Source organism: Micromonospora sp. ZG13 (assembly GCF_059359355.1).
Window position 1 is genome coordinate 1 of sequence record NZ_JCADBQ010000018.1, and the last position, 57671, is coordinate 57671.

General features: G+C 75.2%; 41 protein-coding genes (1 of these 41 running past the window's edge). 27 read left to right on the forward strand and 14 right to left on the reverse strand.

Annotation, left to right across the window (positions count from 1 at the left end):
- Positions 1-17: 17 nt before the first annotated feature.
- The 7 genes from AC5L34_RS25895 (at position 18) to AC5L34_RS25925 (ending at position 21234) form a co-directional block, all read left to right on the forward strand.
- Positions 18-14708, forward strand: coding sequence for an amino acid adenylation domain-containing protein (locus AC5L34_RS25895; RefSeq protein ID WP_494827420.1), 14691 nt, complete (start codon positions 18-20; stop codon positions 14706-14708).
- A complete protein-coding gene (locus tag AC5L34_RS25900) occupies positions 14708-15682 on the forward strand; it encodes an ornithine carbamoyltransferase (RefSeq protein ID WP_441177714.1) in 975 nt (324 codons plus the stop codon). The genes AC5L34_RS25895 and AC5L34_RS25900 overlap by 1 nt, the downstream gene beginning before the upstream one ends.
- Positions 15679-17163, forward strand: a complete 1485-nt coding sequence (locus AC5L34_RS25905; protein WP_441177715.1) for an MFS transporter — start codon at positions 15679-15681, stop codon at positions 17161-17163. The genes AC5L34_RS25900 and AC5L34_RS25905 overlap by 4 nt, the downstream gene beginning before the upstream one ends.
- A gap of 56 nt (positions 17164-17219) precedes the next feature.
- Entirely contained in the window at positions 17220-18155 is a 936-nt protein-coding gene (locus AC5L34_RS25910) for a TauD/TfdA family dioxygenase (protein WP_441177716.1), read from the forward strand.
- 27 nt (positions 18156-18182) lie between these two features.
- Positions 18183-18989 carry a thioesterase II family protein gene (locus AC5L34_RS25915; RefSeq protein WP_441177718.1) on the forward strand — a complete coding sequence of 269 codons (807 nt, stop codon included), beginning with the start codon at positions 18183-18185 and terminating at the stop codon, positions 18987-18989.
- A 34-nt stretch (positions 18990-19023) separates the two neighbouring features.
- Positions 19024-20202, forward strand: coding sequence for a class I SAM-dependent methyltransferase (locus AC5L34_RS25920; RefSeq protein WP_441177719.1), 1179 nt, complete (start codon positions 19024-19026; stop codon positions 20200-20202).
- 228 nt (positions 20203-20430) lie between these two features.
- Positions 20431-21234 carry an SGNH/GDSL hydrolase family protein gene (locus AC5L34_RS25925; protein WP_441177720.1) on the forward strand — a complete coding sequence of 268 codons (804 nt, stop codon included), beginning with the start codon at positions 20431-20433 and terminating at the stop codon, positions 21232-21234.
- 139 nt (positions 21235-21373) lie between these two features.
- Here AC5L34_RS25925 and AC5L34_RS25930 read toward each other — a convergent pair whose 3' ends face one another.
- Positions 21374-21514, reverse strand: coding sequence for a hypothetical protein (locus tag AC5L34_RS25930; protein ID WP_441177721.1), 141 nt, complete (start codon positions 21512-21514; stop codon positions 21374-21376).
- 212 nt (positions 21515-21726) lie between these two features.
- Between AC5L34_RS25930 and AC5L34_RS25935 the strand changes: the two genes are divergently transcribed.
- Positions 21727-22899 carry a trans-sulfuration enzyme family protein gene (locus AC5L34_RS25935; protein ID WP_494827365.1) on the forward strand — a complete coding sequence of 391 codons (1173 nt, stop codon included), beginning with the start codon at positions 21727-21729 and terminating at the stop codon, positions 22897-22899.
- A gap of 90 nt (positions 22900-22989) precedes the next feature.
- On the opposite strand, the gene AC5L34_RS25940 is transcribed toward AC5L34_RS25935, so the two are convergent.
- Positions 22990-23919: a diacylglycerol/lipid kinase family protein gene (locus tag AC5L34_RS25940; protein ID WP_441177723.1), complete on the reverse strand. Its 930-nt coding sequence runs from the start codon at positions 23917-23919 to the stop codon at positions 22990-22992.
- 212 nt (positions 23920-24131) lie between these two features.
- Between AC5L34_RS25940 and AC5L34_RS25945 the strand changes: the two genes are divergently transcribed.
- The 3 genes from AC5L34_RS25945 to AC5L34_RS25955 all read left to right on the forward strand — a co-directional run bounded on the left by AC5L34_RS25945 (position 24132) and on the right by AC5L34_RS25955 (position 27786).
- Positions 24132-25394 (forward strand): ROK family transcriptional regulator, encoded by a 1263-nt coding sequence (locus tag AC5L34_RS25945; protein ID WP_441177724.1) that lies wholly within the window; start codon positions 24132-24134, stop codon positions 25392-25394.
- Positions 25395-25503: 109 nt separating this feature from the next.
- Positions 25504-26124 carry an acyl-CoA-like ligand-binding transcription factor gene (locus AC5L34_RS25950; protein ID WP_441177725.1) on the forward strand — a complete coding sequence of 207 codons (621 nt, stop codon included), beginning with the start codon at positions 25504-25506 and terminating at the stop codon, positions 26122-26124.
- Between the two features lie 69 nt (positions 26125-26193).
- Positions 26194-27786, forward strand: coding sequence for an MDR family MFS transporter (locus AC5L34_RS25955; RefSeq protein WP_441177726.1), 1593 nt, complete (start codon positions 26194-26196; stop codon positions 27784-27786).
- Positions 27787-27873: 87 nt separating this feature from the next.
- Here AC5L34_RS25955 and AC5L34_RS25960 read toward each other — a convergent pair whose 3' ends face one another.
- From AC5L34_RS25960 to AC5L34_RS25995, 8 genes are all read right to left on the reverse strand, one after another.
- Entirely contained in the window at positions 27874-28800 is a 927-nt protein-coding gene (locus AC5L34_RS25960; protein ID WP_494827368.1) for an STM4011 family radical SAM protein, read from the reverse strand.
- A complete protein-coding gene (locus tag AC5L34_RS25965) occupies positions 28797-30119 on the reverse strand; it encodes an STM4012 family radical SAM protein (protein WP_494827370.1) in 1323 nt (440 codons plus the stop codon). The genes AC5L34_RS25960 and AC5L34_RS25965 overlap by 4 nt, the downstream gene beginning before the upstream one ends.
- Positions 30116-30919, reverse strand: a complete 804-nt coding sequence (locus AC5L34_RS25970) for an STM4013/SEN3800 family hydrolase (RefSeq protein ID WP_441177729.1) — start codon at positions 30917-30919, stop codon at positions 30116-30118. Before AC5L34_RS25970 ends, AC5L34_RS25965 begins: the two co-directional genes overlap by 4 nt.
- Positions 30907-32028: an STM4014 family protein gene (locus AC5L34_RS25975; RefSeq protein WP_441177730.1), complete on the reverse strand. Its 1122-nt coding sequence runs from the start codon at positions 32026-32028 to the stop codon at positions 30907-30909. Before AC5L34_RS25975 ends, AC5L34_RS25970 begins: the two co-directional genes overlap by 13 nt.
- Before the next feature lies 1 nt (position 32029).
- Positions 32030-32977: an STM4015 family protein gene (locus AC5L34_RS25980; protein WP_441177731.1), complete on the reverse strand. Its 948-nt coding sequence runs from the start codon at positions 32975-32977 to the stop codon at positions 32030-32032.
- Between the two features lie 6 nt (positions 32978-32983).
- Positions 32984-33856 (reverse strand): STM4015 family protein, encoded by an 873-nt coding sequence (locus AC5L34_RS25985; RefSeq protein ID WP_494827373.1) that lies wholly within the window; start codon positions 33854-33856, stop codon positions 32984-32986.
- Positions 33857-34075: 219 nt separating this feature from the next.
- Positions 34076-34867, reverse strand: a complete 792-nt coding sequence (locus AC5L34_RS25990) for a shikimate dehydrogenase family protein (protein WP_441177733.1) — start codon at positions 34865-34867, stop codon at positions 34076-34078.
- 147 nt (positions 34868-35014) lie between these two features.
- Positions 35015-35488 carry an aromatic ring-opening dioxygenase LigA gene (locus AC5L34_RS25995; protein WP_494827376.1) on the reverse strand — a complete coding sequence of 158 codons (474 nt, stop codon included), beginning with the start codon at positions 35486-35488 and terminating at the stop codon, positions 35015-35017.
- A 563-nt stretch (positions 35489-36051) separates the two neighbouring features.
- Here AC5L34_RS25995 and AC5L34_RS26000 point away from each other — a divergent pair.
- The 6 genes from AC5L34_RS26000 to AC5L34_RS26025 all read left to right on the forward strand — a co-directional run bounded on the left by AC5L34_RS26000 (position 36052) and on the right by AC5L34_RS26025 (position 42038).
- Positions 36052-36951 carry an alpha/beta hydrolase family protein gene (locus AC5L34_RS26000; protein ID WP_441177735.1) on the forward strand — a complete coding sequence of 300 codons (900 nt, stop codon included), beginning with the start codon at positions 36052-36054 and terminating at the stop codon, positions 36949-36951.
- 197 nt (positions 36952-37148) lie between these two features.
- Positions 37149-37934 carry an ABC transporter ATP-binding protein gene (locus AC5L34_RS26005; RefSeq protein WP_441177736.1) on the forward strand — a complete coding sequence of 262 codons (786 nt, stop codon included), beginning with the start codon at positions 37149-37151 and terminating at the stop codon, positions 37932-37934.
- On the forward strand, positions 37931-38653 hold the full coding sequence (locus AC5L34_RS26010) for an ABC transporter ATP-binding protein (protein WP_441177737.1): 723 nt from the start codon (positions 37931-37933) through the stop codon (positions 38651-38653). The genes AC5L34_RS26005 and AC5L34_RS26010 overlap by 4 nt, the downstream gene beginning before the upstream one ends.
- A gap of 27 nt (positions 38654-38680) precedes the next feature.
- A complete protein-coding gene (locus AC5L34_RS26015) occupies positions 38681-39559 on the forward strand; it encodes a branched-chain amino acid ABC transporter permease (RefSeq protein WP_494827379.1) in 879 nt (292 codons plus the stop codon).
- Positions 39556-40671, forward strand: a complete 1116-nt coding sequence (locus AC5L34_RS26020; protein ID WP_441177739.1) for a branched-chain amino acid ABC transporter permease — start codon at positions 39556-39558, stop codon at positions 40669-40671. Before AC5L34_RS26015 ends, AC5L34_RS26020 begins: the two co-directional genes overlap by 4 nt.
- A gap of 86 nt (positions 40672-40757) precedes the next feature.
- Positions 40758-42038 (forward strand): ABC transporter substrate-binding protein, encoded by a 1281-nt coding sequence (locus tag AC5L34_RS26025; RefSeq protein WP_441177740.1) that lies wholly within the window; start codon positions 40758-40760, stop codon positions 42036-42038.
- Between the two features lie 97 nt (positions 42039-42135).
- On the opposite strand, the gene AC5L34_RS26030 is transcribed toward AC5L34_RS26025, so the two are convergent.
- Positions 42136-43356 carry an acetyl-CoA C-acetyltransferase gene (locus AC5L34_RS26030; RefSeq protein WP_441177741.1) on the reverse strand — a complete coding sequence of 407 codons (1221 nt, stop codon included), beginning with the start codon at positions 43354-43356 and terminating at the stop codon, positions 42136-42138.
- Between the two features lie 133 nt (positions 43357-43489).
- Here AC5L34_RS26030 and AC5L34_RS26035 point away from each other — a divergent pair, with 133 nt between their 5' ends.
- From AC5L34_RS26035 to AC5L34_RS26045, 3 genes are all read left to right on the forward strand, one after another.
- Complete coding sequence (locus tag AC5L34_RS26035) at positions 43490-44257, forward strand: SDR family oxidoreductase (RefSeq protein ID WP_494827382.1); 768 nt, start codon at positions 43490-43492, stop codon at positions 44255-44257.
- 97 nt (positions 44258-44354) lie between these two features.
- Positions 44355-44966 (forward strand): TetR/AcrR family transcriptional regulator, encoded by a 612-nt coding sequence (locus tag AC5L34_RS26040; RefSeq protein ID WP_441177743.1) that lies wholly within the window; start codon positions 44355-44357, stop codon positions 44964-44966.
- An 87-nt stretch (positions 44967-45053) separates the two neighbouring features.
- A complete protein-coding gene (locus AC5L34_RS26045) occupies positions 45054-47840 on the forward strand; it encodes a helix-turn-helix transcriptional regulator (protein ID WP_494827384.1) in 2787 nt (928 codons plus the stop codon).
- Positions 47841-47931: 91 nt separating this feature from the next.
- Here AC5L34_RS26045 and AC5L34_RS26050 read toward each other — a convergent pair whose 3' ends face one another.
- Genes AC5L34_RS26050 through AC5L34_RS26060 form a run of 3 tightly spaced genes read right to left on the reverse strand, consistent with a single transcriptional unit; the run spans position 47932 to position 51140 of the window.
- On the reverse strand, positions 47932-49011 hold the full coding sequence (locus AC5L34_RS26050; RefSeq protein WP_494827385.1) for an alcohol dehydrogenase catalytic domain-containing protein: 1080 nt from the start codon (positions 49009-49011) through the stop codon (positions 47932-47934).
- Positions 49008-50426 carry an aldehyde dehydrogenase family protein gene (locus AC5L34_RS26055; RefSeq protein ID WP_494827386.1) on the reverse strand — a complete coding sequence of 473 codons (1419 nt, stop codon included), beginning with the start codon at positions 50424-50426 and terminating at the stop codon, positions 49008-49010. Before AC5L34_RS26055 ends, AC5L34_RS26050 begins: the two co-directional genes overlap by 4 nt.
- 48 nt (positions 50427-50474) lie before the next feature.
- Complete coding sequence (locus tag AC5L34_RS26060) at positions 50475-51140, reverse strand: TetR/AcrR family transcriptional regulator (protein ID WP_088999802.1); 666 nt, start codon at positions 51138-51140, stop codon at positions 50475-50477.
- A gap of 89 nt (positions 51141-51229) precedes the next feature.
- Between AC5L34_RS26060 and AC5L34_RS26065 the strand changes: the two genes are divergently transcribed.
- The 7 genes from AC5L34_RS26065 to AC5L34_RS26095 all read left to right on the forward strand — a co-directional run.
- A complete protein-coding gene (locus tag AC5L34_RS26065) occupies positions 51230-52378 on the forward strand; it encodes an acyl-CoA dehydrogenase family protein (protein WP_494827387.1) in 1149 nt (382 codons plus the stop codon).
- Between the two features lie 16 nt (positions 52379-52394).
- Complete coding sequence (gene fabG / locus AC5L34_RS26070) at positions 52395-53153, forward strand: 3-oxoacyl-ACP reductase FabG (RefSeq protein ID WP_363626479.1); 759 nt, start codon at positions 52395-52397, stop codon at positions 53151-53153.
- 34 nt (positions 53154-53187) lie between these two features.
- A complete protein-coding gene (locus AC5L34_RS26075; protein ID WP_101410776.1) occupies positions 53188-54360 on the forward strand; it encodes an acyl-CoA dehydrogenase family protein in 1173 nt (390 codons plus the stop codon).
- Positions 54357-54824 (forward strand): MaoC family dehydratase, encoded by a 468-nt coding sequence (locus AC5L34_RS26080; protein WP_441177749.1) that lies wholly within the window; start codon positions 54357-54359, stop codon positions 54822-54824. The genes AC5L34_RS26075 and AC5L34_RS26080 overlap by 4 nt, the downstream gene beginning before the upstream one ends.
- Positions 54825-55079: 255 nt before the next feature.
- Positions 55080-55892, forward strand: coding sequence for a SigB/SigF/SigG family RNA polymerase sigma factor (locus tag AC5L34_RS26085; RefSeq protein WP_088999807.1), 813 nt, complete (start codon positions 55080-55082; stop codon positions 55890-55892).
- A 223-nt stretch (positions 55893-56115) separates the two neighbouring features.
- Positions 56116-57345 (forward strand): M20/M25/M40 family metallo-hydrolase, encoded by a 1230-nt coding sequence (locus AC5L34_RS26090; protein WP_494827389.1) that lies wholly within the window; start codon positions 56116-56118, stop codon positions 57343-57345.
- Between the two features lie 155 nt (positions 57346-57500).
- A protein-coding gene (locus AC5L34_RS26095) for a nitroreductase family protein (protein WP_494827422.1) crosses the window boundary here: on the forward strand, positions 57501-57671 show its 5' portion. It continues 429 nt past the right edge of the window; only the first 171 of its 600 coding nucleotides appear in the window; the start codon lies at positions 57501-57503; the stop codon falls past the right edge of the window.

Sequence of the window (57671 nt, forward strand, 5' to 3'; positions counted from 1 at the left end):
ATGAGGCGTTGGCGTCGTTGGCGGCGGTGGTGGTGGTCGCTGGTGAGGCGTTGCCGGCGGCGTTGGCGAACCGGTGGCTGACGCTTCTGGGCCCGGGTGGTCTGGTGAACGAGTACGGGCCGACCGAGGCGAGTGTGGGTACCTGCGTCTTCCCGGTCGAGGGTGAGCAGGCGGGTCCGGTGGTGCCGATCGGTCGGGCGCTGCCGGGCATGACGATGTACGTGTTGAACCGGGATCTGCAGTTGTCCCCGGTGGGTGTGGTCGGCGAGTTGTACGTGGGCGGTGTGGGCGTGGCCCGTGGCTACGCGGGGCAGCCGGCACTGACCGCGGAGCGGTTCCTGCCCGACCCGTTCGCCGCGGCGGGATCGCGGATGTACCGCACCGGGGATCTGGTGCGGCGGCTGCCCGACGGGGCGGTGGAGTTCGTCGGGCGCGTCGACCACCAGGTGAAGATCCGCGGCTACCGCATCGAACTCGGCGAGATCGAGGCGGTCGTCGAGGGCACCGACGGGGTGGCCGACGCGGTCGCCCTGGTCTCCGGCTCGGCCGCCGAGGGCGACGCCCGGCTGGTGGCGTTCTACCGCCCGGCCGCGTCGGCGACGCCGGGCCTGCTGGACCGGGTCCGGCAGCGGTGCGCGGAGCACCTGCCGGAGTACATGATCCCGGCCGAGTTCGTGGCCGTGGAGGCGATCCCGCTCAACGCCAACGGCAAGGTCGACCGGGCCGCCCTCTGGGAGGCCGCCGTGCCGGTCGAACGCGCCCACGTCGCCCCCGCCACCGAGCTGGAGGCGCAGTTGGCCGGCATCTGGGGCCGGGTGCTCAACCTGGAGCAGGTCAGCACCCAGGACAGCTTCTTCGACCTCGGCGGCGACTCGCTGCGCGCGGTCGCCCTGGTCGGCGCGCTGCGGGCGGCCGGCTTCGGGGTGGCCGTCCGGGACGTCTTCGTGCACCGCACGGTCGCCGCCCTCGCCGGGCACCTCGGCGCCAAGGACGCCGCCCCGGCGGCGCCGGCCTTCCAGGCCGTCGCGCCCTTCGCCCTGCTGACCGACGCCGACCGGGCCGCCCTGCCCGCCGGCCTCGTGGACGCCTACCCGGCCGTGCAGGCGCAGGTCGGCATGGCCGTGGAGATCCAGAAGGACCCCGGCAAGTCGCTGTACCACATCGTCCGCTGCTTCCGGGTGCACAGTGGCCGGCCGTTCTCGGTCGACGCGCTGCGGGCCGCCGTACGGGACGTGGTCGGCCGCCACGAGACGCTGCGCACCTCGTTCGACCTCACCGGCTTCTCGGTGCCGATGCAGCTCGTGCACGCCGAGGCGCCCGTCGAGGTACGGGTGACGGAGCTGACCGGCGACGACGTCGAGGCGCGGCTGCGGGCGTACGTGGACGCGGAGCGGGCCCGGCCCTTCGAGCTGGACCAGCCGGCGCCGCTGCTGCGCGTCGCCGCGCACCGCACCGACGAGCGGGGCTGGTGGCTCACCGTCGCCGTCAGCCACCTCGTCACCGGCGGCTGGGACCTGAACACCCTCCTGGTCGAGCTGATCGGCTGCTACGAGCGGCGCAGCGCCGGCATGGTGCCCGAGTCGCCGGAGCCCACCGCCGTCCGCTACGCCGACTTCGTCGCCGCCGAACTGGCCGCGCTCAGGGGCGGCGAGGACGAGGCGTACTGGCGGGGCGTCGTCGACGCGTACGCCGGCTTCACCATGCCGGACGGCTGGGGCCGCACCGACGGGCCGCGGGAGAGCCTGCGCACCCGGGTCAGCTACCAGGACCTGGAGCCGAAGCTGCGCGCGCTCGCGTCGACCCTCGACGTGTCGCCCAAGTCGGTGCTGCACGCCGCGCACCTGAAGGTGATGAGCCAGCTCACCGACCAGGGGCGGTTCTACACCGGCCTGGTGTGCGACGCCCGCCCGGAGGTGCGGGGCGCGGAGCGGGTGCACGGGATGTACATCAACGTGCTGCCGTTCGCGTACGCCCGGGGCGCGGGCACGTGGCGGGAGCTGGTGCGGTCGGTCTTCGACCGCGAGGTGGAGCTGTGGCCGCACCGGCGCTACCCGCTGCCGGCGGTGCAGCGGATGGCCGGCGCCGGGTCCCGCCCGATCGACGTCGTCTTCGACTACACCGAGTTCCGCCGCGCCGGGGCGGTCGCCGACGAGTCCGTCGACTTCGAGGCCATCGCCGGGGAGGGCGGCACCGAGTTCGCCCTCCAGGTGACCGCCGCCGGCGGCTTCCTCGACCTGGTCGGCGACAGTCACGCCTTCGGCCCCGCCGCGCTGGCCCGGGTGGGGGCGATGTTCCGTGAGGTGCTGACGGCCATGGTGGCCGACCCCGACGGCGACGCGATCGCCGTCCGGCTGCCGACGACGGAGCGCGACGAGATCGAGCGCTGGTCGGCCGGCGACACCGCCGAGGTCGGCGGGTACGCCCCGGCGGCGTTCGAGGCGCAGGCGGCGCGGCGGCCGGACGCCGTGGCCCTCACCTGCGACGGCGCCCGCGTGAGCTACCGCGACCTGAACGGCCGGGCGAACCGGCTGGCGCACCACCTGCGCGAGCTGGGGGTGGGGCCGGAGGTGCTGGTCGGGGTGTGTGCGCACCGGTCGGTGGAGCAGGTCGTGGGGATGCTGGCGGTGCACAAGGCGGGTGGGGTGTACCTGCCGTTGGATCCGTCGTACCCGGCGGAGCGGTTGGCGTTCATGCTCACCGACGCGGCGGCCCCGGTGCTGCTCACCACCGCCGAGCTGCGTGGCCAGCTCCCGGCGGCCGAGGCGGTCACCGTGCTGCTGGACGGCCCGGACGCCTGGGCGGGCCAGCCGGCCACCGACCCCGGGCCGCTCACCCACGCCGACAGCGGCTGCTACGTCATCTACACCTCCGGCTCGACCGGCCAGCCCAAGGGCGTCCTCGTGCCGCACCGGGCCCTGGTCAACCGCTCGGCGCACGCCGGCCGGCGGATCAACCGCCTCGACGAGCGGGCGGTGCTGCTCCAGAAGACCGAGATCGGCTTCGACGTCTCCCCGGCCGAGGTCTACGCGGCACTGGCGGCGGGTGCCCGGATCGTGGTGGCCCGCCCCGGCGGGCACCGCGACCCCGCGTACCTGCGGGACCTCATCGTCCGCGAGGGGGTCACCGCCGTCGAACTGGTGCCGAGCATGCTGTCGGCGCTGCTCGCCGAGGGGATCGGCGGCTGCCGGTCGCTGCGGTCGGTGGCCGTCGGCGGCGAGGAGATCGCCGTCGACGTGGCGCGGGCGTTCCTGGCCGCGCTGCCCGGCTGCGAGCTATACAACACGTACGGGCCGGCCGAGACCACCGTCGACGTCACGAGCTGGCTCTGCACCACCGACGCCCTGCGCGGGCTGTCCCGGGTGCCGCTCGGCACCCCGTTCACCAACCTCACCGTCCGGGTGCTCGACGAGCACCTGCAACCCGTGCCGGTCGGGGTGCGCGGCGAGCTGTGCATCGGCGGACTCGGGCTGGCCCGGGGCTACCTCGGGGCGCCGGGCGCCACCGCGCAGCGCTTCGTGCCGGACCCGTACGGCCCGCCCGGGTCGCGGCTCTACCGCACCGGGGACGCGGCGGCGTGGCGGCCCGACGGCACCGTCGACTTCCTCGGCCGGCTCGACTCGCAGGTCAAGCTGCACGGCGTACGCATCGAACTGGGCGAGATCGAGACGGCTCTGCGGGCCTGCCCCGGGGTGACCGACGCGGTCGCCGCCGTCCGCGAGCAGGACGGTCGGCGCACCCTGGTCGGCTACCTCGTCACCGACGACGGCTCCGCGCCCACCCCCGGCGAGCTGCGGGAGCGGCTGCTCACCGAGCTGCCGGAGGCCATGGTCCCGGCCGCCTACGTCACCGTCGACGCCGTGCCCGTGGACCCGCACGGCAAGGTCGACCGGCGGCAACTGCCGGCGCCGGACGCGAAGTCCTACGCCCGGGGACGCTACGAGCGGCCCAACGGCCCGGTGGAGTCGGCGATGGCCGGTGTCTGGTCGTGGGTGCTCGACCTCGACCGGGTCAGCGTCACCGAGAGCTTCTTCGACCTGGGCGGCGACTCGATGACGGCCGTGACCCTGGTCGGGTCGCTGCGCGCCGCCGGCCACGACGTCACCGTGCGGGACATCTTCGCGCACCGCACGATCCGCCGCCTGGTCACCGCCCTCGCCGAGGCCGACACCGCCAAGGAGGGGGCCTTTCGCCCCGTCGAGCCGTACGCGCTGATCGACGTCGCCGACCGGGCCGCCCTGCCGGCCGGACTGGTCGACGCGTACCCGGCGACGCAGGCGCAGGTCGGCATGGCCGTGGAGATCCAGAAGGACCCGGAGAGGTCGCTGTACCACGTCGTGCAGTCGATCCGGGTCGACGACGGGCGCCCGTTCGACGCCGACGCGCTGCGGGCGACGGTCGACGCGCTGGTCGCCCAGCACGAGACGCTGCGCACCTCGGTCGACCTGACCGGCTACTCGGTGCCGATGCAGCTGGTGCGCGCGAGCGTCGCCGTGCCGGTCGCCGTGCACCCGGCCGCGGGTCACTCCGAGCACCTGGCCGCCGAGCGGCGTACCCCCTTCGACCTGGACTCGGACGCCCCGCTGCTGCGGGTCGCCGCGCACGCCGACGGCGCCGGGGCCTGGTGGCTGACCATCGCGGTGAGCCACCTGGTCACCGGCGGCTGGGACCTCAACGCCCTGCTCGCCGAGCTGCTCGGCGAGTACGCCCGGCGCAGCCACGGCGAGGCGCCGAAGCAGGACGAGCCGCCCGCCGTCCGGTACGCCGACCACGTCGCCGGCGAGCTGGCGGCGCTGCGCTCGCCGGAGACCGCCGCGCACTGGCGGGCGGTGGTGACCGGCCGGCCGAAGCTGACGCTGCCCGACTCCTTCGGCGACCGGTCCGGCGCGACGGTCTGCCGGTACACCGTGGACGTGCACGACCTGGACGCCGCCCTGCGCCGCCTCGCCAGCGACACCGGCACCTCGGTCAAGGCGGTGCTGCACGCCGCGCACCTGAAGGTGATGAGCCAGCTCACCACCGAGCCCGCGTTCTACACCGGCCTGGTGTGCGACGCGCGCCCCGAGGTGCGGGGCGCGGAGCGGGTGCACGGCATGTACATCAACGTGCTGCCGTTCCCGCACGCCCGGAGCGCGGGCACCTGGCGGGAGCTGGTGCGGTCGGTCTTCGACCGCGAGGTGGAGCTGTGGCCGCACCGGCGCTACCCGCTGCCGGCCGTGGCGCGGCTGGCCGACGCCGGGTCCCGCCCGATCGACGTCGTCTTCGGCTACGTGGAGACCCGGCACGACGGCGGCGGCACGGCCGGGACGCCCGACGGCGCCGCCACCGACCTCGTCGAGGTCGGTGGGCCCGGGGCCACCGAGTTCGGCCTGTCGGTCGGGGCGGGCGGCGGGACCATCCGCCTGGTCAGCGACAGCCGGAGCGCCGACCCGGCCGCCCTGGTGGGGATCGGGGCGATGTTCCGCGAGGTGCTGACGGCCATGGCGGCCGACCCGGACGGGGACGCGACGGCGCCCCGCCTGCCGGCGGGGGAGCGGGCGGAGCTCGCCCGGTTCACCCCGGGCCGCACGGTCGAGGTCGGCGGGTACGTGCCGGCGGCGTTCGAGGCGCAGGCCGCGCGGCGGCCGGACGCCGTGGCGATCACGGCCGAGGGCGTGTCGTTCTCGTACGGGCAGCTCAACGGCCGGGCGAACCGGTTGGCGCATCACCTGCGCGAGTTGGGGGTGGGGCCGGAGGTGCTGGTCGGGGTGTGTGCGCACCGGTCGGTGGAGCAGGTCGTGGGGATGCTGGCGGTGCACAAGGCGGGTGGGGTGTACCTGCCGTTGGATCCGTCGTACCCGGCGGAGCGGTTGGCGTTCATGCTCACCGACGCGGCGGCCCCGGTGCTGCTCACCACCGCCGAGCTGCGGGCGCAACTGCCGCCGGTCGACGCCACCGTGGTGCTGCTGGACGACCCGGACGCCTGGGCCGACCGGCCGCCGACCGACCCGGAGCCGCTCACCGACCCCGACAACGGCAGCGTCGTCATCTACACCTCCGGCTCCACCGGCCGGCCCAAGGGCTCCCTGCTGTCGCACCGGGCCCTGGTCAACCGCACCGACCACGTCGGCGCGCGGGTCTACCGGCTGGACGCCGACGCCGTCGTGCTCCAGAAGACCGAGATCGGCTTCGACGTCTCGCCGGCCGAGGTCTACGCGGCCCTGTCGGCGGGCGCCCGCATCGTGGTGGCCCGCCCCGGCGGGCACCGCGACCCCGCGTACCTGTGCGAGCTGATGACCCGCGAGGGCGTCAGCACCGTCCATTTCGTACCGTCGATGCTGCCGGCGCTGCTCGCCGAGGGGCTGGCCGGGTGCCGGTCGCTGCGCTCGGTGGCCGTCGGCGGTGAGGAGATCGCCGTCGACGTGGCGCGGGCGTTCCTGGCCGCGCTGCCCGGCTGCGAGCTGCACAACACGTACGGGCCCGCCGAGGCCACCGTCGACGTGAGCAGCTGGGCGTGCACCGTCGACGCCCTGGCCGGGCTGTCCCGGGTGCCGCTCGGCACGCCCCACCCCAACCTGCGGCTGTACGTCCTCGACCAGCGGCTGGACCTCGTGCCGCTGGGCGTGCCCGGCGAGCTGTGCGTCGGCGGGGCGGGGCTGGCCCGGGGCTACCTGGGTCGGCCGGGGCTGACCGCCGAGAGGTTCGTGCCGGACCCGTACGGCCCGCCCGGGTCGCGGCTCTACCGCACCGGGGACGCGGCGGCGTGGCGGCCCGACGGCACCGTCGACTTCCTCGGCCGGCTCGACTCGCAGGTCAAGCTGCACGGCGTACGCATCGAACTGGGCGAGATCGAGACGGCCCTGCGGGCCTGCCCCGGCGTGGCCGACGCGGTCGCCGCCGTCCGCGAGCACGACGGCCGGCGCACCCTCGTCGGGTACGTGCTGCCGACCCCCGGCGACGCACCTGAACCGGTCCGGCTGCGGGAGCGGCTGCTCGCCGCACTGCCCGAGGCGATGGTGCCGGCCGCGTACGTCACCCTCGACGCGATCCCGAAGGACCCGAACGGCAAGGTCGACCGGCGGCAGCTCCCCGCCCCCGACACCGGCGCGTACGCCACCGGGGCCTACCAGGCGCCGACCGGCGACGTGGAGGAGGAGATCGCCGGGATCTGGGCGCGGGTGCTCGGCGTCGCCCGCGTCGGCGTCACCGACAGCTTCTTCGACCTCGGCGGCGACTCGATGCTCGCGGTGACCCTGGTCGGCACGCTGCGCGCCGCCGGGCACCGCACCAGCGTGCGGGACGTCTTCGCGCACCGCACCGTCCGCCGGCTGGCCGCCGCGCTGGGCGACGCCGACACCGACGAGTTCCGCCCGGTCGCGCCGTACGCGCTGATCGGCGCCGCCGACCGGGCCCGGCTGCCCGGCGGGCTGGTCGACGCCTACCCGGCGTCGCGCACCCAGCTCGGCATGCTGGTGGAGTCGGCCGTCAGCGGCGACCGCGCGGTCTACCACAGCGTGCTGGCCCACCAGGTCCGCGACGGGCGGCCGTTCGACGCCGAGGCGCTACGCGGCGCGGTGCGGGCGGTGGTGGCCCGGCACGAGATCCTGCGTACGTCGTTCGATTTGGTCGGCTACTCGACGCCGATGCAGCTCGTGCACGCCCACGCCGAGCCCGACGTGCGCGTCGAGGACGGCCGGGGCGTGCCGGCGCAGCGGCACGCCGCGCTCTTCGCGGAGTTCATCGCCGCCGAGCGGGCCCGCCCGTTCGACGTCTCCACCGCGCCGCTGCTGCGCGTCACGGCGCACCTGGACAGCGACGAGAGCTGGTGGTTCACGTTCACCATCAGCCACGTCGTCACCGAGGGCTGGAGCAGCGCGCGACTGGTCGCCGAGGTGCTCGACGCGTACGCCGAGCTGGTCGACGGCCGCACCCCGCGCCCGGTGCCGTCGCCGGCGGTGCGCTACGCCGACTTCATCGCCGCCGAGCTCGCCGCGCTGGAGTCGAGCGCCCACCGGGAGCACTGGCGGTCGGTGTGGGACGGGCGCGCCCCGTTCACCCTGCCCGCCGGCTGGGGCGAGCCGGACGCGCCCGACGCCACGGTCGACGCCACGGTGGACTTCACCGACCTGGACGAGGCGCTGCGGGCCCTGGCCCGCGACACCGACGTGTCGGTGAAGGCGGTGCTGCACGCCGCGCACCTGAAGGTGCTCGCCCAGCTCACCGGCGAGCCGGGCTTCCACGCCGGCCTCGTCTGCGACGCCCGGCCCGAGGTGCTCGGCGCCGACGAGGTGCAGGGCATGTACCTCAACACGGTGCCGTTCGCGTACGACCGTTCCGCCCGCACCTGGCGGGACCTCGTCACCGCCGTGTTCGACACGGAGGTCGCGCTCTGGCCGCACCGGCGCTTCCCGCTGGCCGAGATGCAACGCGAGGCCGGCCACCGCCTGCTGCACGTCCTGTTCAACTACCAGGACTTCAGCCGCGCGACGCACGGCGGCGACGGGACCGGGCCGGTGGTCACCGGCAGCGCCGGCGAGGGCGCCACCGAGTTCGACCTGTCCTGCTTCGCGCAGCGGGGCCGCTACGCGCTCTCCGCCCGGGCTTGCCTGGTCAGCCAGGCCAACCTGGACCGGATCGCCGGCATGTACCGGGCGGTGCTGGAGGCGATGGTCGCCGACCCCGACGGCGACTGCCAGGCCGTCTGCGTGCCCGGGGGCGAGCGGGACCGCCTGCTCGGCGTCACCGAACCGGGCGCGGAGGAAGCGGTCACCGGCACCGTGGTCGAGCTGTTCCAGGCCCAGTTGGCCCGCGACCCGCAGGCCGTGGCGGTGGTGGCCGGCGCCGTCGAGCTGACGTACGCCCAGGTCGACGCCGCCGCGAACCGGCTGGCGCACCACCTGCGCGCGGCCGGGGCCGGCCGGGAGACCGTCGTCGGGGTCTGCCTCGACCGGGACGCCGACCTGGTGCCCGCGCTGCTCGGCGTGCTGAAGGCGGGGGCCGCGTACCTGCCGCTGGACCCCGCCCAGCCCGCCGAGCGGATCGGCCACATGCTGGCCGACGCCGGGGTGCGGACCGTGGTGACCACCTCCGCGCAGGCGGAGCTGCTCGCCGGCTTCGACGGGCGACGGGTGCTGCTGGACGCCGGCGACCTGGCCGGGCAGCCGGAGACCGATCCGGGCGTCGCCCGCGACCCGGACGACCTGCTCTACGTCATCTACACCTCCGGCTCCACCGGCCGACCCAAGGGCGTCTGCGTGAGCGACGCCAACGTGCTGCGCCTGCTCGACGCCGCGCAGGAGCACTACGCGGTGGACGAGACCGACGTGTGGGCGCTGTTCCACTCGTACGCCTTCGACGTCTCCGTCTGGGAGCTGTGGGGGGCGCTGCTGCACGGCAGCCGACTGGTGCTGGTGCCCCGCGAGGTGGCCCGGGTGCCGCAGGACCTGCTGGACCTGCTGGTGAGCCAGCGCGTCACCATGCTGGCGCAGACCCCGACGGCGCTGCGCGGGCTGGTCCGGCTGGCCGCCGAGGACGCCCCGGGGATCCGGGACCTGTCGCTGCGCGCGGTGGTCGTCGCGGGGGAGAAGCTCGACTTCGCCGACCTCGCGCCGTGGGCCGCCCGCCTCGGCCTGGCCCGCACCGCCCTGGTCAACATGTACGGGATCACCGAGACCACCGTCTACTCCACCTACCACCGGATCACCCGCGCCGATCTCGCGCCCGGGGTGGGCAGCCGGATCGGCCGGCCGCTGTCCGGCGTGCGGATGTACGTGCTCGACCAGTACGGCCACCCGGCTCCCATCGGGGTGCCCGGCGAGGTGTACCTGGCCGGGCACGGGGTGGCCCGCGGCTACCTCAACCAGCCCGAGCTGACCGCCCGGCGCTTCCTGCCCGACCCGTACGGCCCGCCCGGCAGCCGGATGTACCGCACCGGCGACCTGGCCACCCGGCTGCCCGACGGCAGCGTGGAGTTCCTCGGCCGCCTCGACGACCAGGTGAAGCTGCGGGGCTACCGGATCGAGCCGGGCGAGATCGAGGCGGCGCTGACCGCGCTGCCCGGCGTCGCGGAGGCGGTCGTCGTGCTCCGCGCCGACGATCCGGCCGACCCCCGGCTGACCGCGTACCTGGTGGCCGGCGACGGGCCCGCGCCGGAGGTCGCCTCGCTGCGTGCCGCGCTGGCGCGCGCCCTGCCGGAGTACATGGTCCCGTCGGCGTTCGTGCTGCTCGACCAGCTGCCGCGCAACAACAGCGGCAAGCTGGACCGGCGGGCGCTGCCCGCGCCCACCGGCGTGGCGCTGCCGGGCCGGGACTTCGTGGCCCCGGCGGGGCCGCTGGAGGAGCGGGTGGCCGCCGTCTGGGCCGAGGTGCTGGGCCTGCCGGCGGTCGGCGTCGCCGACGGCTTCTTCGACCTCGGCGGGCACTCCATCACGGCGCTGGTGCTGGCCGGCACGATGCGCGCCGCCGGGCTGGACGTGACGGTCGCGGACATCTTCCGGCACCCGACCGTACGGGCGCTCTGCGAGGTGCTGGCGAGCCGGGACGCGCCGGCGCCGACCGAACGCCCCGTCGAGCCCTTCGAGCTGGTCGCCCCCGCCGACCTGCCGCTGCTGCCGGCCGGGCTGGACGACGCGTACCCGCTGTCGCGGGTGCAGCTGGGGATGCTGCTGGAGATGCTGGCCGACAACGGCCAGAACCACTACCACAACGTCGCCTCGTTCCTCGTCCCCGACGACGAGCCGTTCGACCTGGCGACGCTGCGGGCCGCCGTCGACGAGGTGGTGGCCCGCCACGACGTGCTGCGTACCTCGGTGGACACGACCGGCTACTCGGTGCCCATGCAGCTCGTGCACCGCACGGTGGACGTCCCGATCGGCACGCGGGACCTGCGCGGGCTGGCCGAGGCGGACCGGGTGGCCCGGGTGCGCCGGCTCGTCGGCGAGGAGTACCAGGAGCTGTTCGACGTCGAGCGGGCGCCGCTGCTGCGGTTCACCGTGTGCCTGGAGACCGACCGGAGCTGGCGGCTGGTGCTCACCATCTGCCACGTGATCATCGAGGGCTGGAGCCTGCACGCCCTGGTGATGGAGATCCTGGACCGCTACCGCGCGCGGCGCGCGGGCGCCGGCCCCGACACCGACCACGCCCCGCCCGGGGTGCGGTTCGCCGACTTCGTCGCCGGCGAGCTGCGCGCCCTGGCCTCGGAGACCGACCGGCGGTACTGGCAGGACGTCATCGAGCGGCACCCGAGGTTCCGGCTCCCCGCCGCGTGGGCGCCGACCGCGCCGGCCGGGCGGGAGCCGTACACCGAGGTGGTGTCCTACGCGGACCTGGAGCCGCGGCTGCGGGCCCTGGCCTCGGCGGCCAGGGTGTCGCTCAAGGCGGTGCTGCACGCCGCGCACCTGAAGGTGCTCAGCCAGCTCACCGACGAGCCGACCTTCTACAGCGGACTGGTCTGCAACACCCGCCCCGACGTGGTGGGCAGCGAGCGGGTCTACGCCATGTCGCTGAACACCCTGCCGTTCCCGCACGACCGGCGGGCGGCGAGCTGGCGGGACCTCGTGCAGCGGGTGCACGCCCGCGAGGCCGACCTGTGGCCGCACCGGCGCTACCCGGCGCCGGCCATCCGTACCCCCGGCACCGGCGCGCGCCTCACCGACGTCTACTTCAGCTACCTCGACTTCACCGAGGTCGACGGCGGGCGCACCGCGCCCGTGGCGCGCATCGGCGCGAGCACCTCGGAGTTCGCGCTCGCCGTCGCGGCGGGCGCCGGCCGGATCGAGCTGAGCACCGACAGCCACGCCATGGGCCGGGCGGACGCGGCGCGGCTGGCCGGCATGTACCGGCTGGTGCTGGAGGCCATGGTGGCCGACCCCGACGGCGACCCCCGGCAGGCGTACCTGCCCGCCGGGGAACGGCACGACGTGCTGGTGGGCTGGAGCGCCTCGGCCGCCCCGGGCGGCACGGAGCTGGTGCCGCAGCGGGTGGCGGCGTGGGCCGCGGCGACGCCCGACGCGGCGGCCGTCGACGCCACGACGTACGCGGAGCTGGACGCGGCGGCCAACCGCATCGGCCACCACCTGCGGGGGACGGGGGTCGGCCCGGAGCGGGTCGTCGGGGTGCTGCTGGAGCGGGGGGTCGACCTCGTCGCCGCCCTGCTCGGGGTGTGGCGGGCCGGCGGCGCGTACCTGCCGATCGACCCGGCGCACCCGGCCGAGCGGGTCGCCGCGATGCTCGCCGACGCCGGGGCGACGGTGGTGGTGACCTCGACCGGGCACGCCGACCGGTTCACCGGCGTGGAGCTGGTGCTGCTCGACCGCGACGCCGAGCGGATCGCCGCGCTGCCCGCCGAGGCGCCGGCCGGCCCGCCCGACCCGGATCACCTCGCGTACGTCATCTTCACCTCCGGCTCCACCGGCCGGCCGAACGGGGTGCAGATCAGCCACCGCAGCCTCGCCAACTACCTCGGCTGGGTGGCGGGGGAGCTGGTCGCCGACCGCACCGGCGGCGCCGCGCTCTTCTCGTCGGTCGCGTACGACATGGTGGTGACCAGCATCTGGGCGCCGCTGGCCACCGGGCAGCGGCTGTGGCTGCTGCCGCCCGACGCCGGCCTCGACGAGCTGGGCCCGCGACTGGCCGAGGCCGGCCCGTTCAGCTTCGTCAAGCTGACCCCCGGCCATCTCGACCTGCTGACCCGCCAGCTCGACGCGGCGCAGGCGGCGGCCCTGACCCCGCTGCTGGTGCTGGGCGGCGAGGCGCTGACCCGGCAGGTCTGCGACCGCTGGCACGCCCTCGCGCCGGACACCGTGCTGCTCAACGAGTACGGGCCGACGGAGGCGACCGTGGCGGTCAGCCGGTACCCGGTCACCGGGCCGCTGGCGGGCGACGTGGCCCCGATCGGCCGGCCGCTGGGCGGGATGCGCACGTACGTCCTCGACGCCGACCTGCAACCGGTGCCGGTGGGCGTCATCGGCCACGTCCACCTCGGCGGCCCCGGTCTCGCCCGCGGCTACGCCGGCCGGCCGGAGCTGACCGCCGACCGGTTCGTGCCCGACCCGTTCGACGCGCACGGCGGGCGGCTGTACCGCACCGGCGACCTCGGCCGCTGGCTGCCCGACGGGCAGCTCGACCTGCTCGGCCGGGTCGACGACCAGGTCAAGATCCGCGGCCACCGCGTGGAGCCCGGCGAGGTCCAGGCGGTGCTGGCCGCGCATCCGGGCGTACGGGACGCGGTGGTGACCGTCGACCCGACGGGCGCCGGCGGGCCCCGGCTGGTGGCCTACCACGTCGGCGACGCGCCGGACCTGGCCGCGCACTGCGCCCGGTGGTTGCCCAGCCAGCTGGTCCCGAGCGTCTTCGTCCCGGTGCCGGCCATCCCGCTCAACGCCAACGGCAAGGTCGACCGCCGGGCGCTGCCCCCGGTGGGCCCGGCCTCGGCGGCCGGGCACACCCCGCCCCACCCTGGGCTGGAGGAGCTGATCGCCGACATCTGGGCCCGGGTCCTGGAGATCGACCGGGTGGGCCGGCACGACCGGTTCTTCGCCCTCGGCGGGCACTCGCTGCTGGTGGTGCCGGTGGTCACGGCGGCCCGGCAGGCGGGCGTCGCGCTGACGCTGCGGGCGGCGATGGCCGACCGGACCCTGGCCGAGCTGGCCGCCTCGCTCGCCCCGGGCGCGCCGGCGACGGCCGAGCCGACCTCACGCTCCGGCGCGGCGCGGGCCGCCGCGGCGCTGCCGCCCGTCGAGCCGCTGCTCGCCGCCCACCGGGTGCCCGGCGCGTCGCTGGCCCTGCTCGCCGACGGCGAACTGGTGGAGGTCCGCGCCCTCGGGCACCGCACGGCCGGCGGCGACGTTCCGGTGACCCCGGCGACCGTGTTCCAGGTCGGCTCGGTGAGCAAGCTCGTCACCGCGGTCGGCGCGCTGGTCCTGGTCGGGCGGGGACAGCTCCACCTCGACACCGACGTCAACGCCTACCTGAAGGGCTGGCAGCTGCCCGCCGACCGACCGGTGAGCCTGCGGCAGCTGCTCTGCCACGTCGCCGGGCTCACCCCGACGGGCAGCACCGGGCATCCGCGCGGCGGCCCCGTACCGACCCTGTCGGACGTGCTGCGCGGCCGGGGCGTGCCCACCGGCCCGGTCCGGGCGCTCGACGCGCCCGATGAGGTCGCGGTGGAACGCAACAGCCACTTCGTGGTGGTGCAGCAGCTCATGGAGGACGTCACCGCGACGCCCTTCGCCGACCTGATGGCCGAGCTGGTGTTCGGGCCGGCGGGGATGACCGGCAGCAGCTTCGACCAGAGCTTCCCCGAGACGTCGGGCCGGCCGGTGGCCGTGGGGCACGACGAGCGGGGCGAGCCGCTGCCGGGCGGCTGGCAGGTGCGTACGGACCTGGCGGCCGCCGGTCTGTGGAGCACCGCGACCGACCTGGCCCAGCTCGTACGCGAGATCCACGTCGCGTACCGGGGTGGCCCGGCCCTGCTGAGCCAGGAGCTGGCCGTGGCGCAGCTGACCGCCGGACCGGGCGGGATCTTCGGGCTCGGCTGCATGGTGGACCGCGTCGAGGGGCCCGCCGGAGCGCGGGTGGAGTTCACCCACCGGGGCCGCGTCGCCGGCTACCACGCGCTCACCGCCGGCCGGGTGCCCGACGGCTCCGGGCTGGTGCTGCTGACCAACGGCGACCAGGGGCACGAGGTCGTGTCGCTGCTGGCGTCCGACACCGCACTGACGGAGGAGATGTGATGACGACCGTGACGAGCGTCCCCGCGACGGTCACCGATGCGCCGGTGCGGCACCTGGTGTCGGTCCGCGACCTGACCGACGACGACCTCTACTCGATCGTCGCGCGGGGGGCGAGGTTCGCCGCCGGCGAGTCCGCCGACTCGCTGGCCGACCGGGTGGTCGGCACGTACTTCGTGAAGACGTCGACCCGGACGCGGACCGCGTTCACCGTCGCCGCGCTGCGGCTCGGGGCGAAGACCATCCAGTACGGGCCGGACGACCTCCAGGTCAACACGGGGGAGTCCAGCGCGGACACCGGGCGGGTGCTGTCGGGCATGCTCGACGTGCTGGTGGCGCGGACCGCCGCCGACCCGCAGGAGATGCGCGACTGGTCGCGGCAGCACCGGATGGCGGTGGTCAACGCGATGAGCGCCGAGGAGCACCCCACGCAGGCGCTGGCCGACCTGACCACCCTGCTGCGGCGCTTCGGCCGCATCGAGCACCTGCGGCTGCTCTACCTGGGCGAGGCGAACAACACCGCGACGGCCCTGGCCCTGGCGCTGACCCGCTTCCCCGGCGTCGAGCTGGAACTGCGCACCCCGGCGGGGTACGGGCTGCCGGCCCCGATCGCGGCGCTCGCCCGGGAGCAGGCGCAGCGGTGCGGCGCCCACCTCGTCGAACGGCACCACATGGACGACCTGCCGGGCGACCTGGACGCCATCTACACCACCCGCTGGCAGACCACCGGCACCAGCAAGCCCGACCCCGACTGGCGGACGCACTTCGCCCCGTTCCGGGTGGACCGGGAGCTGTGGCGGCGCAGCCCGCACGCGGTCTTCATGCACGACCTCCCGGCGCACCGGGGGGAGGAGGTGACCGCCGAGGTCCTCGACGGACCGGCCAGCATCGCCTTCCAGCAGGCGGAGAACAAGCTCTACAGCGCGATGGCCGTGCTCGACTGGTGTCGGGCCACCCCCGTCGGGCATCCGTCGTGAGCGCGGTCGGGCACCCGGCGGCCACGTCCCGGCAGCCGGGCCGCCTGACCGGCAACCGCGACTTCCTGCTGCTCTGGGTCGGCTCCGGGGTCTCGGCGCTGGGCTCCCGGGCCACGTCGATCAGCTACACCCTGCTGGTCTTCTGGTCCACCGGCTCGGCCACCGCCGCCAGCCTGGTCACCTTCGCCGCGCTGCTGCCCAACCTGGTCACCCAGCTGCCGGCCGGCGCGTTGGTCGACCGCTGGGACCGCCGCCGCACCATGGTGCTCTGCAACGCCGGGCGGATCGTCGCGATCGGCAGCGTCGCGGTCGCGGTCGCCCGCGACGCGGTGTGGCTGCCGCACCTGATGGCGGTCGCGTTCGTGGAGGCCAGCCTGGGCATCTGCTACGCCCTGGCCGAGCGCGCCGCGGTGTTCAACGTGGTCCCGGCCGAGCGCTACGGCGCCGCCACGGCGGCCAACGAGTCACGGGCCAACGCGGCCAGCATCCTCGGCCAGCCGGCCGGCACCCTGCTGTACGCGCTGACCCGCTGGGCGCCGTTCGGCTTCGCCGTGCTGATGCACCTGGTCTCCATGGTCACCCTGCTGTTCGTCCGGCGGGACCTCCAGGCGCCGAAGGCACGCGCGGAGGAGCCCGGCGGGCTGCTGGCCCGGATGCGCGAGGGCTTCGCCTTCGTCTGGGGTCAGCTCTACCTGCGCCGCGCCCTCGGCCTCTTCGCGGCCAGCAACATCCTGTTCCAGGTACTCGGGCTGGGGCTCGTGGTGATCGTCAAGGCCCGGGGCGGCTCGCCACCCACGGTCGGCATGCTGCTGGTGGTGAACAGCGTGCTCGGCATGGCCGGCGCGATGACCAGCAACTTCTACCTGAGCCGCTGGGGGATCCGGCGGATCATCATGGGGGTCAACATCGCCTGGGCGGTGCTGATGCCGCTCATCGGGCTGGCCCCGGACCTGGTCGTCCTCGGCGCGATCTTCGCGCTGATCCACTATGGCGCCGGGATCAGCAACGTGGCCGGGATGCTGTACGTCCTCCAGTCCGCGCCCGACCACCTGCGCGGGCGGGCCGGCTCGATCGTCATGCTGCTCAGCTCGGGGGCCAACTCCCTCGGGGCGCTGTTCGCGGGCTTCCTGCTCGACTCGACGGACATCACCACGGCCATGCTGATCGTGGGTGGGGCGATGGGGGTGATCGCGGTGCTCGCGGTGCTCGGCTTCGGCGGTCGGGCCCGGGCCGAGGCGGAACGGGCCGAGGCCGCCGAGCGGGAGCGCGCGGAGGCCGAGCGGGAGCGGGCCGAGGCTGCCGAGGGGGAGCGCTCGGAGGCCGCCGAGCGGGCCGGGTCGCAGCGGGTGGAGGTCGAGGCCGAGCGGGTCGGGCCGGAGCCGGCGGACGCCGGGTCACCCGGGTCGCGGCCGGTGGTGGGACGGGGCGCCGGTCGGGCGGGCCGCGCGGCCCGGGACGGTGGCGATATGGACGGAATATAGCGGAGCGGCAGAGCCTGGGAGGGATCGCACGGCTTGGGACGGTGAGGAGCCCCGGAATGAACGAGCACGCGAGCTGGAAACCGTTGGAGATCACCCCGGAGAGCGCCGGCTGCGCGCCGAGCGCCGAGGGCCTGGTCGACCACCTGCGCGAGCTGGACCTGGCGCAGGTGCTCACCGCGGAGAAGGCGCTCGTCTTCCGTGGCTTCGGGGTGCGGCCGGAGACCCTGGACCCGGTGATGGACCTGCTGCTGCCGAGGCGACTGGCGTACGTGCACGGCAACTCGCCGCGCACCAAGGTGGGCCGCAACGTCTACACGTCCACCGAGTACCCGGCCCGCTACACCATCTCGATGCACAACGAACTGTCGTACGCCGCCCGGTGGCCGGCCCGGCTGCTCTTCTTCTGCCAGATCGCGGCGGAGACCGGCGGCGCCACCCCGGTCGTCGACGCCGAGCTGTGGCTCGACTCGCTGGATGCGCAGCTGCGTGCGGACTTCGCCGGCGGCCTGCGCTACCAGCAGAACCTGCACGACGGGATGGGGCTGGGCAAGAGCTGGCGGGAGACGTTCGAGACCGACAGCCGCGACGAGGTCGAGGAGTTCCTCGCCGGCGCCGGCGCGACGTGGGAGTGGACCGCCGACGGGCTGCGGGTGACCCAGCTCCGGCCGGCCACGCTGCGGCACCCGGTCACCGGGGCGGAGGTGTGGTTCAACCAGGCGGACCAGTGGCACCCGGCCGGCCTGGACGACGACATCGCCCGGGTGATGACGCAGGTGATGGGGCCGGACGAGCTGCCCCAGTCGGTGACCTTCGCCGACGGCTCCCCGATCCCCGACGAGTACGTCACCCAGATCCGCGACCGGGGCCTGGAGGCCGCGGTCGACGTCGACTGGCGGGTCGGCGACCTGCTGCTGATCGACAACGTGCTCACCGCGCACGGCCGGCGCCCGTACACGGGCGACCGCCGGGTGCTGGTGGCCATGTCGGACTGACCGGCGCGACCGAGGATGGTGCCCGAGATGTCCCTGCGTCAGCCGTCCGGCGGCGATCCGTGGCTGCGGGTGTTCCGGGGCGGCGCGCACGCGGAGCTGCGGCTGGTGTGCCTGCCGCACGCCGGGGGCTCCGCCGGTTTCTTCCAGCCCTGGGCGGCCCGGCTGCCGGACTCCGTCGACCTGCTCGCCGTGCGCTACCCGGGCCGGCAGGACCGGCTCGGTGAGCCGTGCGTCGACCGGATGGACGTGCTCGCCGACCGGGTCACCGAATCGCTCACCGGGTACCTGGACCGTCCCCTCGCCCTGTTCGGCCACAGCATGGGCGCCTCGGTCGCCTACGAGGTGGCCGCCCGGCTGGAGGACCGGCTCGGCGTCGTGCCGAGCATCCTGTTCGTCTCCGGGCACGGCGCCCCGCACGTCACCCGCATCGACCAGCACCCCGACCACCTCGACGACGAGGAGTTCCTCGGCCGCATCGCCGCGCTGGGCGAGGTGGACGCGCTGGTCTTCCGCTCGCCGAAGCTGCGGGAACTGGTCGTACCGGCGCTTCGGGCGGACCTGCGGTTGATCCACGACCACCTGCCGCGCGAGCCGCGGACGGTGTCGGCGCCGATCACCGCGTACCTCGGCACCGGGGACCCGGCCTGCGACCGGGAGTCGGTCTCCGCCTGGGCGGAGCTGACCACCGGCGGCTTCCGGCTGCGGGCGTTCCCCGGCGACCACTTCTATCTCGTGCCGGCGCGCGCGGAGCTGCTCGCGGACCTCTGCGCGCAGCTCGTCGACCGGCCGACCGCACCCCGTGCCGTGGCATCCCTGGCCGCGCACCTGACCTGACCGGCACCGCCGGACGCACCGTGGAGGGCGCATCGTGACCGCACCGGACGTCGAGGCGGCGCCGCAGCCGCTCGTGGACGTGGACCAGGAACGCCACGCGCGGTTCCGTACCTCCTTCGAGGCGGTGACCGACTTCGGGCGGCGGCTGCTGGCGGCCCGGCTGGCCGCCGCGGGCGTGCTGCCCGCCGCCGGCAGCACCGCCGGGCGGGACGAGATCCTGGCCCGGCTGGCGGTGGCGGCCGGCTACCAGCGGCTCGGTGACGCCCTGCTGGACCTGCTGGAACGCGCCGACCTGCTGCGCCGGCAGGGCGACCGGCTCGCCGTGACGCACCGGGTCGTCGAGGCGGCCGGGCTCGCCGAGGACGACGCGGTCGACGCGGCGGCGACGGCGTTGCGCCGGGAGCACCCGGAGGCCGCCGGGTACGTGCCCCTGCTGGTCGCCTGCCAGACGCAGCTCGTAGGGGTCGTGCGGGGTGACCGGCCGGCGAACGAGGTGCTCTTCCCGGGCGGCTCGGCCGAGCTGGTCTCCGCGATCTACCGGGACAACGTCCAGCTCGACTTCCACAACCGGCTCTGCGCCGCGCTCGTGCAGCAGCACGTCCGGCAGTTCCTCCGGCGCTATCCGCGCTCCTTCGCCCAGGTCATGGAGGTGGGCGCGGGGACCGGCGGCACCAGTGGGCCGGTGCTGGACGCCCTCGCGGACCGGGCGGAGCGGCTGCGGTACTCCTACACCGACGTGGGGCCCGCGTTCCTGCGGCTGGGGCGGCAGCGCTTCGGCGCCGACCGACCGTACGTCGACTTCGCCCGCTACAACGTGGAGGGTGCGCCCGAGGACCAGGGCTTCGAGCCCGGCTCGATGCAGGTGGTCCTGGCCAGCAACGTCCTGCACGCCACGCTGCGGATCTCCGCCGCGCTGCGGCACTGCCACGCGCTGCTCAAGCCGGGCGGCGTCCTGGTGGTCAACGAGATGACCAGCCGCCTCGACTACAACACGCTGACCTTCGGCCTGGCCGAGGGGTGGTGGCGGCACGCGGACGACGAGCCGAGGGTGCCGGCGTCGCCGTTGCTCGACGTGACGGGGTGGCGGGCCGCGCTGGACCGGGCGGGCTTCGTCGACGTACAGGCGCACTCCGTGCCCGGCCTCGCCGACGGCGAGCAGGTGCAGACGGTGTTCGTGGCGACCGCCACGGGCGCCTGCCGGGCGTCCGGCTGACGCTCCGCCCCGTCCGCGCCCGCCCTTGACCGGGGTCGCGTCCGCCGTGCCGCCCGCCGCGGCCGGGACCCCGGTGGCGCCCTGCGCGACCCCTGCTGGGCGCCGGTGTCGGCACGTAAACCCGGTAGGTCTTTACCGGCACCCCTAAAAGTTCCGGCAGGATCTTTCATTCCTAAATATTCGGTGGTATCAATCTCGCACTCGATCCCTCTACCCCCGGAGTGCGACGTGCGGAGAACCCGTCTCGTTTCCCTCGCCCTGAGCCTGGCCACGGCTCTCGGCGTCAGCCTCACCATGGCAGCCCCCGCCCAGGCCGCCGCCACCGACCGTTACGTGGCGCTCGGTGACTCGTACGCCTCGGGCGTGGGCGCCGGCAGCTACACCAGCGAGAGCGGCTCCTGCCAGCGCAGCACCAACGCCTACCCGGCGCTGTACGCGGCCAACATCAAGCCCGCGTCGTACCGCTCGGTCGCCTGCTCCGGTGCCACCACCACCAGCGTGATCAACACGCAGCTCTCGGCGCTCAGCTCCACCACCACGCTGGTCAGCGTCACGGTCGGCGGCAACGACGTCGGGTTCGCCAGCATCATGTCCACCTGCGTGCTCCAGGGCACCACCCAGTGCGTGGCCGCCGTGCAGGCCGCCGAGGACAAGGCCCGTGCCCAGCTGCCCGGCCTGCTGCGCAACGTCTACAACGGCATCAAGACCCGGGCCCCCAACGCCCGCGTGGTGGTCGTCGGCTACCCGGTCTTCTACCAGCTCGGCACGGTCTGCGTCGGCCTGAGCGCCACCTCGCGGGCGAAGATCAACGAGGGCATCAACCTGGTGGACGACATCACCCGCAGCGCCGCCGTCGCCGCCGGCTTCAAGTTCGCCGACGTGCGTGCGCAGTTCGTCGGGCACCAGCTGTGCAGCTACGGCGACAAGTGGCTGCACGCCCTCAACTTCGCCACCCTGGGCGTCTCGTACCACCCGACCGCGGCCGGCCAGTCCGGCGGCTACTACCCGGTCTTCCGCTCCGTCGCGGGCTGACCGTCGCGTTCTCCGTCCGGGCGGGGCCGGTCCCGCCCCCCTCGGGGCCGGGACCGCCCGGGCGGGAGGACGGGGCACGGACGCCCGCGTGGCGACCGTGCCCCGTCCGACCATCCGCGTCGCGACGCGGGACGGGACCCTACGACCCTTTGCCGGTGTCGGCGATGTCCGCCCGGTCGATGGCGGCGCCGCCGGACTCGGAGACGCAGAAGATCCCCCGGCCGCCGCCGCGCGCCCGGACGGTGCCCACCCGGACGTTCGTCGGGTAGCCGGAGCCCACGCGCCCGTGGTCCGACCGCCACGGCGGCGCCGACGATCGCCAGTGCGGCCGTGACCACCAGGGCGAGTGATGAGCGCTTTCCCGGTGCGGCGTGAAGGACCGGGAGCCGCCGGTCGTGGTGCCGGGTACGCTCCCGACGGGCGGGTCGACGCCAGCACGGGCGGTCCGAGGGACCGCCGTCGCCGCCCCGGACGACGTGGTGAGGAGACCCTGTGACCGGCACCGGTACGATCGCCGTCCACGGCGACGACGGGTTGAACCCCGGCGCGGCGGTGTCGCCGCCGATCGTGCAGAGCGCCACCTTCAGCGCCGAGTCGGACGAGCAGTTCGCCGCCCTCGCCACCGAGACGCGGGGCCACGGCTTCTACACCCGCTACGGCAACCCGAACCACGCGCAGGTCGCCGCCGTGGTCGCCGAGCTGGAGGGCGTGCAGGCGGGCATGGTCACCGCCTCCGGCATGGGCGCGATCAGCACGATCGCCCTGGCCCTGCTCTCCGCCGGGGACCACGTCGTCGTGCAGCGCAGCACGTACGGCGGCACGACGTCCCTGGTCACCGGTCTGCTGGCCCGGTTCGGGGTGGCCTTCACCCAGGTGGACCAGACCGACACCGAGGCGTTCGCGCGGGCGCTGCGCCCGCAGACCCGGCTGGTCCTCGTGGAGACCCCGAGCAACCCCCTGCTCGAACTGACCGACCTGGCGGCGGTCATCGAGCTGGCGCACGCCAACGACGCGCTGGTGGCCGTCGACAACACCTTCGCCACCCCGGTCAACCAGCGGCCGGCGGACTTCGGCGCCGACCTGGTGTGGCACAGCGGGACGAAGTACCTCGGCGGGCACTCCGACCTCTCCGCGGGGGTGATCGTCGGCTCCGCCGACCTGGTCGACCGGGTCTGGCAGACCGCCATCGTCACCGGCAGCACGCTCGGCCCGATCGACGCCTGGCTGCTGCTGCGCGGCATCCGCACGCTGTCGCTGCGCGTGGAGCGGCACAACGCCAACGCGCTGGCCCTGGCCCGGGCGGTCGAGGGCCACCCGGCCGTGCGGCGGGTGCGCTACCCGGGGCTGCCGACGCATCCCCAGCACGAGCTGGCCGGGCGGCAGATGACGGGCTTCGGCGGCGTGCTCGGTGTGGAGTTGCGCGACGGGCGGGCGGCGGCGCTGCTCGACGGGCTCCGCCTGGCCAAGCGGGCGGCCAGCCTGGGCAGCGTCAGCACCCTCGTGGTGCACCCGCGCTCGATGTGGGCCGGGATCGTGGACGCCGAGCAGTTGGCCGCCGCCGGCATCGCCGAGGGCCTCGTGCGGGTCTCCACCGGCATCGAGGACACCGCGGACCTCGTCGCCGACTTCCTGGCGGCCCTCGACGCGGCGGACCGGCTGCGGTAGCGCGCGCCCGGCCGCCGTGGCGCGCCGGCCGGGGTGGCGCGCGGCGTGCGGGCGCGGTCCAGCCGGGGCGGCCCCGGCCGGCCGCGTCGCTCAGCGGTCCGGGCTGCCGGCCGGCGCCATCACGCGCAGCGCGTTGGCGTCCAGGCCGATGCGGATGGGCGTACGGCCGCACAGCTCGCCGTCGACCTCGACGCGCGCCGGCCGGTCGGTCTCCAGCCACAACTCACCGACGGCGAGGAACGGCTCGTCGCCGACGGAGCGCCGGTGCCCGGTCGCCGCGTTGCGGGCGGTGTCGCGCACCAGGCCACGCCGGTCCGCGCCGCCGACCGGGTACGCGACCAGCAGCCGGTCGTCGGCGTCGGCGTCGGCGGCGATCGGGCGCCCGGCGTGGAAGCCGCCGTTGGCCACGTACACCTGGTGGGTGACGAACTCGTGCCGGGCGTCCCCGGCGCGCACGGTGACGCGCAGCGCGCGGTGCCGGGCCAGCAGCGCCAGGGCGGTGAGCGGGTACGCCAGCCGCCCGATGACCCGCTTCAGGCGCGGCGGCGTGCGGAGCATGATGTCGGCGGAGAGGCCGACGCCGACGTGGTTGGTGAACCGCATGTCGCCGGCGAGGCCGAGGTCGACGTCGATCACCGTGCCGTCGGCCAGCACGTCGACGGCACGGTCGAGTTCCAGCGGCACGCCGACGGTGCGCGCGAAGTTGTTGGTGGTGCCCAGCGGCAGCAGGCCGAGCGCCATGTCGCGGTGGGCGAGCAGCCGCGCGGCGGTGCTGAGGGTGCCGTCCCCGCCGCCGGCCACCAGCAGGTCCGGCCCGAGGTCGACGGCCGCGGCGAGGGCGCGTTCGAGCTGGCCGGGCTGCTCGACGGGGTGGTCGCCGAGCAGGTGGAAGCCGGCCGCCGTCAACCGCGCCCGGGCCTGCTCGTGCAGTTGGCGGCCCCGGCGGGAGTGGGCGTTGACGACGAGGGCGGCCCGCCGGTCCCGCCGGATGGCCGCGCCCAGTTCCTGCTTCGTCCGCATGGGCCCCGACCCTATCGGCATCCCGGGCGCCGACACGACGCCAGCAACTGCCGGCGGACCGTCGACGTGGGGCACCCGGGCGGGCCGGTGGACCGTGCCCGCCGGTGGGGCCGGCGCCGGTCGACGGCCTGACCACACGTGGTCGTCGGGGTGGTTGGCCGGGGGCGGGGTCGTACAGTCGCACCGGGCGGCCGAGCGGATCGGGGTGGCAGGTGGAGCTGGCGCGCGCGACCAACCGGGGCGTCCGGATGCGCAACCGGTCCGCCCTGCTGTCCAAGGTCCTCCTGGACGGCCCGCTCACCCGGCAGGACCTGGTCCGCGGCACCGGGTTGAGCCAGCCGGCGGTGAGCAACGTGGTCGGCGACCTGATCGACGAGGGGCTCGTCGTCGAGGCGGGCGCCGTCGGGTCCGACGGCGGCCGGCCCGGCATGATGCTGCGGGTCGCGCCGCGCTTCGCGTTCGTCGTCGGGGTGGACGTCGGGGAGACCCGGGTCCGGGTGGAGCTGTTCGACTTCGCCATGACCCCGCTCGCCGGCGTCGCGTACCCGCTCGCGTCGCGGCGGACGGAACCGGCGGAGGTGGCCGGGCACGTGCTGGCCGGGATCGACGCGGTCACCGCCCGGGCCGGGGTGGCCGCCGACGAGGTGCTCGGCGCCGGCATCGGCGTGTCCGGGGTGGTCGAGCAGGGCCGGGAGGCCGTGGTGCACGCCCAGTCGCTCGGCTGGGACCGGGTGCCGCTGGAGCGGCTGATCGCGGCGGGCACCGACCTGCCGCTGCACATCGACAACGGGGCCAAGACGCTCGGGCAGGCGGAGATGTGGTTCGGCGCCGGCCGGGGGGCCCGGCACGCCGTCTTCGCGCTGGTCGGTTCCGGGGTCGGCGCCGCGGTGGTGACCGACGGGGTGACGTACCGGGGCGCCTCCAGCAGCGCGGGGGAGTGGGGGCACACCACCCTGCTCTACGGCGGGCGGCCCTGCCGCTGCGGGGCCCGCGGCTGCCTGGAGGCGTACGTCGGCGCGTCGGCCGTCCTCGACCGTTACCGGGAGGCCCGGGGTGGTCGCCCGGTCCCGGGCGGGGACGAGGAGTCCCAGCTGGCGGCCCTCATCGACGCCGCCGACGACTCGGCCGCCGCCCGGCGCGTGCTGACCGAGACGGCGGAGTACCTCGGCGCCGGGGTGGCCAACCTGATCAACCTGTTCAATCCGGAACGGGTCGTGCTCGGGGGCTGGGCGGGCATGGCCCTGGGCGACCTGCTGCCGGCCGTCCGGGAGGCCGCCGGCCGCCAGGCGCTGCGCCAGCCGTACGAGCAGGCCTCGATCGAGCTGGGTCTGCTGGGTGTCGACGCGGTGGCGCTCGGCGCGGCGACGCTCCCGATCGCCCGGCTGCTCACGGCCGGCGGCCTCCGGCCGGTGGACCGGCGGGTCGCCGGGCGGGCGGAGCCTCCCGGTCGACGACCGGCGTCGGGGACGCCGTGACGGCCGCGCGCGGTGCCCGGTGACCAGGGCCGGTGCCGCCGGGATGGGCCACATCACTTCACTTCATAAAACATTGCAGGTTCTGCAAGATCGCTTGTAGTGTCCTCGCGTGACTTCTGCCGGCACTGAGCCCACTCCCGGACGGCGCGACCGCAAGAAGCGCCGGACCCGGGCCGCGCTGACCGAGGCGGCGCTGCGCCTGGTGGCCGAGCGCGGGCTGGCCCAGGTGACGGTGGAGGAGATCAGCGAGGCGGCCGACGTCTCCCCGCGTACGTTCTTCAACTACTTCGCCTGCAAGGACGACGCCCTGGTAGGTGACCAGGCGGGCGACGCCGCCCGCCTGGTGGCCCGGCTGGCCGCCGTGCCGCCCGAGGTGCCCGTGCTGACCGCGCTGCGCACCGCCCTCGACGACGTCATCGACGAGGTGCGCGCCGAACGCGAGCTGTGGTGCCTGCGGATGGACGTGGTGGCGCGCAACCCCGCGCTGTTGCCGCGCCTGGTGGCCGGCAACGCCGAGACGGAGCGGGCCATCGTCGAGGTCGTCGCGGCGCGGGTCGGCGTCGACCCCGACCACGGCTACCCCGCGCTGGTCACCGCCGTGACGGGCGCCGTGCTGCGCATCGCGATGACCCGCTGGGCCGCCCACCCCGACCGGCCGGATCTGGCCGACCTCGTCGACGAGGCCTTCGCCGCCCTCGCCGCGGGGCTGCCGCAACCCGATCGGCCCTGACCCGCCCGCAAGCCCCTTCCGGGAAGGTGCCCGGGAGGCCGTGAAACCCGTACCCGGTAAGGAAGTCCGATGACCGCCACCGTGCCCGCCGAGACCACCAAGGTCGGCGCCGGCCGCATGTCCCGCCGCGAGGTGCTCCAGGCACTCTCCGGCCTGATGGTCGGCATGTTCGTGTCGATCCTCGCCTCCACGGTCGTGGCGAACGCGCTGCCGCGCATCATCGCCGACCTCAACGGCACCCAGACCGTCTACACCTGGATCGTCACCACCGAACTGCTGGCCATGACGGCGACCGTGCCGCTGTGGGGCAAGATGGCCGACCTCTACAGCAAGAAGCTGCTGATCCAGCTCTCCCTCGGCCTCTTCGTGATCGGCTCGCTGATCGCCGGCCTGACCCCGAACGTCGAGGTGCTGCTGGCCAGCCGGGTCGTGCAGGGCATCGGCGCCGGCGGCATGACCGCCCTGGCCACCATCGTGATGGCGGCCATGATCCCGCCCCGCGAGCTGGGCCGCTACGCCGGCATCTTCGGTGCCGTGTTCGGCGTCGGCACCATCGCCGGCCCGCTGATCGGCGGCGTGCTGGTGGACACCTCCTGGCTCGGCTGGCGCTGGTGCTTCCTGATCGGCGTCCCGTTCTCGCTGCTCTCGATCGTCCTGCTCCAGCGCACCCTGCACCTGCCGGTGACCCGCCGCAAGGTGAAGATCGACTGGCTCGGCGCGCTGCTCATCACCTCCGGGGTCTCCACCGTGCTGGTCTGGTCGTCGCTGGCCGGCAACAAGTTCGCCTGGGCCTCGGGCTGGACGGCGCTCATGGTCGGCGGCGGCCTCGCCCTGCTGGCGCTGGCCGTCTGGGTGGAGTCGCGCGCGGCGGAGCCGATCGTGCCGCTGGAGATCTTCCGCAACCGGACGGTCTCGCTGACCACCGTCGCCAGCATCCTGGTCGGCGTGGCGATGTTCGGCGGCACCGTGTTCCTGTCCCAGTACTTCCAGCTCTCGCTGGGCAAGTCGCCGACGGTGGCGGGGCTGATGAGCCTGCCGATGATCCTGGGCCTGCTGGTCTCGTCGACGGTGGCCGGCCAGCTCATCACCAAGTACGGCCGCTGGAAGCGTTACCTGGTGACCGGTGCCGCCGTGATGGTCGTCGGCATGCTGCTGCTGGCCACCATCGACGCCGGGACCAGCGTCGTGCTGCTCAGCGTCTACATGGCGGTGCTCGGCATCGGCGTCGGCATGCTCATGCAGAACCTGGTGCTCGCGGCGCAGAACGACGTGCCGGCGCACGAGTTGGGCGCGGCCACCTCCGTGCTGACCTTCTTCCGCAGCATGGGCGGCACGATCGGCGTCAGCGCGCTCGGCGCGGTGCTGGCGAACCGGGTCGCCACGCTGAGCGCGGAGAAGCTCGGCCCGCTGGCCGGCGGCGCCCCGGGCGGGGAGGGCTCCACCGAGGTGCCCGACCTGTCCGCTCTGCCCGAGCCGGTGCTGAGGATCATCCAGGACGTGTACGGGACCGCCACCGGCGAGCTGTTCCTCGTGGCCACCCCCTTCGCGGTGCTGGCCCTGCTGGTGGTGCTGTTCATCCGGGAGAAGCCGCTGCACACCCTCAGTGGTGATGAGCGGCGGGCCCGGGAGGAGGCGGCCGCCGCCGTACCCGGCGCGCACTGAGCCACCCGATCGGGGGCGGTCCGGCCGCGCCGGGCCGCCCCCACCCCTGCCCGCCCGTCGATCCGTTCCCCGCCCCGCCGACCGCTGTCAGGCCGGCGGTGATGCCGGCGCGGGGACCGCCGGCGGCCGGCGGTCCGGCGCGGCGAGCGGCACCGGCCGGCGTACGGGCGGCCAGGCCGCCGGGATGCGCTCCAGCACCCCGCCGGCGAAGACGTCGCGCAGGCCGAGCGGCTTGAGGTGGACGTACCCGATGTGGCAGTCGCAGACCGCGTTGCCGCACGGCCGAGGCCGCAGGGCCGCCCGCCACGACCCGTCGTAGAGGTTGCCGATCGGCTCGTCGATGAAGTGGCAGCGGCGCACCGTGCCGTCGCCGCGCACCGAGATCGCCGTCTCGCCCGCGTGGCACGGCCGGTCGAGCGACACGTGCGGGCGCACGCTGTAGCCGAACAGCGGATCCAGCTCCGTCCACGTCGCCTCCTCGGCGGCGTCGTAGCGCCGGCCCTCGGCGGCGTTGACCCACAGGTAGACCTCGGCGGGCAGGGCGGCCCGCAGCGCCCGCGCCTCGGCGAGGTGCTCCGGCAGGCCGACCACCCCCACCGAGTAGCGCACGCCCAGCTCGGTCAGCCGGGCGCACCGGCTCAGGAAGCGGTCCCGGTCGACCTGGCCGGGGTGGTAGGTGCTCCACAGGGCGACGGCGCGCGGGTCCGCGTCGGCCAGCCAGTCCACCCGGGCGGCGAGGTTCGTCTGGATGACCACCCGCTCGACGTGCGGCAGGTGCGACAGCGACACCATCGCGTCGCGGTACCAGCTGCGGGTCAGCCCCTCGCCCCACGGGGTGAACAGCACTGACAGCCGTACGTCGACGGTGGCCGCCACCCAGCCGGCGAACCGGGCGAGCGCCGCCCGGTCGGCGCGCAGCAGCTCCGGCGGGTCCCGCCGCTTGGCGAACGGGCAGTACGGGCAGTCGTAGTTGCAGCTCGCCAGGGGCCCCCGGTAGAGGATCGCGAGGTTCACCTCGGCACGTACCCGGTCATCGCGTCGCGGACCCGGGCCGAGGTCAGCCACGGGCCGATCGCGTCGGAGCGGGCCAGCCCGGCCGGCGTCAGCCGCAGCCCGCCGTCGCCGGCCCACCCCCGCTCGACTAGCCGGCCCAGCTCGGGGAAGTCGTCGCTTGGAAGCGCGCCGAAACGGGCCCGGTAGGCCGCCGCGTCGACCCCCTCGGCGCGCAGCAGCGACTTGAGCAGCCACCGGCGGCGCTGCTCCGCGCCGTCGAGGGCGAACCCGAACTCGGCGAAGCGGAAGTCGTCGGCCGGGCGGGCCAGGTAGTCGTCGAGCACCGCGCGGACCTGCGACACCCCGACCGCGTAGTCGAACGAGTAGTGCAGGGACGTGGTGTAGGAGCGGGCGCCGCAGCCCAGGCCCACCATACCGTCGTCCTGGCAGCAGTAGTCCGGCCCGTCGGGGGCGGGCGCGTCGGCCCGGCGGAACTGGCGCATCGACTCCTGCCGGTAGCCGGCCGCGCCGAGCGTCGCCACGGCCTGCTCGTAGAGGGCGAGGCGCTGGGCGTCCCAGTCCGCCCGGGCGTGCGCCCGCCGCCCGAGCCCGGTCAACGGGCGCACGTACAGCGGGTAGAGGTACAGCTCCTCCGGGCGCCACGCCAGGGCCGCGTCGAGGCTCTGCCGCCAGGTGTCGGCGCTCTGCCCGTCGATGCCGTAGATCAGGTCGATGTTGAGCACGGGGATGCGGGCGTCGCGGATCGCGGCCAGGGCCGCCTCCACCTCCGCGCGCCGCTGCGGGCGGCCGGCGGCCCGGGCCTCGGCGTCGAGGAAGCTCTGCACGCCGATGCTCACCCGGGTGGTGCCGTGCGCGGCGAGCACCGCGAGCCGCTCCGGCGTCGCGGTCGCCGGCGACGTCTCCGCCGACAGCGGTACGCCCGGCAGCCGGGCCCCCATCGCGGTGGCGACGGCGAACAGCTCGGTCAGCTCGTCGGCGGTCAGGTAGGTGGGGGTGCCACCGCCGAGCGCCGCGCGGGCGTAGCCGGCGTCGTCGCCCAGCGCGTCGGCGACCCGGCCGGCCTGCCGGCGAAGCTGCCGCAGGTACGCCGTCACCTGCTCGGCGGGCGCGTTGGCGCGGGTGAACAGGTTGCAGAACCCGCAGCGCATCTCGCAGAACGGCAGGTGCACGTAGAGGAAGAGCGCCTCGCGCGCCTCGGCCCGCCACACGTCCGACAGCAGCGGGCGCGGGCGCAGCGGCCGGTAGGAGGTCTTGTGCGGGTACGCGTACAGGTACTGCTGGTACGGCGAGCCGTCGAGGCCCGTGTCGGTGCTGGTCACCATTCCCCCGGTCGCAGGACGAAGTGGGCGTACGGGACCGTCCACACCACGTCGTGGCCGATCCGGTGGCCGGTGTGGCCGTCCTCGCCGTACGCGGTGCCGTGGTCGGAGCAGACGATCGCGAACACCGGCCGGCCCCGCCCGGTGAGCAGGGCGAAGAGCCGGTCGATCCGGCCGTCGACGTACTCCAGGGCGGCGGCGTGGCTGGCCAGGTCGTCGACCTGCGCGCCGGGCAGGTGGTGCCGGTTGGGCTGGTGCAGGGCGGCGACGTTGAGGAACGTGAACAGCGGCTGTCGCGCCGGCACGCGCGGCAGCACCTCGGCCAGCCGGTCGAGTTGGGCGTCCAGGCAGGTGGGGGAGGTGACCCCGAAGCCGGGCTCCCAGTGCGCCTCGGCGAACAGGCCCGGCAGCACCGCCCCGAGCGGGCTGCGCCGGTTGAAGAACCCGACGCCGCCCAGGCAGAGCGTGTGGTAGCCGACGCCGGCGAGCGCCGTGGGCAGGTCGGGGGCGTCGAACACCCAGGTGTCGGCGCCGGCCGTCTCGCTCCCGGGGAACGCCGCCGCGTACAGCCGCTCGTGCCGGCCCGGGGTGACCGGGGTGGGCAGGAAACCGGCGAAGAACGCGTGGTGCGCGGCGTAGGTGAAGCTGGCGGGGGAGTGCCGGCGCTCCCACCGCCCGCCGGGCAGGGCCCGCGCCAGGTGCGGCGTGCGCCCGCGCGCGGCCAGGTCGGCGGCGACGTCGTGGCGCAGCGTGTCGAGGGTGAGCAGGAGCAGGTCGTGGCTGCCGATCAGACTGCGCACGCGAACACCTCCCGCCCGGCCGCGCCGACGTGCGTCGGCTCCCGCCCCGAGGCCGACCGCCAGCGCGTCCACCGGCCGTCGGTCAGGGCGCGCACCTGCTCGGCGTACGTGTCCCGGCCGTCGGTGAGCACCCCCGGCAGCAGGTCGCCGAAGGCGTTGACCTCGGCCACCGCGTGGCGCCGCCAGCCGAGCAGGAACATCAGGTCGATGCCGACCTGGAGGGTGCGGGGGAAACACCCGGCCACCCGCTCGCACGTCTCCATCGCCGCCGCCCACGCCGCGGGCCCGGCCGCCGCGCGCAGCTCGGCGAGGTCCCCGCGCGCGTTGCCCAGATGCAGGTTGGTCAGCGGCCCCCGGGCGGCGCGCACGACGGCGTGGGTGGGCCGCCCCGCGACCGTCACCACCCGCAGGTCGACCACCCGGTCGCCGAGCCCCGCCTTGGGCAGCCACCGCTCCACGTGCAGGCCGTCGGCGGCGATCCGGTCGACGATGGCGGCGACCTCGGCCTCGTCGGTGTATCGGCGCGGGCGCAGCGAGTTGAACAGCCCGTCCGGGGTCGCCTCGATCGTGGTGACCGCCTGCACCCGCCCGCTGGCCACGGCCAGCGCGACGACCCCGGCGGCCGACGAGCCGTGTGCGGGCTTGACGAACACGCGGCTCCAGCGGGCCGCCGCCATCGCCGACCGCAGCTGCGCCCACCCGTGCACCGGGGGCAGCGCGGCCGGCACCGGCACCCCGGCGGCCGACAGCCGGGCGTGGCAGCGCCGCTTGTCGCACAGCACCGCGACGTCCGCCGGATCGTTGAGCAGTTCCGCGCCGCCGGCGGCGACCCGGTCCAGGCCCCGCAGCAGCCCGGCGTACGTGTCGGCCAGGCCGATCAGCTCGCCGTGCCGCGCCGGCGAGGCGGACCGGCGCAGCAGCCGGTCCACCTCGGCGTCCTCCCCGGGCGAGTCGACCCGCACCACCGCGCCGGCCTCGGGCGGCGCCGCGCCGGTCAGCACGTCGGCCCACGGCAGCACCTGCGGCCGGGGCAGGCCGGCGGCGAGGACCGCCCGGGTGAACAGGTCGACCCGGCGGTTGCCGGGGTTGCCGACGACGGTCAGGCGCATGTCATTCCGACACCGCCGTGTAGCGGTAGCTCTCGCCGTCGTACTCGTCGGCCTCCTGCGGGTCGGACACGTCCACCGCGACGCCCGGCAGCGCGGCGACCAGCGACGCGGCGGTCTCCTCCGCCAGGTAGTGGTGGGACAGGTCCAGCTCCGCCAGGTGGGTCAGCGGCTGCCCGGCCAGGAGGGCCGCCGCGCCCTCGTCGCCGAGCGTGCCCATCGACAGGTCCAGCCGTTGCAGCCGGGGCACCACCGGCGCCGACGCCAGGGCCCGGGCGAGGTCGTCGGCGATCTCCGAGTTGCACAGGCCGAGCCGGCGCAGTTGCGGGAACCGTTCCCCGGCCAGCAGCGGGGCTAGGTCGGTGACCTGCGCGTCGCCGCCGTAGTCGGAGGTGCCGAGCCACAGCTCCAGGTCGGTCAGCGCCGGCAGGTCGGAGTCGAGCACCGCGCCGACGAACGCCCGGGGCAGCCCGCCGCTCTCCACCGCCAGCTCGCGCAGCCGCGCGTGCCGTACGGGGGAGAAGCTGAAGTCGGCGCCGCCGCGCACCCGCAGCACCTCCAGCGCCGGGTACGCCGTCAGCAGCTCGCTGACGTCGCCCACCTTCATCCAGGAGACCTCGCACTCCTCGACGGTGATGTCACCGAGGAAGAGCGCCCGCAGGGCGGGCAGGCGGGGTGCTGCCGCGCAGAGCTGCGCGATCGGGGCCGGGTTGAACGCCGCGTAGCCCCAGGGGCCGACGACCAGGGACTGCACGCGGGCGCCGGCCTGCGCGACGAACCGGTCGAAGGCCGCCCGGAACGGCTCCGAGAGCGCGTCGTCGGTGCGTTGGTCCCACCCGGGGTCGGAGAGCCGCCAGGACACCGGGGCGTCGACCGCCGGCAGCGGCCCGTCGAGGGGTACGTCGACGACCGGGCGACCGGCGAACCGCTCGGCGTGCGAGAAGAAGGTCACCGGCGATCACTCCCCGACGGCGGTGTAGCGGTAGGGGGTGCCGTCGTACTCCTCGGCGGTCTGCGCGTCGGACAGGTCGACCTGCACGCCCGGCAGCGCGGCGGCCACCGACGCGGCCATCTCCTCCGACAGGTAGTGGTGGTGCAGGTCGAGCCGCGTCAGGTGGGTCAGCGGCTGGCCGGCAAGCAGCGCCTTCGCGCCCTCGTCGGTCAACGTGCCCCTCGACAGGTCGAGCGCCTCCAGCCGGGGCACGACCGGCGCGGCGGCGACCGCCGCCGCGACCGCGTCGGCGATCTCGGCGTTGCAGGCCGCGAGGTAGCGCAGGGCGGGCAGGCCGGCTCCGGAGAGCACGCCGGCCAGGTCCTCGACGCCCGCGTCGCCGCCGTAGTCCCTCCTGCCGAGCCACAGGTCCAGCCGGTGCAGGGCCGGCAGCTCACACGCGCCGACGGCACGGACCACCCCGGCCGGCAGCCCGCCGGACTCGAAGCGCAGCTCCCGCAGCCCGGTGTGGCGGACCGGCTCCAGCCGCAGGCCCTGCGCCCCGCGCACCCAGAGCACCCCCAGCGACGGGTACGCCGCGAGCAGCGGGGTGATGTCGCCGTGGGTGAGCCAGGAGATCTCGCACTGCTCGTAGGTCAGGTCGGCGAGGAAGACCGCCCGCAGCCCGGTCCACTCCCCGGCGGCCTCGACCAGCGTCTCGACCGGCAGTGGCCGCTCGTAGGCCTCGCCCCACTCGCCGATCACCAGGGCGCGTACGGCGTCGGGCGGCACCTGCTCCCGCAGCGCCCGCACGAGACCGGCGAACTCCTCGGGCTCCGCGTCGTGCTCCTCGACCTCCAACCGCCAGGCGACCGCCGAGGGATCGTCGGGAAGGCTCATCCCCGGTGTGAAGGGCACTACCGGTAATCCGACGAACGACGACACGTGGGAGCTGATCACGCCTACCTCCGGTCCGACTGGTGCAGCGGCGGCGCGACGGTAACAGGTCCGGCCGACAGGATGATCAGTGAGCCGGCCGGCGGGTGACGCGGACGCCGGCCGGGACCGGACGGCGGTCGCCGGGAGTCGCCCGGGTTCCCGGCGCGGACCGGCGGTCGGTCACAGCCCGAAGAAGTCCAGGTAGGCGTCGATCTGGTGGGCGAGCATCGGCTCGCCCGGATGCGCCCGCAGCCCCCGGGCGCGCGCCTCGGCCAGCAGGAGCGTCTCGGCCGGCGTCATGATGATGTCGGCGACCACCGCGTGCGCCGGCAGGTCGGCCACCGCGAACGGCGGCGGGTCGTCGGGGCACAGCCCCAGGGGCGTGGCGTTGACCGCGAGGTCGGCGTCGGCCAGTCGCGGTCGCGCCGTCGCGCCGACCCGGCCGGGGTACGCGGCGGACAGCCGCCGCCGCAGCGTCTCCAGCCGGTCCGGGTCGGTGTCGCTGAGGTACAGGTGGGCCACGCCGGCGTCGAGCAGGGCCACCGCGATGGCGCTGCCTGCCCCGCCCGCGCCCACCACGCACGCCCGGCGGCCCCGGGGAGGGTGCCCGGCCCCGGCCAGCCCGCGGACGAACCCGTCGCCGTCGAAGGTGTCGGCGGTCCACGTCCCGTCGGGTTCGCGCCGCAGCGCGTTGGCGCTGCCCGCGAGGCGGGCGCGGTCGCTGGCGCGGTCGGCGAGGTCGAGCGCGGCGGCCTTGTGCGGCACGGTGACCAGCATCCCGTCCAGGTTGGCCACCCGTTGCAACCCCCGCACCACCTGGGTGAGGTCGGCCGGCGCCGCGTGGACCGGGACGAGCACCGCGTCGGTGCCGCGCCGGGCCAGCACCGGGTTGAGCAGCCCGGGGGCGCGTACCTGGGCGATCGGGTCGCCGAGCAGCGCGTACACCCTCGTGGCGCCGCCTATCTCGGTCATCAGGGCGTCTCCGCGGGGCAGGGGTCGTCCGGCGCGGCCGGAGGGGGCGGTGCCGACCCTAACCGACGGCCGCACCCGCCCCGACGCGGCCCGGCCAGGCGGCGGCCCGGCCACGCGGTACGGGCGTGGCCGGGCCGCCGGCACGGATCAGGAGGTGGTGGAGGCCGGCGCGGGGAGGGCGTCGAGCCGGCGGGACAGGGTGAGCAGGGAGTACCCGATCAGGGCGAGCACCACCCCGAGGCCCATCGCCAGGGCGGCGACCCCGAAGGAGACGACCGAGGTGAACAGGGAGGCGCGCAGGAACGAGCCGTTCATGACGGTCTGCCGGGTGGGGTCCTCCCGGCCGAGTTCGGCGTATGTCTTGCCGCCACTGGCCTCCAGCGAGTGCTTCTCGATGACCTCGGCCTCCGCGTACGCGGTCAGCGGGCCGTCGATCTTCTCGCCGGCGAACCAGTCCGCGTCGGCGGAGACGGTGATGCGTTCGTCGGCGAGTTGGCTCTGCACGGTGAACCAGGTGGCGGCCCCTCCGATCAGCATGATCAGGCCGGCGACGATGACCAGGACGGACAGCAGCCGGACGGTGGAGCCGACCGCTCGGGACTTCGCAGCGGTGTCGCTCATGGTGTCTCCTCTCCCGCGTCCCTGGGCAGGCGCCCCGGACGCGGACCTGTCTCCCGCGGAAGTGGGCCACAGTATCGGCAACTTACGGAAAATTCGCATCCGTGCACCGACGGCAGACGCGCCGCGCCCACCCGGCGGGAGTCGGCCGGGCGGGCGCGGGGTGCCGGTGTGGACGGACGCTCAGCCGCTGGCCGACGGCCCGCGGATCGCGTCGCGTACGCGGCCGATGACCGCCAGCGCCGGTTCGGCCGCGCGAGGTTGCCCTTCGCGGACGGGGCGCTCGGGTGCGGCCGCGTCGGGGCGGTGGCCTCCGCCATCCGTACGACGCCGGCCATCGTGCGGAGCCGGTCGGCGGGTACGCGCTGGCGCTGCAGCGGAACTCCTGGCGTTCCTCGGTGAGGCGCTCGTCGGTCGTGGTGTCGCCGCCTCCGCCCGGCAGCGTCCGGGCCAGCGGGTGGACGACCTTGTGTTCCGAGGACTGGTGATTTCGCCGATGCGCCGCCGCCGGCACCACCCAAGACTGATGCATGTCGATATGCCCCGTCCCGTAGGGAGTGCCCGACGTGTCATCACCAACCACCACCGTCCGTCCCCGTCCCGCCGCCCGCCTCGCCGGGCTGGCCGTGGCCGCCGTCCTGGCCGCGGTGGGCGCGCTCGCCGCGCCGCCGGCCGCCCAGGCCGCCGCCAACCCGTACGAGCGCGGTCCCGCCCCGACCGTCGCCCTGCTGGAGGCCAGCCGCGGCCCGTTCGCCACCGCGTCGCAGAGCGTCTCGTCGCTCAGCGTGTCCGGCTTCGGCGGCGGCGTCATCTACTACCCGACCAGCACCGCCGAGGGCACCTTCGGTGCCGTCGCCATCTCGCCCGGCTATACGGCGGCCTGGTCCAGCATCGACTGGCTCGGGCCGCGGATCGCCTCGCACGGGTTCGTGGTGATCGGCATCGAGACCAACACCCGCCTCGACCAGCCGGACAGCCGGGGCCGGCAGCTGCTCGCGGCGCTCGACTACCTGACGCAGCGCAGCTCTGTGCGGGGCCGGATCGACGCCAGTCGGCTCGCCGTGTCCGGCCACTCGATGGGTGGCGGCGGCAGCCTGGAGGCGGCGGTCGCCCGGCCGTCGTTGCAGGCCGCCGTGCCGCTGGCGCCGTGGAACCTGGACAAGACCTGGTCCGACGTCCGGGTGCCGACCCTGATCATCGGTGGGGAGAACGACAGCGTCGCGCCGGTCTCGTCGCACTCGGAGCCGTTCTACAACAGCATCCCGGCCTCGTCGGAGAAGGCGTACCTGGAGCTCAACGGGGCGAGCCACTTCTTCCCGCAGACGGTCAACACGCCCACCGCCCGCCAGGCGGTGGCCTGGTTGAAGCGGTTCGTCGACGACGACACCCGCTACGAGCAGTTCCTCTGCCCGGGCCCGAGCGGCTCGGCCATCCAGGAGTACCGCAACACCTGCCCGAGCGCCTGACGCCTGCCGGGGCGACCGCCAGCCGCGGTCGCCCCGCGACGCGTGGCTGCCCGGCCGGTGCAGAAACCGTCGGTCGCCGCCCGGTTCGGGGCGGCGACCGACGAGCGTGCGCGGCCAGGGCATCGAAGGTATTGACGGCCCACCTCAGAAACGTACACTCCCAGTGTAAATACTGGCGGCTGCCGGGGGGACGGGCGATGGAGCAAGGGCTCGCACTGCACCACATCGGGGTCCGCTTCGGCGGCCTCACCGCCCTCGACGACGTCTCGCTGCGGGTGCCGCCGGGTCGGGTGGTCGGCGTGATCGGACCCAACGGCGCCGGCAAGACCACCCTGTTCAACGTGGTCTGCGGCTTCGTCACGCCGGACGACGGGACCCTGACCCTCGACGGCCGGCCGCTGCGCCCGCGCCCGCACCGGCTGACCCGCCTCGGCGTCGCCCGCACGTTGCAGGGCACCGGGCTCTTCGCCGGGCTCACCGTGCTGGAGAACGTGATGACCGGGGCCACCCACACGGCCCGCGCCGGTTTCCTCGCCGCCCTGCTGGGCCTGCCCCGCAGCGACCGCGACGAGCGCCGGCTGCGCCGGCACGCCCTCGACGTCCTCGACACCCTGGGCATCGCCGGGCACGCCGACGCCGTGCCGGGCACGCTGCCCTTCGCCGTACGCCAGCGGGTCGCCCTGGCCCGCGCGCTGGCCGCGCGGCCCCGGCTGCTCCTGCTCGACGAACCCGCCGGGGGCCTGGGCGCCGACGACATCGCCGAGCTGGCGGAGCTGATCCGGGGGCTGCCCCGACGCGACGCCGATCCCTGCGCGGTGCTGCTGGTGGAGCACCACATGGACCTCGTGATGTCCGTCTGCGACGAGATCGTGGTGCTCGACTTCGGCCGGGTGATCGCCGCGGGCACCCCCGACGAGATACGCGACGACCCGGCGGTCGCCGACGCCTACCTCGGCGCCGCCGTCGACGAGGCCGCGGCATGAGCGGCGAGGCCCTACTCGAGGTACGCGGCCTGACGGCCGGCTACGGCGGCGCGCCGGTGCTGCACGGCATCGACCTCACCGTGCCGAAGGGCGCCATCGCGGCGGTCGTCGGCGCCAACGGGGCCGGCAAGACCACCCTGCTGCGCGCCCTCTCCGGCATGCTGCGCCCGGCCGCCGGCCGGGTCGTCCTGGCCGGGGAGGACCTGCGCGGCGTCGCGGTGGAGCAGCTCGTGCGCCGCGGCATGGCCCACGTGCCGGAGGGGCGCGGGGTGGTCGGCGAGCTGACGGTCGACGAGAACCTGCGCCTCGGCGGGCTGTGGCGGCGCGACCGGGCCGACGCCGCCCGCGCCCTCGACGAGGTCTACCAGCTCTTCGCGCCGCTGGCCCGACGGCGACGACATCACGGGCACCAGCTCTCCGGCGGCGAGCGGCAGATGCTCGCCCTCGGCCGGGCGCTGGTCGGCCGGCCCCGCCTGCTGCTGCTCGACGAGCCGTCGCTCGGCCTGGCGCCGCGGGTGGTCACCCAGACCATGGCCCTGCTGCGCCGGCTGCGCGACGACACCGGGCTGACCGTGCTGCTGGTCGAGCAGAACGTGCGCAGCGCCCTCTCGATCGCCGACGAGGGCGTGGTGATGTCCCTGGGCCGCGTCGTCACCACCGCACCGGCCGGCCGGCTGCGCGACGACGCCGACCTGCGGCACGCCTACCTCGGTTTCTGAACCCCTCGTCCCCGCAAGGGAGGACCGTTGGACCGCTTCGTCTTCCTCACCCTCGACGGACTGTCCAGGGGCGCGGTCCTCGCCGCGTTCGCCCTGGCGCTGGTGCTCATCTGGCGGGCGGCCCGGATCGTCAACTTCGCCCAGGGCGCGATGGCCGTCGCGACCGCGTACGTCGCCTACAGCGTCTCCGCCGCGACCGGCTCCTACTGGCTGGGGTTCCTGGCCGCGCTGGCCGCCGGGCTGCTGCTCGGCGCGGCGGTGGACGTGGTCGTCATGCGCTTCGTCGACCACGCGTCGCCGCTCAACCCGGTGATCGTCGCGCTCGGGCTGGTGCTGCTGATCCAGGCCGTCCTCGGCATGGTGTACGGCAGCGAGTTCCTGCCCGCCGGCACGCCCTTCTCCCGCAACCCGCTGACCGTGGGCGGCGTCGCCGTCCTGTCGCCGTACGACCTGTTCGTCTTCGCGGCGGTCGCGGTGGTGGTCGTGGGGCTCGCCTGGACCTTCACCCGTACGGCGGTGGGCCTGCGGATGCGCGCGGCGGCGTTCGCCCCCGAGGTGTCCCGCCTGCTCGGGGTGAACGTGGGCGGCATGCTCACCCTCGGCTGGGCGCTGGCCTCCGGGGTCGGCGCGCTGGCCGGCATGCTGGTCATCCCCACCGAGCTGGGCCTGCACCCGCACGCGATGGACCTGGTCTTCGTCTCGGCGTTCACCGCCGCCGTGGTGGGTGGGCTGGACAGCCCACCGGGGGCGGTGGTCGGCGGACTCGCGGTCGGCCTGCTGCTCTCCTACGTCAGCGGCTACGCCGGCAGCGACCTCACCCCGCTCGCGGTGCTGGTGCTGCTGCTGGCGGTGCTGCTGGTCCGGCCCGGCGGGCTGTTCGCCCCGGTCGCGGCGAGGCGGGTGTGAGCGCCACCCGGGCGGCGACCCCGCCGGGCACGCGGGCGCGGGTCGACGGCGCCGGTCCGGCCGGGGCCCGCCGCGGCTCGACCCTGCTGCGCCACCTCGGCCTCGCGGCCGTCGCCGCGCTGCTGCTGGTGGCCGCCAGCTACGGGCTGGAGCCGTTCCGCAACTTCCAGCTCGCCACCGTGGCGGCCTACCTGTGCGCCACCGCCGGGCTGACCGTCCTCACCGGGCTCAACGGGCAGCTCTCCCTGGGGCACGGCGCGCTGATGGCCACCGGCGCGTACGCCGTGGCCCTGTGCCAGAACGCGTTCGCCGACGCCGGGATGACCGGCGGCTGGCTGCTCCCGGTCTCGCTGGGCGCGGCCGTCCTGGCCGCCCTCGCGGTGGGCGCCGTGGTCGGGTTGGCCGCCGCCCGGTTGCGCGGGCCCTACCTGGCCGGGGTCACCCTGGCCGTCGCGGTCGTGGTGCCGGCGCTGGCCGTCACCTTCGACGGCGTGTTCAACGGCGAGCAGGGGCTGGCGGTGCCGGTCGAGCCCCCGCCGGCGGCCCTCGGCGTCTACTTCCCCTACGAGCGCTGGCAGCTCTGGGTCACCGCGGCGGCCACCCTGCTGGCCCTGCTGCTGCTGGCCAACCTCGTCCGCAGCCGGTACGGCCGCACCTTCCGGGCGGTGCGCGACGACGAGGTCGCCGCGCGCCTCGCCGGCATCCACGTCGCCCGCACCCAGGTGCTCGCCTTCGTGGTCAGCGCGGCCGGCGCCGGGCTCGGCGGCGCCCTGCTCGCGGTCCTGGCGCAGAGCGTGTCGCCCGGGGCGTTCTCGCTGACGCTGTCGCTGTTCCTGCTGATGGCGGTCGTCATCGGCGGGCTGGGCAGCCTCGCCGGCGCGGCGTGGGGCGCCGTCCTGCTGGTCGTCCTGCCCGACCTGACGCACACCCTCACCGAGCAGCTCACCCTGTCGCCGGCGCTCGCGCAGCGGGTCGAGGGCAACCTGCCGCTGGCGATCTTCGGGCTCACCCTCGTGGTCGTCATGATCGCCGCTCCGGGCGGCGTGCAGGGCCTGCTGTCCCGGCTGGCCCGGGCCGCCTCCGCGCGCCGGCCGGGCCGGCGGCGGCCCTGAGTCGTCCCGGCCCGCCGGGAGTCCGCACCCGTCCCGCCCACACCCACCCCACCACCAACCGGACCGAGGAAAGGTCGGTGTCTGACATGACACGAACGGCACGGCGCGGATTCGCGCTCGCCACCGCCATCACCCTGCTCGTCGCCTCCGCCGCCTGCAGCGGGGACGACGGTGGCGGCGGGGGCACGGTCCCCGGCGTCACGGACACCGAGATCGTGGTCGGCACGCACATGCCGCTCACCGGTCCCGCCTCCGCCGGCTACTCCAAGATCGCCCCGGCCACGAAGGCGTACTTCGACCACGTCAACGCCAACGGCGGCGTGCACGGCCGCAAGATCACGTACAAGATCATGGACGACGGCTACAACCCGGCGAACACGCAGCAGGTGGTCCGCCAGCTCGTCCTGCAGGACAAGGTCTTCGCGATCCTGAACGGTCTCGGCACCCCGACCCACACCGGCGTGCTCGACTTCCTCAAGAGCAACCGGGTGCCCGACCTCTTCGTCGCCTCCGGCAGCCGCAGCTGGGACCAGCCCGACCGTTATCCGGGTACGTTCGGCTTCAACCCCGACTACACCGTGGAGGGCAAGATCCTGGCCCACCACGTGAAGACCAGCCTGCCGGGGCGGAAGGTCTGCTTCCTCGGCCAGGACGACGACTTCGGCCGGGACAGTCTGGTCGGCGTGGAGAAGGTGCTCGGCGCCGGCGCCGTGGTGGCGAAGCAGACGTACGTCACCAGCAACACCAACGTGGCGCCCCAGATCGGCGCGTTCAAGGCGGCCGGCTGCCAGGTCGTCGTCCTCGCCACCGTGCCCGGGTTCACCGCCCTGGCCGTCGGCACCGCCGCCCGGCTCAAGTTCCAGCCGCAGTGGCTGGTCTCCAACGTCGGGGCCGACCACCCGACGCTGGCCAAGCAGCTCGGCGCCAACGCCGGGCTGCTGGAGGGCATGATCGGCGCCAACTACCTGCCGATGCAGAACGACGCCGCCGACCCGTGGATCCAGCTCTTCACCAAGGTGAACAAGGAGTACAACGGCGACGCGCCGTTCGACGGCAACACCGTCTACGGCATGGCGGTCGGCTACCTCTTCGTGCAGGTGCTCCTCGCCGCCGGCAAGGACCTCACCCGCGAGGCGGTCACCGAGGCCGTCGCCAAGGGCGGCTACCAGGGGCCGGGGCTGGCCCCGCTGCGCTACTCCGACACCGACCACTCCGGCTACGGCGGGCAGCGGCTGACCCGGGTGAGCGGCGGGACGCAGGCCTACTTCGGGCCCACGTACGAGACGGACGAGGGCGACGGGCCGGTACGCGAGCACACCGCCGCGCCGGTGGCGCCGCCGGCCAACGGGGTGCCGACGGCCTCCTGAACCGGTCGCACCGGGCGGTTCTGCCAGGCCCGCAGCGGTGAGCCCGGTGACCGTGGCGTGGCGCGTCGGCTTCCCGGCCCGCCACGCCCGGTCGGGGTCAGCTCATCCGCTCGATCACCATCGCCATGCCCTGGCCGCCGCCGACGCACATGGTCTCCAGCCCGATCTCCCGGTCGTGCCAGCGCAGTGAGTTGATCAGTGTGGTGGTGATCCGGGCGCCGGTCATGCCGAACGGGTGGCCCACCGCGATCGCGCCCCCGTTGACGTTGAGCCGGTCCCAGTCGACGCCCAGCTCCCGGGCGCTGGGCAGCACCTGCGCGGCGAACGCCTCGTTGATCTCGACGAGGTCGACGTCCCCGACGGACATGCCGGCGCGCCGCAGCGCCTGCCGGGACGCCTCCACCGGCCCGAGCCCCATGATCTCGGGGGAGAGGGCGCTCAGGCCGGTGGAGACGATCCGGGCCAGCGGGGCGACGCCCAGCTCCCGCGCCCGTACGTCGGACATCACGACGAGCGCGGCGGCGCCGTCGTTGAGCGGGCAGCAGTTGCCGGCGGTGACCGTGCCGTCGGGCCGGAACACCGGCGGCAGCGCCGCCACCGCCTCCAGGGTCACCCCGGCGCGCGGCCCGTCGTCGGCGGCCACCACCGCCCCGCCGGGCACCGTGACCGGGGTGATCTCGCGGGCCCAGAAGCCGTCGGCGATCGCCTTCTCGGCCAGCAGCTGCGACCGTACGGCGAACTCGTCCTGGCTCAGCCGGGACACCCCGCGCAGGTGGGCCACGTTCTCGGCGGTCTGCCCCATCGCGACGTAGACGTCCGGCAGCTCGCCGTCCTCGCGCGGGTCGTGCCAGCCCGACAGCTCGCCGGCCGCCCGGCCCGCCGTTCGCGCCAGGGCCGGCGCGAAGGCGGGGTTGGTGGTGCCGGGGTGCCCGTCGGCGCGGCCCCGGTCGTAGCGGGAGACGCACTCGACGCCGACGGAGAGGAAGGCGTGACCCTCGCCCGCGCGGATGGCGTGCAGGGCCATCCGGGTGGTCTGCAACGACGACGAGCAGTAGCGGTTGACGGTCGTGCCGGGCAGGTGGTCCAGCCCGAGCAGGGTGCCGACGACCCGGGCGAGGTTGTGGCCCTGCTCGCCCGCCGGCTGTCCGCAGCCGAGCATCAGGTCGTCGATCTCGCGCGGATCGAGCGCCGGCACCTGGTCGAGGGCGGCGCGCACGACGGTGGCGGCCAGGTCGTCGGCGCGCAGGTCGCGCAGGGAGCCCTTGTGCGCGCGCCCGATGGGCGACCGGGCGGCGGCGACGATGACGGCTTCGGGCATGACGGCGTCCTCTCCGGGGTCCAACTATCTGCATCGACAGTGCGGTTAGGAGTGGAGGCTGTCAATGGAATGTGACGCGTCCATCGACGTTCCGTCGTTGACGCCGGTCGGCTGCCCTCCTACTATCTGCATCGTGAATGCAGATTCGGGGCGGCTCGCTGGCCGGGTCGCCCTCGTCACGGGCGCCAGTCGCGGCATCGGCCTGGCCGTCGCCCGCAGGCTCGTGGCGGAGGGCGCCCGCGTGGGGTTGACCGCGCGACACCCGCAGGCCCTGGCCGAGGCGGTCGCGGCGCTCGGTGGGCCCGCCCGCGCCGTGGCCGTACCCGGCCGGGCCGACGATCCCGGGCACCGCCGGGCGGCGGTCGACGCCGTGGCCGAAACGTTCGGGCCGATCGACGTGCTGGTCAACAACGTCGGGATCAACCCGGCGTACGGGCCGCTGGTCGATCTGGACCTGACGGCGGCCCGCAAGATCCTCGACGTCAACCTGGTCGGCACGCTCGGCTGGGTGCAGCAGGTCGCCGCAGGGATGGGCGAGCGCGGCGGTTGCGTCGTCAACGTCTCCTCGATCGCCGGACGCGTCCCGTCGCCCGGCATCGCCTTCTACGGGGTGAGCAAGGCCGCCGTCGACCACCTCACCGCGTGCCTGGCCGTCGAGCTCGCCCCGAAGGTCCGCGTCAACGCGGTCGCGCCCGCCGTGGTGAAGACCCGCTTCGCGGCGGCGCTGCACGAGGGCCGGGAGGAGGAGGTCGCCGGGGCGTACCCGCTGGGGCGCCTCGGGCTGCCCCGCGACGTGGCCGGCGCGGTCGCGTTCCTCGCCTCCGACGACGCGGCGTGGATCACCGGGCAGACCCTCGTCCTCGACGGCGGGGTCAGCCTGGCCGGCCGGCCCGCCGGATGACCGCGCCGGGCCGGGGCCGGGCGGCCGGCGCGTCGCCCGTGGCTAGACTCGGCGCGGCGGTGCGGGCGACGTGACGGCGACGAGGAGGCGGGCGACGATGGGCGGTGCCGAGGCGCCGGTCCGGGTCGACGGCCGGACCGCCCGGGCCGAACGCACCCGGGCGGCGATCGTCGAGGCGCACCTGGCACTCATCTCCGAGGGCGACCTGAGGCCGACCGGCGAGCGCATCGCCGAGCGGGCCGGCATCTCGCTGCGGACGCTCTGGACCAACTTCAAGGACATGGAGACGCTCTTCGAGGCCAGTGGCGCGGAGCTGCTCCGGCAGCAGGACGCCGCCTACCGGCCGATCTCGCCGGCGCTGCCGCTGGCCCGGCGGGTCGACGCGTACTGCCGGCAGCGGGCCCGGCTGCTCCAGCTCATCGCGCCGTCGGCCCGTGCCGCCCAGATGCGCGAGCCGGTCTCGGGGCAGCTGCGTCGCAACCGCCTCAAGCACATCGAGCGGGTCCGCGAAGAGGTCGAGCACCTCTTCGCCGCCGAGCTGGAGCAGGCCGGGCCGCACCGGGCGCAGGTGGTCCACGCGCTGGTGGCCGCCAGCATGTGGCCCGCCTGGTCGATGCTGCGCGACGGGCTGGGGCTGGGCGTGGACCAGGCCCGCGCGGTGATGGCCCGCACGGTCGCCGCGCTGCTGGCCGACATCGGCGCGCACTGACGCGCGAGCGGGGTGGTCGGGCTTTCCATCCGGCTACCGATAGGTAACACTCGATGCATGGTTACTGCATCGTCAGTGCAATTAACCGTGTTGCGTGGCCGGACCGAGGAGCGCGCCGCCATCCGGCGGCTGCTGGGCGACCTGCCCACCGGCGGGGGAGCGCTGCTGCTCCAGGGCGAGCCGGGATCCGGCCGGAGCGCGCTCGTCGACTACGCGCACCGGCACGCCGAGGGCTGCGCCGTCCTGGCCGGCACGGGGCTCCCCGAGGAGGCCGACCTGCCGTACGCCGGACTGCAACGGCTGCTGGACCCGGTGCTCGACCGCGCCCCGGCGCTGCCGGAGCATCAGCGGCGGGTGCTGCTGCGGGCGGTGGCCGGCGCGGGCTGCCCCGCTCACCGCCGCCTGGCGCTCTCCCTGGCCGTGCTCGGCCTGCTGGCCGCCGCCGCGCGGGAGACCCCCCTGCTGTGCACGATGGACGACGTGGACCGGGGCGACCAGCCCACGGCGGAGGTGCTGGCGTTCGTCGCCCGCCGCCTGCACCGCTCGCGGGTGGCCGTCCTGCTCACCACCGCCGCGGACGTGCCGCTCGGCGGGATGGCCCGCCACCGGCTGCGCCCGCTCGACGACCGGGACAGCGTCGCCCTGCTCACCGACCGGCTGGGCGGCCGCCCACCCGCGCCACCCGTGGCCGCCGCGCTCGGTGCGGCGGCCGGCGGCAACCCGCAGGCCCTTCTCGACCTGGCCGGGGTGCTCACCCCCGGGCAGTGCCGTGGGGAGGAGCCCGTGCCCGAGACGCCCCCGCCCGACGGCAGGCTGGGCCGCGCCTACCGGGCCCGCCTGGACCGGCTGCCCGCCGACACCCGCCGCGTCCTGCTGCTCGCCGCGCTCGACGAGGACGGGGAGCCGACCACCCTGGTCCGGGCGGCCCGGGCCGCCGGGACGGCGGTCGAGGCGCTCGCCCCGGCCGAACTCGCGGGCCTGGTCCGCGTCGAGCCGCGACGGGTCACCTTTCCGCAGCCCCTCGTCCGCACCGTGGTCCGGGCCGCCGCGCCGCTGGCCGAGCGGCGCGCGGCGCACCTGCTGCTCGCCGGCGTGCTGGACGGGACGCGGCACCGGCTGCGCCGGGCGGGACACCTCGCCGCCGCGGCCCCGGGTCCCGACCCGGCCCTGGCCGCCGAGCTGGAACAGGCGGCGGCCGAGTACGCACGCGGGGGAGCGGCGGCCGCCGCGGCGCTGCACCGGGCCGCCGAACTCAGCGACGATCCGGTACGCGCCGCCGCCCGGCTGGTGGCCGCCGCCCGGTACGCCTGGTCGGCCGGTCGGGTGCACCGGGCCCGACTGCTGCTGGGCGAACTGCCCCCGGCCACGGAAGTCGCCGTCGCGGGCCGGGCCGAGGAGGCCGCCGTGGCGGGCCGGGCCGACCTGCTGCGCGGGGAACTGGAACTGCGCACCGGCCGACCCGGGCTCGCGCTCACCACGCTGCTGTCCGCCGCCGACACCCTGGCCGCCGCCGATCGCGCGTGCACCGGCACGGGGGGCGCGGACGGCGATCGCGCACTGGCCCTCGGGGCGTTGGTGCGGGCGGGCGAGGCCGTCTGCTTCGCCGGCGACCAGTACCGCTACGCCGAGGTCGCGCGGCGGGCGGAGCTGTTGCGCCGCCCCGACGACCCGCCCGCGACCGAGCTGCTGAGCGCCTACGTCGCCGGGACGGCGGCGACGCTGCGCGGCGACCACGAGCAGGCCGGCCCGGCTCTGCGCCGGGCGGTCGTCCTCGGTGGACAGCTGACCGGGGCGGCGTCGACCCCCGCAGCCCTGACCTGCGCGGCGGCGGCCGGGCTGCTGGTGGCCGTGGACGGCGCGGCGCACCGGCTCGCCGAGCGCGCCGTCGAGGTGGCCCGCGAGCGGGGCGAGGTGTCCGCACTGCCGCGCGCGCTGGAGCTGCGGGCGGCCGCGGAGTACTGGCTGGGCCGGCACGACGCCGCGACGGACAGCTCCCGGGAGGGGCTGCGCATCGCCCGGGACACCGGCCAGGAGAACTGGGCCGGCGTACACCTGGGGATGCTGGCGGTGCTGGCAGCCGTGCGGGCCGATCGCGACACCGCCCTGTGCCGGATCCGGGAGATCGGCGAGGACGCGGGCGCGCACAGCCGGCCGCGCGCCCTCGCGCAGTGGGCGCTGGCCGTGCTCGACCTGGTCGACAACAGGCCGGCCGCCGCCGCGGCGCGACTGGCCGGGCTGGCCTGTCCGGGTACGGGCCGGGGGCAGGTGCTGGTCCTGGTGATGGCCACCCCGTACCTCGTGGAGGCGGCCGCCGCCGTCGCGGACCGACCGGTCGCCGGCGCCGCCCTCGCCGTCTTCGACCGGTGGGCCAGCAGTACGGCGAGCCCGTCGCGCCGGGCCCTCTCCGCGCGCTGCCACGGGCTGCTCGCGCCCCGGGGCAGCGCCGAGGCGGAACGCGAGTTCCGCACCGCCCTGCGGCTGCACCCGACGGACGCCGACGCGTTCGAGCGGGCCCGCACCGAGCTGCTCCTCGGCCGGGAACTGCGCCGCAGCCGCCGACCGCGTGCGGCCCGTGAGCACCTGCACGCCGCGCGGGAGGCGTTCACGCTGCTCGGGGCGGCCAGCTGGGCGGAGCAGGCCACCACGGAGCTGCGGGCGGCGGGGGAGTCGGTCGGCCCCCCGGAGGAGTCGGCGGCCCGACTGTTGACCGGTCAGCAGCTCCGGATCGCGCAACTGGTCGCCGAGGGCGCCACCAACCGGGAGATCGCCGCCCGGATGTTCCTGTCCACCCGCACCGTCGACCACCACCTGCGCAACATCTTCCACCGCCTCAACATCCGCTCCCGCACCGAACTGGCCCGCGCCCTGTCCTGACCAGGGGCCCGCACGCGTCGATCATGCGGTTGCGGTGCCCACGCCGCGAAGTGGCGGTGACCGCCGACCACAGGTGCGTGATCGACGCGGGTCAGGGGGTGGGGAGGACGATCGTGCGGGCGCCCTCGCCCCGGGACATGCGGGCGAAGGCCTCGGGGGCGCCGTCGAGGGTGGTCCGGTCGGTGACCAGGTAGCCGAGGTCGAGGGTGCCGTCGAGCACGGCGCGGGCGAGGTCGGGCACGTCCCGGTCCGGGTCGGAGGAGCCGTAGACCGAGGAACGCAGCGTCCGGGCCGAGTGGAAGATGTCCAGCGCGCCCAGCCCGACGATGTCGTCCTTGGCGCCCATGCCGACGACGGTGACCTGGCCGCCCCGGCGGGTCACGCGCCAGGCATTGCGGATGGTGGCCGCGCGACCGACGCACTCCAGCGCGTGGTCGACGCCCCGCCCCCCGGTGCGCCCCCGGACCGCCCGGTTGAGCGACTCGTCGGCGAGCAGGAAGTCGGTGGCCCCGGCCGCGGTGGCCAGCGCCGCCTTGGTCGGGGAGACGTCGACGGCGAGCACCGGGTCGGCGCCGGCGGCCCGCGCGGCGGAGACCACCGACAGGCCCACCCCGCCGAGGCCGATCACGGCCACCGACTCGCCGGCGGCCACCTTCGCCGTACGGCGGACCGCGCCGACGCCGGTGAGTACGGCGCAGCCGAGCAGCGCCGCCGCCTCGAAGGGCAGCTCCGCCGGGACTCCGATGACGGCGTCCTGCGGCACCACCACCTCCTCGGCGAGGGCGCCGAGGCCGAGCGTGACGTGCAGGGGCTCGCCGGACGGCGTCCGCCCCCGGGGCGCCGAGGGCGCTCCGGTGCGCTCGCACAGCCACGGCTCGTCCCGCCGGCAGTACCAGCAGTCGCGGCAGGGCGGGGCCCAGTTCAGCACCACGTGCGCGCCCGGCGCGACCCGCGTGACCCCCTCGCCGACCTCGGCCACCACCCCCGCCGCCTCGTGCCCCAGCACCAGCGGGTACGGCGGCGCGAGCGTGCCGTCGACCATGGACAGGTCGGAGTGGCAGACGCCGGCCGCCCGGACGCTCACCCGTACGTCGTGCGGGCCCAGGGCGGGCAGCTCGATCTCCTCCACCCGCAGCGGGGCGCCGACGGCCCGTACGACCAGCGCCCTCATCGCTGGATGGCCTTGACCTGGAGGAACTCCTCGAGCCCGTGCCGGCCCAGCTCCCGGCCGAGGCCGGACTGCTTGTAGCCGCCGAACGGGGCGAGCGGGTTGAAGGGGGCGCCGTTGACGTCGACGGCGCCCGTACGCATCCGCCGGGCCACCCGCAGCGCCCGCTCCTCGTCGGCCGACCAGACCGCGCCGGCCAGCCCGTAGCGGGAGTTGTTGGCGATGGCCACCGCCTCGTCCTCGTCGTCGAACGGCATGACCGCGAGCACCGGGCCGAAGACCTCCTCCTGGGCCAGGGCGCTGTCGGGGTCGACGTCGGCGATCACCGTCGGGGCGACGAAGTAGCCCCGCTCGGGCAGCGGGGCGTCGGGCCCGCCGGCGACGAGTCGGCCCCCGTCGGCCAGTCCTCGGGCGACGTGCCCGAGGACCCGTTCCCGCTGCGCGGCGGAGACCAGCGGGCCGAGCCGGGTGGCCGGGTCGAACGGGTCGCCCAGCCGGTAGCCGGCCGCGGCCTTGGCGGCCAGGTCGAGGGCCTCGTCGTAGCGGTCGCGGTGCACCAGCAGGCGGGTCCAGGCGGTGCAGGTCTGCCCGGAGTTGAGGAAGGCGTTGCCGACCCCCACCTTCACGGCCGTGCCCAGGTCGGCGTCGTCGAGGACGAGGTTGGCCGACTTGCCGCCGAGTTCCAGGGCGACCCGGGCGATCCGGTCGGCGGCGAGGTGGGAGATCCGCCGGCCGGTGGCCGTCGAGCCGGTGAAGGAGACCATGTCGACGTCGGGGTGCGCGGCGATGGCCTCGCCGACGACGGGGCCGGTGCCGGTGACCAGGTTGACCACCCCGGGCGGGAAACCGGCCTCGTGGATCGCGTCGAAGAGCAGGTACGCCGTCAGCGGGGTCAGCTCGCTGGGCTTGAGCGCCACCGTGCAGCCGGCGGCCAGGGCGGGGGCCAGTTTCGCGACGACCTGGTGCAGCGGGTAGTTCCACGGGGTGATCGCCCCGACCACGCCGACCGGCTCCCGGACCACCAGGGAGTTGCCGACGGTCTCGTCGGCCGGGGGGCGGGCGGCCAGCTCGACGTAGCTGTGCAGGACGGTCAGCGGCAGACCGGCCTGGACCCGGGTGGCCACCTTCAGCGGGGTGCCCAGCTCCAGGGCGACGGTGCGGGCGATCTCGTCGGCCCGGGCGGAGAGCGCGGCGTGCAGCCGGTCCAGGCGGGCGGCCCGCTCGGCGGGCGCGGTGTCGGCCCAGCCGGGGAAGGCGGCCCGGGCCGCCGCGACGGCGCGGTCGACGTCGGCGGCGGTGCCGGCCGGGACGGCGGCGATGACCTCCTCGGTCGCCGGGTTCCGCACCGCGACGGTCTCCCCGGCGCCGGCGGCGACCCACTGTCCGTCGAGGTAGAAGTCGGTCCGTGCGAGATCCATCGTGCCCCTCATGTACGTCGGCCAAAACTAGCAGCGCAAGTTTTGACTTTAGTACGCGTCGCCGGCCGGCGGGAGGGGTGGCAGCGGCCCGATGTGCTCCTCGTAGGTGCGCGACAGCCCGTGGATCAGCGCGTCGAGGCCCAGCGCGAAGGCGCCCTCGTCCACCTGCTGCTGGTGCTCGGCCAGCCGGTGGGCCTGGGTCAGGTGCGGGTACTGCTCCGCGTACAGCCCCGGGTCCTCGACGAAGCCCCGGGCGAACGAGCCCAGCGCCGAGCCGGCCACGAAGTAGCGCATGAGTGCGCCGATGTGGGTCGCCCGGGCCGGCGGCCACCCGGCGGCGACCAGTCCGCCGTAGACGGCGTCGGCCATGGTCAGCGCCGCCGGTCGGCGCCCCGGGCCCCGGGCCAGGTACGGCACGATGTTCGGGTGCGCCGCCAGCGCGGCCCGGTAGGAGTGCCCCCACCGGCGCAGCGCCTCGCGCCAGTCGACGGTGCCGAAGAACGACACGTCCACCTGGCCGGTGACGCTGTCGGCCACCGCGTCGAGGATCTCGTCCTTCGTGGCGAAGTGGTTGTAGAGCGACGGCCCCCGTACCCCGAGTTCGGCGGCGAGGCGGCGGGTGGAGAAGCCCTCCAGCCCCTCGGCGTCGATCAGCGCGGCGGCGGTCTCGACGATCCGCTGCCGGCTGAGCAGCGCCTGCCGCGGCCGGGGCATCCGGTCCTCCTTCGCTCGGGTCGTCCCTCGCAGACTCTGCCACAACCGGGTCTGGACGGAATTAAACTTGCACCGCTAGTTTAAGGCTCATGGATCTGGAACTCTCCGCCGAGCAGGCGGCGGTCCGCCGGCTCGCCGCGGACTTCGTCGACCGCGAGGTGGTGCCGCACGCCGCCACCTGGGACCGCCGGGAGTCCGTCGACCCCGACATCGTCGGCAAGCTCGGCGAGCTGGGCTTCCTGGGTCTCACCATCGGCGAGGACGACGGCGGGTCCGGCGGCGACCACCTCTCCTACTGCCTGGTGCTGGAGGAGCTCGGCCGCGGCGACTCCGCCGTACGCGGCATCGTCTCGGTCTCCCTCGGCCTGGTCGCCAAGTCGATCGCCGCGCACGGGACCCCGGCCCAGCGGGAGCAGTGGCTGCCCCGGCTCTGCTCCGGCGCCGCCCTCGGCTGCTTCGCGCTGACCGAGCCGGACAGCGGCTCCGACGCCGCCGCGCTGACCACCCGGGCGGTGCGCGACGGCACCGACTGGCTGATCACCGGCGCGAAGATGTTCATCACCAACGGCACCACGGCCGACGTCGCGCTGGTCTTCGCCCGCACCGGCGGCCCCGGGCACCGGGGCATCAGCGCGTTCCTGGTGCCCACCGACGCGCCGGGCCTGGCCCGGCGGGAGATCCACGGCAAGCTGGGCCTGCGCGGGCAGGCCACCGGGGAGCTGCGCTTCGACGGCGTACGGGTGCCGGACTCGGCGCGCCTGGGCGAGGAGGGCGCCGGCTTCCGGCTCGCGCTGGCCACCCTGGCCAAGGGGCGGATGTCCGTGGCCGCCGGCTGCGTCGGCATCGCCCAGGGCTGCCTGGACGCGGCCGTCGGCTACGCCGGGCAGCGCACCCAGTTCGGCAAGCCCATCGCCGCCCACCAGCTCGTGCAGCAACTGCTCGCCGCCATCGCCGTCGACACCGACGCCGCGCGCCTGCTCGTGTGGCGGGTGGCCGACCTGATCGACCGGGGCGAGCCGTTCGCCACCGAGGCGTCGATGGCCAAGCTCTTCGCCAGCGAGGCCGCCGTGCGCGCGGCCAACAACGCGGTGCAGGTCTTCGGCGGCTACGGCTACATCGACGAGTACCCGGGCGGCAAGTACCTGCGCGACGCCCGCGTCGCCACCCTCTACGAGGGCACAAGCCAGATCCAGCAGCTGCTCATCGGCCGCGCGCTCACCGGCGTCAACGCCTTCTAGAAGCCAGGGAGAAACCGTGACCAGATTCGCCGACCGGGTCGCCGTCGTGACCGGCGCCGCGCAGGGCATCGGCGCGGCCACCGCGCACCGGCTGGCCGCCGAGGGCGCGGCGGTCGCCGTGGTCGACCTCGACGCGGCGCGCGCCCGGGCCGTCGCCGACGAGATCGCCGCCGCCGGTGGCCGGGCCGTCGGCATCGGCTGCGACGTGACCGACGCCGCGGCGGTCGCCGCCATGACCGACCAGGTCATCCAGGCGTACGGCGGGCTGCACGTGCTCGTCAACAACGCCGGGATCACCCGCGACAACCTGCTGTTCAAGATGCCGCTGCCCGAGTGGGAGGCGGTGCTGACCACCAACCTGACGAGTATGTTCCTGTGCTGCCAGGCGGCGCAGGAGCACATGGTGGCGGCCCGCTACGGCCGGATCGTCAATCTCAGCAGCCGCTCCGCGCTCGGCAACCGGGGCCAGGTCAACTACGCGGCGGCCAAGGCCGGTGTCCAGGGCCTCACCGCCACCCTCGCCGTCGAGCTGGGCCCGTTCAACGTCACCGTCAACGCGGTCGCCCCCGGCTACGTGGCCACCGCGATGACCGCCGCCACCGCCGAGCGGGTGGGCAGCAGCCCCGAGGCGCACCAGCGGGCGGTCGCCGAGCACACCCCGCTGCGCCGGGTCGCCCAGCCCGCCGAGATCGCCTCGGTGATCGCCTTCCTGGCCAGCGACGATGCCTCGTACGTCAGCGGCCAGACCCTGTACGTCAACGGCGGCGCGCGCTGAGGCGCGTACCACCGCACCCGACCCCGGAGGGGACATGGACTTCGCGCTCTCGGACACCGAACGGGCCATCCGCGACACGGCCCGCGACTTCATCACCAGGGAGGTCATGCCGCTGGAGCAGGAGCTGCTGCGGCGCGAACGCGCCCACCGGCCCGGGCTGGAGCCCGACGAGCTGCGCGAGTTGCAGCTCAAGGCGCGTGCGTTCGGCTTCTGGGGGCTGGCCACCCCCGAGGCGTACGGCGGCATGGACCTGCCGGCCGTCACCCAGTCGCTGATCTGGACCGAGCTGGGCCGCTCGTACGTGCCGTTCCGCTTCGGCGGCGAGGCCGACAACATCCTGTTCCGGGCCAACGAGGAGCAGCAGCGGGAGTTCCTGATCCCGACGATCGAGGGGGAGCGGCGCAGCTGCTTCGCGATCACCGAGCCGGGCGCCGGGAGCGACGCCGCCAACATCCGGCTCAGCGCCCGCCGCGACGGCGACGACTGGGTGCTCAACGGCGAGAAGACCTTCATCACCGGCGGCAACGAGGCCGACTTCGCCATCGTCATCGCGGTCACCGACCGGGAGAAGGGGGCCCGCAACGGCGGTGCCACGGCCTTCCTGGTGGACCGGGCGATGGGCTGGCGCTCGGAGTTCATCCAGACCATGGGCGAGGGCGGGCCCGCGGCGCTGGTCTTCGACGACGTACGGGTGCCGCAGCGCAACATCCTCGGCGAGCCCGGTCAGGGGTTCGCCCTCGCGATGGAGTGGATCGGCAAGGGGCGCTACACCATCCCGTCGCACGCGGTCGGCATCGCCGAGCGCGCGCTGCGGATGGCGATCGACTACGCCACCACCCGCCAGACGTTCGGCCGGCCGATCGGCGACAACCAGGCGATCCAGTGGATGATCGCGGACTCCGAGACCGAGCTGGAGGCGGCCCGCTGGCTCATCCTGCGGGCGGCGTGGACGGTGGACCAGGGCATGGACCCGCGGCACGCCTCCTCCATGGCGAAGCTCTACGGCGCCGGCATGGTCAACCGCGTGGTCGACCGGGTGCTCCAGATCCACGGCGGCATGGGCTACACCCGGGAGCTGCCCGTCGAGCGTTGGTACCGGCAGGTGCGGCTCTACCGCATCTTCGAGGGTACCGACGAGATGCAGCGGCTCATCATCGCGCGCGACCTGCTGCGCGGCTACACCCGGCTGGGAGGGCACCTGGCATGAGGACCTTCGACTCCCTCGACGAGCTGGCCGCGGCGGTCGGGCAGACCCTCGGCCCGGGGCCGTGGCAGCGGATCGACCAGGGGCGCGTCGACCTGTTCGCCGACGCCACCGACGACCACCAGTGGATCCACCTCGACCCGGAGCGGGCCGCCACCGGCCCGTACGGCGGCACGATCGCCCACGGCTACCTCACGCTGTCCCTGCTGCCGGCGCTGGCGGGCCGGCTCTACCGGGTGCGGGGCGTACGGATGGGGGTCAACTACGGCCTGAACCGGGTGCGGTTCCCCGCCCCCGTACGGGTCGGCACGGCGGTCCGGGCCGTCGCCACCATCGTCGAGGTGTCCCCGGTGGCGGGCGGGGTGCAGCTGGTCACCGCCGTGACCGTGGAGTGCGACGCGGGCGGCAAGCCGGTCTGTGTCGCCGAGACGGTGAGTCGGCTCTACGGGCAGCCACCGTCCCCCTGAGCCCGCCGGCGGCGCTGAGCCACCCTCGCGGCCCTGGTGCGGGCGCCCGCAGTCCCTGCGTCGTCCCGCACCTTCGCGGCCGATGGTGGGCGGTTTCGTGGTGCGCGCCACACCGTCCTCGCCCTGTTTGGGAAATTATGTCGCTTTCGTCCATCGGCCGTTCGGTTGATATGGCGGCGGCCGTTGGTCTAGGGTGATGGCACTGCGGTCGTCGGTTCCCGGCGTCGCCGCATCGGTAGGACAGGGAAGGGCAGCATGATCACCACGACGACCGCGCCGACCGCCAGCACCGACGCCGCCACCACGGTCTCCGGTGACGAGACCCGCGCGAGCGAGCTGACCGCCGCCCTCGCCGCCCTGCCGGAGGGGCACCCCGACCGGCCGGCGCTGCGGGCGCGGGTCATCGAGGCGTGGCTGCCGCTGGCCCACCACCTCGCCTTCCGCTACAGCGGGCGCGGTGAGCCCAACGGGGACCTGGCCCAGACCGCGGCGCTCGGGCTGATCAAGGCCGTGGACCGGTTCGACGCCTCCCGGGGCGTCGACTTCGCCGGCTTCGCCATCCCGACGATCCTCGGTGAGATCAAGCGCCACTTCCGCGACCGCACCTGGAACATCCGGGTCCCGCGTCGCCTCCAGGAGCTGCGGCTGCGCATCTCCGAGGCCAACGGCACCCTCACCCAGACGCTCAACCGCGCGCCGACGGTCGCCGACATCGCCACCCACCTCGGCGTCACCGAGGAAGAGGTCCTGGAAGGGCTCGAGGGCGCGCGTGCCTACAACGCCGTCTCCCTGTCCACCCCCATCGGCGACGGCGACAGCGCCACCGAGCTCGGCGACACCCTGGGCGCCGAGGACGGCGAGTTCGAGCTGGCCGAGCTGCGCGTCGCCCTCGGCCCGGCGCTGGCCACCCTCGACGAGCGCGAGCAGAAGATCCTCACCCTGCGCTTCTACGGCAACCTGACCCAGAGCGAGATCGCGGCGCAGGTCGGCGTCTCCCAGATGCACGTCTCCCGCCTGCTCGCCCGCGCGCTGGTCAAGCTGCGCGGCCAGCTCGAGATGAGCCACTGACGAATCGCCGGGTCGGCCCCGCCGGCACCCGCTCGAGAACGGCCTCCGCGTCCGCCCCGCCGCACCCGGCGGGGCGGACGTCGCCGTCTGGGTCGCGTCGCGGTCCGGGGCGCCGTGACCCGCCCCCGTCTTCCAGGATGCCCTGTCGGCCCCGTACCCACCGCGTGCGTGCGGTGTCGGGCGTCGTGCCCTGTGGCGGCCGGGGCGGCGGTGCCATCATCGGATGATGGTGAATGTCGATATATTTCGGCGCGGGGCGCAGGCACGGGCGGCGGTGCTGACGGAGCGGTTGCGCCGGCTGGTGACCTGCGAGTCGCCGCCGGGCGCGGGCCCGGAGCTGGCCGCCTGCGCCGACCTGCTCCAGGCGTGGGGCGACGCCGCGCTGGGCCGGAGGGGGCGTCGCGTGGTCCTCGACGGACTGCCGCACCTGCTCTGGCCGGCCCCCGACCAGCGCGTGCTGCTGCTGGGTCACTACGACACGGTGTGGCCGGCCGGCACCATCTCCGAATGGCCCTTCACGCTGACCGGGAGCACCGCGACGGGGCCCGGGGTCTGCGACATGAAGGCCGGGATCGTACAGATGCTCACCGCGCTGGAACTGCTGCCGGACACCTCGCGGATCGGGCTGCTGCTCACCTGCGACGAGGAGAGCGGGTCGGTGACCTCCCGCCCGCTGATCGAGGAGCAGGCCCGGCGCTCCGGTGCGGTGCTGGTCGGCGAGCCGAGCACCGAGGGCGGCGACCTGAAGGTCGCCCGCAAGGGCGGCTCCGTCTACCGGATCACGGTCGGCGGCCGGGCGGCGCACGCCGGCGTCGAACCGCACCGGGGCGTCAACGCCGGGGTCGAACTCGCCCACCACGTCCTCGCGGTGCAGGCCTTCGCCGCGGGGGAGACGAGCGTGACCCCGACGGTCCTCTCCGCCGGCACGATGACGAACGTGGTGCCCGAGTCCGCGGTCCTCTGCGTCGACGTGCGGGCCTGGACCCGCGAGGAGTTGCACCGGGTGGACCGGCTGGTCCGCGAGCTGACCCCCCGGCTGCCCGACGCGCGGCTGACCGTCAGCGGCGGGATCAACCGGTACCCGCTGCCGGCCTCCGTGTCGACGCCGCTGCTGCGGATCGCGCAGTCGGTGGCGGTGGACCTCGGGCTGCCGGCCGTGCGTGGCGTCGCCGCCCCGGGTGCCTCCGACGCCAACTTCACCGGCGCCCTCGGCGTACCGACCCTGGACGGCCTGGGCGGGGTGGGCGGCCTGCCGCACGCGCGCGGCGAGTACGTCGACGTCGCGCGGATGCCGGAGCGCACCGCGCTGCTGGCCGCCCTGACGGCCCGGATCCTCGCCGCGCCGCCGACCGGGCCCGCCGTCTCCCCGGAGCCGGGGGCGAGTGGGGCGATCGGCGGGCCCCGACCGCTCGACGCGGTACCCGCCGGGCAGGGCTCGTCGACGGACGGGTGAGGGCCACGGCCCGCGAGCGAGGCCTGCAAAGTCCGCACGGTTGCGTAAACGCGCCCCGCGCCGCTGGGCGATGCTGGATCCGTCGATCGCGCGGGGAGGCGCTCATGGCTGAAACGACCGGTGACCTGGAATCCGACTCGCCGACCTCGGGCGACATGGTGCGCACCGCGCGTACCTTCGCCGACCGGATGGCCGCCAGGCGCTCCATCCGGCACTTCTCGCCACGGCCGGTGCCGATGGAGGTGGTCGAGGAGGCGATCCGCGCGGCGGCGACCGCGCCGAGCGGCGCCAACCTGCAACCGTGGCGGTTCGTCGTGGTCACCGAC

Excerpts from the sequence above, each read along its gene's own strand:
- AC5L34_RS26040 (WP_441177743.1), top strand. The coding sequence starts at position 44,355 with ATGGGCGGTGCCGAGGCGCCGGTCCGGGTCGACGGCCGGACCGCCCGG.
- AC5L34_RS26085 (WP_088999807.1), top strand. The coding sequence starts at position 55,080 with ATGATCACCACGACGACCGCGCCGACCGCCAGCACCGACGCCGCCACC.
- AC5L34_RS25910 (WP_441177716.1), top strand. The coding sequence starts at position 17,220 with ATGAACGAGCACGCGAGCTGGAAACCGTTGGAGATCACCCCGGAGAGC.
- AC5L34_RS25990 (WP_441177733.1), bottom strand. The coding sequence starts at position 34,867 with ATGACCGAGATAGGCGGCGCCACGAGGGTGTACGCGCTGCTCGGCGAC.
- AC5L34_RS26050 (WP_494827385.1), bottom strand. The coding sequence starts at position 49,011 with ATGAGGGCGCTGGTCGTACGGGCCGTCGGCGCCCCGCTGCGGGTGGAG.
- AC5L34_RS26060 (WP_088999802.1), bottom strand. The coding sequence starts at position 51,140 with ATGCCCCGGCCGCGGCAGGCGCTGCTCAGCCGGCAGCGGATCGTCGAG.
- AC5L34_RS25985 (WP_494827373.1), bottom strand. The coding sequence starts at position 33,856 with ATGAGCCTTCCCGACGATCCCTCGGCGGTCGCCTGGCGGTTGGAGGTC.
- AC5L34_RS25955 (WP_441177726.1), top strand. The coding sequence starts at position 26,194 with ATGACCGCCACCGTGCCCGCCGAGACCACCAAGGTCGGCGCCGGCCGC.
- AC5L34_RS26030 (WP_441177741.1), bottom strand. The coding sequence starts at position 43,356 with ATGCCCGAAGCCGTCATCGTCGCCGCCGCCCGGTCGCCCATCGGGCGC.
- AC5L34_RS26010 (WP_441177737.1), top strand. The coding sequence starts at position 37,931 with ATGAGCGGCGAGGCCCTACTCGAGGTACGCGGCCTGACGGCCGGCTAC.
- AC5L34_RS26025 (WP_441177740.1), top strand. The coding sequence starts at position 40,758 with ATGACACGAACGGCACGGCGCGGATTCGCGCTCGCCACCGCCATCACC.
- AC5L34_RS25940 (WP_441177723.1), bottom strand. The coding sequence starts at position 23,919 with ATGCGGACGAAGCAGGAACTGGGCGCGGCCATCCGGCGGGACCGGCGG.
- AC5L34_RS26090 (WP_494827389.1), top strand. The coding sequence starts at position 56,116 with ATGATGGTGAATGTCGATATATTTCGGCGCGGGGCGCAGGCACGGGCG.
- AC5L34_RS26065 (WP_494827387.1), top strand. The coding sequence starts at position 51,230 with ATGGATCTGGAACTCTCCGCCGAGCAGGCGGCGGTCCGCCGGCTCGCC.
- AC5L34_RS26075 (WP_101410776.1), top strand. The coding sequence starts at position 53,188 with ATGGACTTCGCGCTCTCGGACACCGAACGGGCCATCCGCGACACGGCC.
- AC5L34_RS25900 (WP_441177714.1), top strand. The coding sequence starts at position 14,708 with ATGACGACCGTGACGAGCGTCCCCGCGACGGTCACCGATGCGCCGGTG.
- AC5L34_RS26005 (WP_441177736.1), top strand. The coding sequence starts at position 37,149 with ATGGAGCAAGGGCTCGCACTGCACCACATCGGGGTCCGCTTCGGCGGC.
- AC5L34_RS25915 (WP_441177718.1), top strand. The coding sequence starts at position 18,183 with ATGTCCCTGCGTCAGCCGTCCGGCGGCGATCCGTGGCTGCGGGTGTTC.
- AC5L34_RS25975 (WP_441177730.1), bottom strand. The coding sequence starts at position 32,028 with ATGCGCCTGACCGTCGTCGGCAACCCCGGCAACCGCCGGGTCGACCTG.
- AC5L34_RS26055 (WP_494827386.1), bottom strand. The coding sequence starts at position 50,426 with ATGGATCTCGCACGGACCGACTTCTACCTCGACGGACAGTGGGTCGCC.
- AC5L34_RS26080 (WP_441177749.1), top strand. The coding sequence starts at position 54,357 with ATGAGGACCTTCGACTCCCTCGACGAGCTGGCCGCGGCGGTCGGGCAG.
- AC5L34_RS25995 (WP_494827376.1), bottom strand. The coding sequence starts at position 35,488 with ATGAGCGACACCGCTGCGAAGTCCCGAGCGGTCGGCTCCACCGTCCGG.